Source organism: Enterococcus sp. S183_ASV_20, assembly GCF_018919685.1.
In the GTDB taxonomy this organism is placed as follows: Bacteria; Bacillota; Bacilli; order Lactobacillales; family Enterococcaceae; genus Enterococcus; species Enterococcus faecalis.
The window spans coordinates 1-57671 of sequence record NZ_JAHLRI010000007.1 but is presented as its reverse complement, the minus strand read 5'-3'; the positions used below and the strand labels follow the sequence as shown (position 1 = coordinate 57671).

The 57671-nt window shown below is 38.1% G+C and carries 56 protein-coding genes and 6 tRNA genes (1 of these 62 running past the window's edge); 17 read left to right on the top strand and 45 right to left on the bottom strand.

Annotated features, from left to right (window positions below):
• Positions 1–1346 carry the 3' portion of a PucR family transcriptional regulator gene (locus KQI94_RS04310; protein ID WP_002355248.1) on the top strand. It extends 247 nt beyond the left edge of the window, so the window shows 1346 of its 1593 coding nt (coding positions 248–1593); the start codon falls outside the window, past its left edge; its stop codon occupies positions 1344–1346.
• Positions 1321–2133 carry an alpha/beta hydrolase gene (locus KQI94_RS04305; RefSeq protein WP_002389834.1) on the top strand — a complete coding sequence of 271 codons (813 nt, stop codon included), beginning with the start codon at positions 1321–1323 and terminating at the stop codon, positions 2131–2133. Before KQI94_RS04310 ends, KQI94_RS04305 begins: the two co-directional genes overlap by 26 nt.
• A gap of 40 nt (positions 2134–2173) precedes the next feature.
• Here the strand turns inward: KQI94_RS04305 and KQI94_RS04300 are convergent, their stop codons facing one another.
• From KQI94_RS04300 to KQI94_RS04280, 5 genes are all read right to left on the bottom strand, one after another.
• On the bottom strand, positions 2174–3385 hold the full coding sequence (locus KQI94_RS04300) for an amidohydrolase family protein (protein WP_002389835.1): 1212 nt from the start codon (positions 3383–3385) through the stop codon (positions 2174–2176).
• A 51-nt stretch (positions 3386–3436) separates the two neighbouring features.
• Complete coding sequence (locus tag KQI94_RS04295; protein WP_002389836.1) at positions 3437–4240, bottom strand: ankyrin repeat domain-containing protein; 804 nt, start codon at positions 4238–4240, stop codon at positions 3437–3439.
• 172 nt (positions 4241–4412) lie between these two features.
• Entirely contained in the window at positions 4413–5456 is a 1044-nt protein-coding gene (locus tag KQI94_RS04290; RefSeq protein ID WP_002389837.1) for a DUF4822 domain-containing protein, read from the bottom strand.
• A 218-nt stretch (positions 5457–5674) separates the two neighbouring features.
• Positions 5675–6640 carry a DUF4822 domain-containing protein gene (locus tag KQI94_RS04285; protein WP_002367856.1) on the bottom strand — a complete coding sequence of 322 codons (966 nt, stop codon included), beginning with the start codon at positions 6638–6640 and terminating at the stop codon, positions 5675–5677.
• A 184-nt stretch (positions 6641–6824) separates the two neighbouring features.
• Positions 6825–7802 (bottom strand): DUF4822 domain-containing protein, encoded by a 978-nt coding sequence (locus tag KQI94_RS04280; protein ID WP_002367855.1) that lies wholly within the window; start codon positions 7800–7802, stop codon positions 6825–6827.
• A gap of 324 nt (positions 7803–8126) precedes the next feature.
• Between KQI94_RS04280 and KQI94_RS04275 the strand changes: the two genes are divergently transcribed.
• Together KQI94_RS04275 and KQI94_RS04270 are read left to right on the top strand one after the other, a co-directional pair.
• Entirely contained in the window at positions 8127–9470 is a 1344-nt protein-coding gene (locus KQI94_RS04275; protein ID WP_002385380.1) for a HAMP domain-containing sensor histidine kinase, read from the top strand.
• The gene (locus KQI94_RS04270; RefSeq protein ID WP_002355236.1) at positions 9467–10159 is read left to right on the top strand and encodes a response regulator transcription factor; all 693 of its coding nucleotides are present in this window, start codon (positions 9467–9469) and stop codon (positions 10157–10159) included. The genes KQI94_RS04275 and KQI94_RS04270 overlap by 4 nt, the downstream gene beginning before the upstream one ends.
• A 52-nt stretch (positions 10160–10211) precedes the next feature.
• On the opposite strand, the gene KQI94_RS04265 is transcribed toward KQI94_RS04270, so the two are convergent.
• From KQI94_RS04265 to KQI94_RS04255, 3 genes are all read right to left on the bottom strand, one after another.
• The gene (locus KQI94_RS04265) at positions 10212–11357 is read right to left on the bottom strand and encodes a cysteine desulfurase family protein (protein ID WP_002358363.1); all 1146 of its coding nucleotides are present in this window, start codon (positions 11355–11357) and stop codon (positions 10212–10214) included.
• Positions 11358–11483: 126 nt separating this feature from the next.
• Positions 11484–13220, bottom strand: coding sequence for a septation ring formation regulator EzrA (gene ezrA / locus KQI94_RS04260; protein WP_002367854.1), 1737 nt, complete (start codon positions 13218–13220; stop codon positions 11484–11486).
• Between the two features lie 185 nt (positions 13221–13405).
• On the bottom strand, positions 13406–14092 hold the full coding sequence (locus tag KQI94_RS04255; protein ID WP_002355232.1) for an HAD family phosphatase: 687 nt from the start codon (positions 14090–14092) through the stop codon (positions 13406–13408).
• A gap of 186 nt (positions 14093–14278) precedes the next feature.
• On the opposite strand from KQI94_RS04255, the gene KQI94_RS04250 reads away from it, so the two are divergent.
• Positions 14279–15631 (top strand): aspartate kinase, encoded by a 1353-nt coding sequence (locus tag KQI94_RS04250; protein WP_002389838.1) that lies wholly within the window; start codon positions 14279–14281, stop codon positions 15629–15631.
• 22 nt (positions 15632–15653) lie between these two features.
• Here the strand turns inward: KQI94_RS04250 and KQI94_RS04245 are convergent, their stop codons facing one another.
• From KQI94_RS04245 to KQI94_RS04235, 3 genes are read right to left on the bottom strand one after another with little or no spacing between them, the layout of a single operon-like run.
• Positions 15654–16190, bottom strand: a complete 537-nt coding sequence (locus KQI94_RS04245) for a haloacid dehalogenase (protein WP_002355230.1) — start codon at positions 16188–16190, stop codon at positions 15654–15656.
• Positions 16191–16206: 16 nt separating this feature from the next.
• Complete coding sequence (locus KQI94_RS04240) at positions 16207–17040, bottom strand: DUF72 domain-containing protein (RefSeq protein WP_002358361.1); 834 nt, start codon at positions 17038–17040, stop codon at positions 16207–16209.
• Positions 17041–17089: 49 nt separating this feature from the next.
• Positions 17090–17824: an acyl-ACP thioesterase domain-containing protein gene (locus tag KQI94_RS04235; protein WP_216454320.1), complete on the bottom strand. Its 735-nt coding sequence runs from the start codon at positions 17822–17824 to the stop codon at positions 17090–17092.
• A 273-nt stretch (positions 17825–18097) separates the two neighbouring features.
• Here KQI94_RS04235 and KQI94_RS04230 point away from each other — a divergent pair, with 273 nt between their 5' ends.
• On the top strand, positions 18098–18682 hold the full coding sequence (locus KQI94_RS04230) for a lytic polysaccharide monooxygenase (protein ID WP_002367850.1): 585 nt from the start codon (positions 18098–18100) through the stop codon (positions 18680–18682).
• A gap of 42 nt (positions 18683–18724) precedes the next feature.
• Positions 18725–19771 carry a chitinase gene (locus tag KQI94_RS04225; protein WP_002364979.1) on the top strand — a complete coding sequence of 349 codons (1047 nt, stop codon included), beginning with the start codon at positions 18725–18727 and terminating at the stop codon, positions 19769–19771.
• Between the two features lie 95 nt (positions 19772–19866).
• On the opposite strand, the gene KQI94_RS04220 is transcribed toward KQI94_RS04225, so the two are convergent.
• Positions 19867–20178, bottom strand: coding sequence for a multidrug efflux SMR transporter (locus KQI94_RS04220; protein WP_002355223.1), 312 nt, complete (start codon positions 20176–20178; stop codon positions 19867–19869).
• Positions 20175–20531 carry an SMR family transporter gene (locus KQI94_RS04215; RefSeq protein ID WP_002386054.1) on the bottom strand — a complete coding sequence of 119 codons (357 nt, stop codon included), beginning with the start codon at positions 20529–20531 and terminating at the stop codon, positions 20175–20177. Before KQI94_RS04215 ends, KQI94_RS04220 begins: the two co-directional genes overlap by 4 nt.
• Before the next feature lie 266 nt (positions 20532–20797).
• On the opposite strand from KQI94_RS04215, the gene KQI94_RS04210 reads away from it, so the two are divergent.
• Positions 20798–21772: a ring-cleaving dioxygenase gene (locus KQI94_RS04210; RefSeq protein ID WP_002358359.1), complete on the top strand. Its 975-nt coding sequence runs from the start codon at positions 20798–20800 to the stop codon at positions 21770–21772.
• Positions 21773–21793: 21 nt separating this feature from the next.
• Positions 21794–22414, top strand: coding sequence for a flavin reductase family protein (locus KQI94_RS04205; RefSeq protein WP_002367849.1), 621 nt, complete (start codon positions 21794–21796; stop codon positions 22412–22414).
• A gap of 44 nt (positions 22415–22458) precedes the next feature.
• Here the strand turns inward: KQI94_RS04205 and KQI94_RS04200 are convergent, their stop codons facing one another.
• Complete coding sequence (locus tag KQI94_RS04200) at positions 22459–23787, bottom strand: C1 family peptidase (protein ID WP_002358357.1); 1329 nt, start codon at positions 23785–23787, stop codon at positions 22459–22461.
• 149 nt (positions 23788–23936) lie between these two features.
• Here KQI94_RS04200 and KQI94_RS04195 point away from each other — a divergent pair, with 149 nt between their 5' ends.
• Positions 23937–24326: a GntR family transcriptional regulator gene (locus KQI94_RS04195; protein ID WP_002358356.1), complete on the top strand. Its 390-nt coding sequence runs from the start codon at positions 23937–23939 to the stop codon at positions 24324–24326.
• The gene (locus KQI94_RS04190) at positions 24326–25696 is read left to right on the top strand and encodes a PH domain-containing protein (RefSeq protein WP_002367848.1); all 1371 of its coding nucleotides are present in this window, start codon (positions 24326–24328) and stop codon (positions 25694–25696) included. Before KQI94_RS04195 ends, KQI94_RS04190 begins: the two co-directional genes overlap by 1 nt.
• Before the next feature lie 44 nt (positions 25697–25740).
• On the opposite strand, the gene KQI94_RS04185 is transcribed toward KQI94_RS04190, so the two are convergent.
• The 6 genes from KQI94_RS04185 to KQI94_RS04160 all read right to left on the bottom strand — a co-directional run bounded on the left by KQI94_RS04185 (position 25741) and on the right by KQI94_RS04160 (position 32312).
• Complete coding sequence (locus KQI94_RS04185) at positions 25741–25947, bottom strand: heavy metal-associated domain-containing protein (RefSeq protein ID WP_002355215.1); 207 nt, start codon at positions 25945–25947, stop codon at positions 25741–25743.
• Between the two features lie 21 nt (positions 25948–25968).
• Positions 25969–28455, bottom strand: a complete 2487-nt coding sequence (locus KQI94_RS04180) for a heavy metal translocating P-type ATPase (protein WP_002367847.1) — start codon at positions 28453–28455, stop codon at positions 25969–25971.
• Between the two features lie 15 nt (positions 28456–28470).
• Positions 28471–28911, bottom strand: coding sequence for a CopY/TcrY family copper transport repressor (locus KQI94_RS04175; RefSeq protein ID WP_002358353.1), 441 nt, complete (start codon positions 28909–28911; stop codon positions 28471–28473).
• Between the two features lie 127 nt (positions 28912–29038).
• Positions 29039–30202 (bottom strand): cation:proton antiporter, encoded by a 1164-nt coding sequence (locus KQI94_RS04170; protein WP_002367846.1) that lies wholly within the window; start codon positions 30200–30202, stop codon positions 29039–29041.
• Positions 30203–30222: 20 nt separating this feature from the next.
• Complete coding sequence (locus tag KQI94_RS04165) at positions 30223–31608, bottom strand: Trk family potassium uptake protein (RefSeq protein WP_002389858.1); 1386 nt, start codon at positions 31606–31608, stop codon at positions 30223–30225.
• A 113-nt stretch (positions 31609–31721) separates the two neighbouring features.
• Positions 31722–32312 carry a dihydrofolate reductase family protein gene (locus KQI94_RS04160; protein WP_002386047.1) on the bottom strand — a complete coding sequence of 197 codons (591 nt, stop codon included), beginning with the start codon at positions 32310–32312 and terminating at the stop codon, positions 31722–31724.
• A gap of 198 nt (positions 32313–32510) precedes the next feature.
• Here KQI94_RS04160 and genR point away from each other — a divergent pair, with 198 nt between their 5' ends.
• From genR to genA, 3 genes are all read left to right on the top strand, one after another.
• On the top strand, positions 32511–33272 hold the full coding sequence (gene genR / locus KQI94_RS04155) for a transcriptional regulator GenR (RefSeq protein WP_002362941.1): 762 nt from the start codon (positions 32511–32513) through the stop codon (positions 33270–33272).
• 135 nt (positions 33273–33407) lie between these two features.
• The gene (genB, locus tag KQI94_RS04150; protein ID WP_002367845.1) at positions 33408–34742 is read left to right on the top strand and encodes a PTS sugar transporter subunit IIC; all 1335 of its coding nucleotides are present in this window, start codon (positions 33408–33410) and stop codon (positions 34740–34742) included.
• Between the two features lie 26 nt (positions 34743–34768).
• Entirely contained in the window at positions 34769–36199 is a 1431-nt protein-coding gene (gene genA, locus KQI94_RS04145; RefSeq protein ID WP_002358345.1) for a 6-phospho-beta-glucosidase GenA, read from the top strand.
• 36 nt (positions 36200–36235) lie between these two features.
• Here the strand turns inward: genA and KQI94_RS04140 are convergent, their stop codons facing one another.
• The 4 genes from KQI94_RS04140 to efp form a co-directional block, all read right to left on the bottom strand.
• A complete protein-coding gene (locus KQI94_RS04140) occupies positions 36236–37372 on the bottom strand; it encodes a cystathionine gamma-synthase (protein WP_002358342.1) in 1137 nt (378 codons plus the stop codon).
• A 13-nt stretch (positions 37373–37385) separates the two neighbouring features.
• A complete protein-coding gene (locus tag KQI94_RS04135) occupies positions 37386–38303 on the bottom strand; it encodes a cysteine synthase family protein (RefSeq protein ID WP_002355204.1) in 918 nt (305 codons plus the stop codon).
• Positions 38304–38392: 89 nt separating this feature from the next.
• Entirely contained in the window at positions 38393–38530 is a 138-nt protein-coding gene (locus KQI94_RS04130) for a hypothetical protein (protein WP_002355203.1), read from the bottom strand.
• A gap of 170 nt (positions 38531–38700) precedes the next feature.
• Entirely contained in the window at positions 38701–39261 is a 561-nt protein-coding gene (gene efp, locus KQI94_RS04125; protein ID WP_002355202.1) for an elongation factor P, read from the bottom strand.
• A 354-nt stretch (positions 39262–39615) separates the two neighbouring features.
• On the opposite strand from efp, the gene KQI94_RS04120 reads away from it, so the two are divergent.
• The gene (locus KQI94_RS04120; protein ID WP_002367844.1) at positions 39616–40263 is read left to right on the top strand and encodes an elongation factor G-binding protein; all 648 of its coding nucleotides are present in this window, start codon (positions 39616–39618) and stop codon (positions 40261–40263) included.
• A gap of 184 nt (positions 40264–40447) precedes the next feature.
• On the opposite strand, the gene KQI94_RS04115 is transcribed toward KQI94_RS04120, so the two are convergent.
• The 4 genes from KQI94_RS04115 to fabF form a co-directional block, all read right to left on the bottom strand.
• Positions 40448–41416 carry a dihydroorotate oxidase gene (locus tag KQI94_RS04115; RefSeq protein WP_025186744.1) on the bottom strand — a complete coding sequence of 323 codons (969 nt, stop codon included), beginning with the start codon at positions 41414–41416 and terminating at the stop codon, positions 40448–40450.
• A gap of 58 nt (positions 41417–41474) precedes the next feature.
• On the bottom strand, positions 41475–42365 hold the full coding sequence (locus KQI94_RS04110; RefSeq protein ID WP_002367842.1) for a hypothetical protein: 891 nt from the start codon (positions 42363–42365) through the stop codon (positions 41475–41477).
• A gap of 91 nt (positions 42366–42456) precedes the next feature.
• Complete coding sequence (fabZ, locus tag KQI94_RS04105; protein ID WP_002355197.1) at positions 42457–42891, bottom strand: 3-hydroxyacyl-ACP dehydratase FabZ; 435 nt, start codon at positions 42889–42891, stop codon at positions 42457–42459.
• Between the two features lies 1 nt (position 42892).
• Entirely contained in the window at positions 42893–44131 is a 1239-nt protein-coding gene (gene fabF / locus KQI94_RS04100) for a beta-ketoacyl-ACP synthase II (protein ID WP_002358339.1), read from the bottom strand.
• Positions 44132–44428: 297 nt separating this feature from the next.
• Between fabF and fabI the strand changes: the two genes are divergently transcribed.
• Positions 44429–45181, top strand: a complete 753-nt coding sequence (gene fabI, locus KQI94_RS04095) for an enoyl-ACP reductase FabI (RefSeq protein ID WP_002367841.1) — start codon at positions 44429–44431, stop codon at positions 45179–45181.
• A gap of 97 nt (positions 45182–45278) precedes the next feature.
• On the opposite strand, the gene KQI94_RS04090 is transcribed toward fabI, so the two are convergent.
• The 5 genes from KQI94_RS04090 to KQI94_RS04070 all read right to left on the bottom strand — a co-directional run bounded on the left by KQI94_RS04090 (position 45279) and on the right by KQI94_RS04070 (position 48503).
• Positions 45279–45692, bottom strand: coding sequence for a DUF4809 family protein (locus tag KQI94_RS04090; protein WP_002364994.1), 414 nt, complete (start codon positions 45690–45692; stop codon positions 45279–45281).
• Between the two features lie 29 nt (positions 45693–45721).
• The gene (locus tag KQI94_RS04085; protein WP_002355191.1) at positions 45722–46657 is read right to left on the bottom strand and encodes a cation diffusion facilitator family transporter; all 936 of its coding nucleotides are present in this window, start codon (positions 46655–46657) and stop codon (positions 45722–45724) included.
• A gap of 142 nt (positions 46658–46799) precedes the next feature.
• A complete protein-coding gene (locus KQI94_RS04080) occupies positions 46800–47474 on the bottom strand; it encodes an HD domain-containing protein (protein WP_002364995.1) in 675 nt (224 codons plus the stop codon).
• A gap of 12 nt (positions 47475–47486) precedes the next feature.
• On the bottom strand, positions 47487–47999 hold the full coding sequence (locus KQI94_RS04075) for a DNA-3-methyladenine glycosylase I (RefSeq protein WP_002355189.1): 513 nt from the start codon (positions 47997–47999) through the stop codon (positions 47487–47489).
• Positions 48000–48011: 12 nt separating this feature from the next.
• Positions 48012–48503, bottom strand: a complete 492-nt coding sequence (locus KQI94_RS04070; RefSeq protein ID WP_002355188.1) for a methylated-DNA--[protein]-cysteine S-methyltransferase — start codon at positions 48501–48503, stop codon at positions 48012–48014.
• A 111-nt stretch (positions 48504–48614) separates the two neighbouring features.
• On the opposite strand from KQI94_RS04070, the gene KQI94_RS04065 reads away from it, so the two are divergent.
• The gene (locus KQI94_RS04065) at positions 48615–49208 is read left to right on the top strand and encodes a bifunctional transcriptional activator/DNA repair enzyme AdaA (RefSeq protein WP_002367840.1); all 594 of its coding nucleotides are present in this window, start codon (positions 48615–48617) and stop codon (positions 49206–49208) included.
• 17 nt (positions 49209–49225) lie between these two features.
• Here the strand turns inward: KQI94_RS04065 and KQI94_RS04060 are convergent, their stop codons facing one another.
• From KQI94_RS04060 to KQI94_RS04005, 12 genes are all read right to left on the bottom strand, one after another.
• Positions 49226–49969 (bottom strand): alpha/beta hydrolase, encoded by a 744-nt coding sequence (locus KQI94_RS04060; protein ID WP_002367839.1) that lies wholly within the window; start codon positions 49967–49969, stop codon positions 49226–49228.
• Positions 49970–50106: 137 nt separating this feature from the next.
• Positions 50107–50925 (bottom strand): histidine phosphatase family protein, encoded by an 819-nt coding sequence (locus tag KQI94_RS04055; protein ID WP_002355185.1) that lies wholly within the window; start codon positions 50923–50925, stop codon positions 50107–50109.
• Between the two features lie 20 nt (positions 50926–50945).
• Positions 50946–52412, bottom strand: a complete 1467-nt coding sequence (locus tag KQI94_RS04050; RefSeq protein ID WP_002367837.1) for a family 1 glycosylhydrolase — start codon at positions 52410–52412, stop codon at positions 50946–50948.
• Between the two features lie 122 nt (positions 52413–52534).
• Entirely contained in the window at positions 52535–53965 is a 1431-nt protein-coding gene (locus KQI94_RS04045) for a 6-phospho-beta-glucosidase (protein ID WP_002355183.1), read from the bottom strand.
• 23 nt (positions 53966–53988) lie between these two features.
• Positions 53989–55887, bottom strand: a complete 1899-nt coding sequence (locus tag KQI94_RS04040; protein WP_002367835.1) for a beta-glucoside-specific PTS transporter subunit IIABC — start codon at positions 55885–55887, stop codon at positions 53989–53991.
• Positions 55888–55960: 73 nt separating this feature from the next.
• Positions 55961–56803, bottom strand: a complete 843-nt coding sequence (locus tag KQI94_RS04035) for a PRD domain-containing protein (protein WP_002355181.1) — start codon at positions 56801–56803, stop codon at positions 55961–55963.
• Between the two features lie 242 nt (positions 56804–57045).
• Positions 57046–57117: transfer RNA gene (locus tag KQI94_RS04030), tRNA-Glu, on the bottom strand.
• 15 nt (positions 57118–57132) lie between these two features.
• A tRNA-Ser gene (locus tag KQI94_RS04025) sits at positions 57133–57220 on the bottom strand.
• Between the two features lie 10 nt (positions 57221–57230).
• Positions 57231–57304, bottom strand: a tRNA-Ile gene (locus KQI94_RS04020).
• 13 nt (positions 57305–57317) lie between these two features.
• Positions 57318–57388 (bottom strand) — tRNA-Gly (locus KQI94_RS04015).
• Positions 57389–57402: 14 nt separating this feature from the next.
• A tRNA-Phe gene (locus KQI94_RS04010) sits at positions 57403–57475 on the bottom strand.
• 5 nt (positions 57476–57480) lie between these two features.
• Positions 57481–57554: transfer RNA gene (locus tag KQI94_RS04005), tRNA-Asp, on the bottom strand.
• Positions 57555–57671: the final 117 nt, after the last annotated feature.

Here is a 57671-nt window from a genome sequence, read left to right as displayed (position 1 = left end):
CAGATCGATTCATTAAAATGATTCCAGAGTGGTTTATCGAATTATGTTTCAATTATGAAATTCCTTTAATTAAAATCACACAAGACATTAGCTATGAAAAAATTCTGTTTACGATTTACGAGCCTTTGTTGAATTATCAGTCGCATGTCTTACGTACGTATTACGATGTGCGCCAACGTTTCACCAAATTAGAGCGCCACTACCCAACGGTTGAGACGATTATGCAAGAATTTTATGACATCATTAAATTACCCTTCGCTTTAAAAATGTTGGATAAACATCTGGAAATTAGCGATGGTGACTTACCCCATGATGCGATTGTGCTCTCAAGAGAAAAACTAAAAAACAGTGAATTCACTAAAAACGATTACTCTCTTTTAACACTTTACTCTCATGCCAACCCCAAAAAACAGTTGGCACTAGAAGTTTCTATTTTCAATAGTTATTCCACTAATTGTTTACTTCTGGTTTATTTACAAGATGAAAAGGTTAAAGAAACGGATTTAGTGATTATCGAAAATGCGATTGATGTCTTACAAGAAAAATTCAATACCGAAAATTTGTTAAAAAAAGAACGGTATACTCGTTTGAACAACTTAGCGGATGCTATTTTACAAAATACACCGCAAAATCCTGACGAGCTAAACAGTTTGCTTCGTGAAGTGCAAATGCAAGAGCTAGATTCTTACCAAGCGATTGCTTTTTCTACCAAAGACACCAATACACAACTCATGAAAGAACGAATTATTGCCTTACTTCGTACCCTGCGTGTGAAATCCATCTTCTTTGATCAGCTAAATTATTCGGCTGTCCTTTTTAACTTCAATGAAAGTGATGGAAAAATTACAAAGCTGCAATTAAGTCGTTTATTAGCTGAACTTTTAGAAGAAAACGACACGCTTACCGTCGCCGTCAGCAGTTTAAAATCACGAGAAGGGATTAAAGAGCTACTGATTGAATGTCTGGACATTCTGCGCTTTAATGAAACTTTTTATAACGGACCAATTGTCACCTTAGCCGATATTGGGGTATTTAAAAATTTTATCCGCGAAGACCAATTGGAAAATTTAGACGAATTAATTCCTCGCGCACTTTATCAATTAGCCGAAAATAACTACGATTTATTTGAAACTTTGTACAGTTTTTTCCAAAATAATCGCAATTATAAACAGACCTCTGAAGCGATGTTCCTTCATTCAAAAACGATTCGTTATCGTTTAAACAAAGTGGAACAACTTCTTGATATTGACTTAGCCAATCCCTTGCAATTGTTAAATTATGAAATTGCCACATACATTATAAAGATGAGGAGACGTGCACTTGAAAAACAATCAAACACTCGCTAATGGCGCAACAGTTACTATCTATCCCACTACGACTGAATCAACGAACTATGTCGTCTATTTACACGGTGGCGGGATGATTTATGGAACCAAAAGTGATTTACCAGAAGAACTGAAGGAGCTGTTTACAAGCAATGGCTATACCGTTTTAGCGCTGGACTATTTGTTGGCTCCAAATACAAAAATCGATCACATCTTAGGGACGCTAACAGAAACCTTCCAATTGCTAAACGAAGAGATTATTCAAAACCAGCCCTTTGGTTTGTGCGGGCGTTCCGCTGGTGGTTATTTAATGTTACAGTTAACCAAACAATTACAAACATTAAATTTGACGCCACAATTTTTAGTCAATTTTTACGGCTATACAGATTTAGAATTTATTAAAGAGCCACGGAAATTATTAAAGCAAGCCATTTCCGCTAAAGAAATAGCTGCTATCGACCAAACGAAGCCTGTTTGGGATGATCCTTTTCTTTCTCGCTATCTGCTGTATCATTACAGTATTCAGCAAGCGCTATTGCCGCACTTTTACGGATTACCAGAAAATGGGGACTGGTCTGCTTACGCACTGTCAGACGAAACATTAAAAACTTTTCCACCTTGTTTCAGTACAGCTAGCAGCTCAGACGAAGAAGTGCCGTTCCGCTATAGCAAAAAAATCGGACGGACCATTCCTGAGAGTACCTTTAAAGCGGTTTACTATTTAGAACATGATTTTTTAAAACAAACCAAAGATCCTTCGGTCATCACTTTATTTGAGCAATTGGATAGCTGGCTGAAGGAACGATAAGCATAACAAAAAAAGAAGCGAGAAATCTCGCTTCTTTTTGTTATTTTTGATAAAGTGTGGTTCCTTTTACCACACTGATTTCCACCGGTGTCTGACGAGCGACAAAAGCCGCCGCACATTCTGCTTCAGTGAGTAAGTAAGTTGCTTCAGCACCAACTTGCGGCCAATTTGCTTGCCCTTGTTCGTCTAAAGTTGTGACACCATCTGTCACTAAGCCTAATAATTGTGTTAAAGCATCTTGATCTTTCACATTAAAAAGTTCACCTAAACGAGCCAATTTTTCTTGTAATGAACCATCACCATAGGGAGACCAGCAATCGTAGATATTGTCACAACCAAGATGAACATTGACTCCATGACGTAACAATTCCATAATTGGCGGAATCGTGTTAGGTGTGATTGGCACGCTGGAATTAATATGAATTTTTTCTGCTGCTAAAGCATCATAAACTTCGGCACGTTCTTCACCAATGAAATCATTTAACCCGAAGGCATGGCTGATAAATACTTTGTCTTGTAGGCCATATTCTTTCGTTAAACGGATAATTTCTTTAATCGTTGTTGTCCCAGCTTCGTGACGGTCATGTAAATGAATATCCACACCGACACCATGTTTATCTGCTAAGCGGAATGTTTCAGCCAATGATTTTTTGTAATCACCATCTAGTGAATAAGGATCCACGCCACCAATAAAATCGGCGCCTTTTGCCAATGCTTGATCAACTAATTCAACGGAATCTGAACGCAGTAAGCCGTGCTGTGGAAAGACGACAATTTCTACCGCAAATGGTTTCGTTTGGGCCAATGCTTGGACTTCATCAAAATAACGTAAGTCTGTCATCGGTTCCACGTCGACATGTGTTCTGAAGGCTGTCGCGCCATATGATAATTCTAAGTCAATTAAATGGTTGGCGCGTTCTGTTAAAGAAAGTTCTAAACTATCTAAATAAGGGATTTCTGCTTCGACACGTTCCACAATTGACTTCGCTGGCGTCACTGGATACCACGGAACGCCTAGTTTACTTTTATCAAAGTGACAATGTTTTTCAATCAAACCTGGTAAAATTAATTGATGGTGCCCATCAATAATTGTCAACCCAGGTTCTTCTACCAATTCTTCATTGGGGATGATTTTTGTAAATACTCCATCTGTTACTTCAATTGCCACTTCTTTGGTTACTGTCCCAGATAACCAGTCACCTTCTTTTTGATACCCTGTTTCAATTCGAACATTTTTTAACCAATAATTCATGCTTTCCTTCACTCCTACCTGTATTTATTCCTTCCCGAAAGGACACAATACTTAGTTGTACTGTGCTAAAATTTTACTAATTTCCGTATAACCTTTTTGATTGGCATAGTCCATTGCTGTTCGACCAGAATTGTCTTTAATGGATTGATCCGCACCATTTTCCATTAACAATTTTACAATATCTTGGTAAAGTTGGTTCCCTTCACGTAACCCCACTGCCTCAATCAATGCGGTATAGCCAAAGTCATTTTGGAAATCTATGTCTTCTCGTCCATCTTCTAACGAGAGCTTCACATTGTCAATATGTCCTTTTTCAGCTGCCGGAATTAACGCATTGCCACCGTAACGGTTATGCTTATTTAAATCTGGGGTCGCATGTTTTAACATATACGCTAAAATTTCCGTACGTCCTTGCGCTCCCGCATAAAGATAGGGACTATCACTAATGCTATTTTGCAGATTAATATCGGCACCCCGATCAATCAACGCTTTTGCAATCTCAATGTCATTATTGTGAACAGCGATATTGAGCGGTGTGTTGCCTTCTGTGTCGACTTCATCCACTTGATAAGTAGTATCTTGTAAAATTTCCTTGACCTTCTTCGTATCTCGTTGATTGGCTGCTTCTAAAAGCGCACCCACTTCATAGGTCTTCATCGGTTCTTTCACTTCCTCTTTTGATGTTGTTTGAGCCACCGAACGGGTTGTACTGGTGCTTTCAGTTTTTGCACTACTTTGAGTAGTCACCGTTTGACTATTTTTTGACGCTGCGGAGGGTGTTTCTCCTCCTTGACACGCAGCAAGTAATGGAATGGTCACGACACTTAATAGCCCCATTAAAATTTTTTTGTTCATTGTGCTCAACTTCCTTTCCTCGAGAGAAATATGAGATTTTTCTCCAGTGATTCTAATCTAACGAATCTTTTTTTATTTGTCGATTAGAACGCTTTCTCTGTTTTTCTATTTTAAAAAGAGAGAAACCAAAAGAAGTCGAAACTTTTTTGGTTTCCATTCGTATGTTTTGTTCTTAAAAGGTAAATTCAGGATTAAAAGTTCCTTGGTATGGTTCATGTTCCACATAGACTTGGATATCGTTTCCTTCGTTATCTTTACCCATTCGTGTGTACGTAAAACGATTATCATTCAATTCTGTTAATTCTAAGACAGCACCATAGCGATTGGTTCCAATCGAAACATGGGCACGGAATTTATTTTGATTTCCTACTTTAAAGTAGCCATAGTCGCCACGAGTTTCACCAGTTTGTAAATTGAAAAATTCATATTTGCTGCTATCTTGGTCAAATTTCGCTAAGCTGATAAAGTTTTGGTTGGCCGAAGTTACGTCATTGCCATCTTTATCCACTACTTTTGTGCCATTCCAAAGAAGTTGCGGTGTCCCATCAAAGGAAGTTTTACCAATAATTTCATCCCCTTGTCGATTTACATCAATCTGGCCTGTTTGTTCTGTCATGGCACGGCGTCCATTCGTGAATTCTAGTGTTCTGGGACGATTATTTGGGTATGGCTGCGGACGACCATAAACTGGTCCTGAGGTTGCTTTGTTTTCTACGAAAACTTCAATATCATTTCCTGCTTTGTCTTTCCCTGTTTGGCTATACGTAAAGGTATCTTGGTACAAGGTTTTCAGACGATAAACGCCTTGATAATTTTTCGTTTCCGAGATAAGTACCAGACGAGAAACATCTGTAATACCAGCAGTCATAAAGAAGGTTCCTTCATCTCCTGTTGATTCTCCAGTCTCTTTATCAAAAAATTCATAGAAACTAGTGGTTGCATCAAACTTAATTGCATGTAATAAATCCTGATTTTCAGCGGTTAAGTCGGTCCCATTTTTATCATAGACACGTTGACCTGCCCAATCTTTTTCCGATAACATTTCATCTTGCCGAATACCAACTGAACGTAAATACTCAGGTAAATCCCCTAAATTATTGGGATTGTCTACGCTTTGAGGAACGTATGCTTCTGCCGTCAAAGCCCCTCCTGCTCCACCAACTAATAACGCACTTAAAGCCAACAACGTAATTGTACCAACGATTTTTTTCTTCATAAACGACTACTCCCTTTCCTTTTGATAATTTAAGGATAGCAAGTAGTTATTAACTCCACCTGTCCATAATATGAACAAATTATTAAATAATAATAATTATAATTATCTTAATAATAATATTTAATTATAACTAATAACAATTTATTTATAGAAGAAGAGAAAACAAAAGAACGTTGGGGGACGTTCTTTTGTTAAATAAGAGAGAAGACAAGAGACTTTTAGAAAGTAAAGGCTGGATGATATGTGCCTTGGTAAGGTTCATGTTCCACGAACACTTGAATATCATTACCAGCATTATCTTTACCCATTCGAGTATACGTAAATCGATCATTGTTTAGTTCCGTTAATTCTAGCGCCGCGCCGTAACGATTCGTACCAATAGATACATGGGCCCGAATCTTGTTATTGTCCACCACTTGGAAGTACCCAAAGTCGCCGCGGGTTTCACCTGTTTGTAAATTGAAAAATTCATATTTACTTGTGTTTGGATCAAATTTCGCTAAACTAATGAAATTTTGATTGGCCGCTGTCACATCATTACCGTTTTTATCTACGACTTTTGTGCCATTCCACAAGGTTGTTCCTAAAATTTTATCCCCTGATTTATTTGTCACAATTTTGCCAGTTTGATTGGTTAATGCTTCACGTCCATTTGTAAAAGCTAATTTTTTCCCGTGATAAGGGATGTGTTCCACGTAAACTTCAACATCATTCCCCAGTTTATCTTTCCCTAAACGCTTGTAAGTAAATTTGTCTTTACTCACTTCGGTTAAATCCACTACGGCTTGATAATTTTGTGTCCGCGAAATTAAAATTCGTTTTGTGCCATCACCCGTCACAAAAAATGTTCCTTCGTCACCACGGGTTTCCCCAGTGTTTTTGTCAAAAAACTCGTAAAAACCGGTTTCACCATCATATTTTGCTAACCCAATAAAATTAGCATTTTCTGCCGTTAAATCATTACCAGCAGCATCATAAACACGGGTTCCTTGCCAGTCCGTACCAGATAAAATCTTAGTCGCCTTGTCGCCTTTTGTTTGGCCATTGTTTTGATGTTTGCCTAAATTTGCTGTAGCACTATTTGGATTGGCTGCATGACCTGCAAATGCTGGACTTGCATAACCTGCTATAAGTAACGTACTTAATGTTACTAAAGTAATCGAACTTAATACTTTCTTTTTCATAAAGCATCGCTCCTTTTCTTTGATAAACCTATCTTAACAAACGATTCTAAACTACCACTGTCAGAAAAATGAACAATTTATAAACGATTAAAAACAACTATAAACTATTTTTTTGTTAAAAATGAAGCGGTCAAAAGAATCCTTTACTTCCTTTTGACCGCTTCATCCACTCGTGATTGACTAATTAGAACGTGAAGTCTGGCGTAAAGTCTCCTTCATATGGTTCATGTTCTACAAAGACTTTAATTTCTTTGCCATTGTTGTCTTTACCCATTCGTGTATACGTAAAACGTTTATCATTTAATTCTGTTAATTCTAACGCAGCTCCATATTTATTGTCACCAATTGAAACGTGGGCCCGGATTTTGTTATTATCAATTACTTGGAAGTAACCAAAATCTCCACGGGTTTTACCCGTTTCTAAATCAAAGAATTCATATTTACTTGTTTTATTATCAAATTTCGCTAAACTAATAAACATTTTATTTGCTTCAGTAACATCGTTACCGTCTTCATCTAAAACTTTCGTGCCATTCCATAATGTAGCCCCTAAAATGTCATCCCCAGGTTCACTGGTAACAATCTTGCCAGTTTCTGTTTCTAAATCTTTACGGCCATTCGTAAAGGTTAATTTCTCGTCAGAATAAGGGATATGTTCTACAAAGACTTCTACATCTTTCCCGTCTTTATCTTTACCCATTCGCTTATAGGTAAATTTATCTTTCGTCACTTCCGTTAAATCGACCACCGCTTGATAGTTTTGTGTATCCGAAATTAAGATACGCTTTTCGCCATCGTCTGTCACAAAGAATGTGCCTTCATCGCCACGGGTTTCACCTGTTTCTTTGTCGAAAAATTCATAAAAACCTGTTTCACCATCATATTTTGCTAAACCAATAAAATTAGCATTTTCTGCTGTTAAATCATTATTATTTTTGTCGTAAACTTTTGTGCCTTGCCAATCAGTACTGGATAAAATTTCTGTTAATTCTTGTCCTTTTGATTGCTCTTTAGCTGGTTCTGCTGAACTAGAGACTGCAGTGCTTGAGCTAGCTGCACTTGATTTATCTGTTGCAGAGTTGGCTCCGCCAGCACAGCCTGCAATCAACAACGTACTAAAGGTTAATAAGGTAATCGTACTAAAAACTTTTTTCTTTTTCATAGTTGGTAATCCCCTTTTTTCTTTTTGATATACCTAGAATAGCAAAGCCTTATAAACTCCTACTTGCCGAAAAATGAACAAATTATAAACAAATGAAAAAAAGTTAATAACAATACTAGCTTTTTTTTGTTCACTTGTAATACACTATAAGTAAGAAATAGATTAAAACCACTAGGAGGGACGCTTTTGACCATTAAACGCCGCTTTTTTATTTCTTATATTAGTGCCATCATTATTACTTTAGCCTCTGTTTTAGCTGTTTTATCCTTAGCTTCTTACATCACATTAGGAACTGTCCCCAGTTTGCCCCAAGCTTACCGAATGATGAATAAGCAACGACCATTGACCGCTAACGAAGAAGAAAGTTATTTGGCCTTAGATCAATTGTTAAAAAAGTCACCGAAATTACTAGATACACCTTTGAGTAAAGAATTAAAGGAAACGATTCAAACAATTGAAGCAAAAGGATTAAGTGTGATTATTCGAAAGAATGCACGGTTTCCTTATTATTCGGATAATTTAGTAGAAAAATCTTTGTCTGTACATATTCCAAACTACGAAATGAATAATATTATGCCAACTGGCACACTGGATAATGCAGGGCGTCTATATCATTATGTCAAATCCGATTTTCATTATTTAGATGGTTCTAACGGGAGCTTTATTGTCTTGAAACGCGAAAGCAGCCTTTTTGAATTCTTCACACGCTGGATTATCTGGATGATTTTGTTAATTATCCTTGTAGCAATTGCGGCAGCTTGGCTCATTAATAAGCGCTTAACCAAAACCACTATCGAGCCATTAGAAGCATTAGAAAAAGCGACTAAAACATTGGGTAAGGATGCCCAAAAAGAAAATCCATTTACACCAACTAGCCACCAAACCGTCTCAACAGAAGTCAAACAGCTCCAACTTAGTTTTGAACAAATGTGGCAAGATTTAGAAGAAGCCAATGCGGAACGCGAAAAATATGAAGCTAATCGGAAAGAATTAATTGCAAATATTTCTCATGACTTAAAAACACCAATTACTTCTATCATTGGTTACGTTGAAGGTTTGATGGATGGCGTTGCCAATACTGAAGAAAAAAAACAGCGCTATTTAACGGTCATTCATGAAAAAAGTTTAGGCCTCAATGATTTAATTGAAGAATTATTTTTGTATTCTAAATTAGACCTAGATCGTGCTGTCTTTACAATGGAAAAGACCAATTTCACTCGTTTTATTGCACATATTCTTGAAGAATACCGTTTGGAACAAGAACTCGTGATTACTTCTGTCCTTCCCACCGAAGCCTTATACGTTCAAATGGACCCCACGCAGATGAATCGCGTGATTACCAATCTAATTCAAAATAGCATTAAATTTGCGGATCCCACTAAAGAACAACTAGCCTTTACGATTTCTTTAACGCATAATCAAACAGACTTAGTTTTAACCATTACAGATAACGGTATTGGTATCGATAAAAAAGAATTACCTTATTTATTCGAACGCTTCTATCGTGTAGACAAATCTCGAACCCCAACAGTTAAAGGAAGCGGCTTGGGATTAAGTATTGTCAAACAAATTATTGACTATCATCAGGGAACAATCACTGTCACAAGTAAAAAAGGAGACGGCACCAACGTGATAATTACGTTGCCGTTGTTGGAGGATGAAAAATGAAACCACATGTATTAATTATTGAAGATGATCCAAGCATTGCTGATTTGCAAAAAGATTATTTAGAAATTAATGATATGACTGTCACAATCGAACATGATGGAAAAAAAGGATTGGAAGCAGCTTTAAATGAGCCCTTTGATTTAATTATTTTAGATGTGATGCTGCCAACTATGGATGGTTTTGAAATCTGTCGTGCAATTCGGAAAAAAAAGCAAACGCCGATCATGATTGTTTCGGCTAAAAAAGAAGATATTGATAAAATTCGTGGGCTTGGCTTAGGTGCTGATGATTATATAATCAAGCCGTTTAGCCCCAATGAATTAGTCGCTCGAGCAAAAGCCCATATGAACCGTTATCAATTGTTAAGCAAAGCAGAACAACCACCACAATTACTAAAAATCAATGAAATCGCTGTCGACACTGCCGCCCATAAAGTGTTTGTTTTAGAAAATGAAGTTATTTTTACAAGCAAAGAATACAAATTATTGGTTTTCTTGATGGAACATCCTAACCGTGTGTGGAATAAAGAAGAACTTTTTGAAAGTGTCTGGGGGTTTGATGCCTTAGATACTGAGGTTTCGACTGTCGTTGTTCACATTAAACGGATTCGGGAAAAATTAAAAAAAGCCAATCTCTCTGATTCTCCAATTGAAACACTCTGGGGAAGTGGCTACCGCTTCAATCGATAAAGAGAGCAAAAATAAGTCGGAGCCTATTTCTAGGCTCCGACTTATTTTTTTATTAATTTACACGAGAAAATTTTTGATAAAGTTGGTTGAAAACAATCATAAACTGTTCAATTTCTGCCATTGTATTGCTTTCATCTAAACTAATGCGCACAGCGGAGGTCGCCAATTCCCCAGGCACATGCATGGCATACAAGGTGCTGCTAGCCATTTTTTTTCGGCTAGAACAAGCACTCGTGGTCGAAATATAAATCTGTTTTTCTTCCAATGCATGGACCAGCACTTCGCCACGAATCCCTTTCAAAGCAAAACATAAAATGTGTGGCGCAAAATGTTCATTATCTTGTGAAAAAACAGTCACATTTTGAAATTCTTCTAGCGCCTTTAATAAATAACTCCGTAACGTCGCCACATGTTGCGGCCGTTGTTGTTCGTTCTCTAAATGCAAGCGTAACGCTTTGGCCATTGCCACAATTGCTGGTACGTTTTCTGTCCCACTGCGTTGGTTGTTTTCTTGCCCGCCTCCTGTTAAAAGCGGCGCTAAACGCTTTCCTTGTTTCCAATACATAAAACCAATGCCTCGTGGTCCATGAAATTTATGTGCAGAAAACGTTGCAAAATCCACCCGATCCGTTAACCACTCTGAGTAATTAACTTTCCCAATTGCTTGAACCGCGTCTACATGAAAATGAATTTTAGGAAACTCCGCTAAAACCTCGCTGATTTCTTTAATTGGTTGAATCGTTCCCACTTCATTGTTGACTGCCATAACAGAAACCAAAATCGTTTCTTTTCTAATTAATTTCTGTAGTTCCTCGACTTTTACACGACCTTCTTTATCCACTGGCGCATAAGAAAGTTCAAAACCTAGTTCGACTAATTGTTCCGCTGTTTCTGTAACTGCTGGATGTTCCACTGCAGAAATAATAATATGATTACCAAATTCTCGTTTTTCGATTGCCGTTCCTTTTAAAACCCAGTTATCTCCTTCAGTTCCGCCACTTGTAAAATAGATTTCATTTGCTGAAACATTGATTAGCTCCGCAATCTGCTTCCGTGCTTGTTGTAAGAGCCGATTCGCTTGGCTGCCTAAGTCATGTAGGCTAGACGGATTGCCAATAATCCGCTGACTGGTTTTTACATATGTATCTAAAGCCTGGGGGTAAATCGGTGTAGTTGCACTATTATCAAAATAAATCATTTGTCACCCTTCTTTTTTAAAATTCTTTCCCATTATATACTTTCTAAAGTATCACTTCAAGTCACCACCACGCCATAAAAAACAGAGGCTTGTCTGTCGACAAACCTCTGTTTAGTGATTGTTTAATTAAATTGCTGTTAAATTAGGGTTATTGATATTTTTAAAATAAAAATCTTCGATTCGTTTGAACGCCCCTGGCTCAACAGCTTCCAATGCCGTTCCAATTTCATCTAATGCATCTTGATAACGGAATTCTGTCGAGAATAAATACATGCTTTTATCTAAAGCCGCTCGGATGTTCTCGTGAGTATGACGATAGCGGTTTGCATATTGCATCATTTGTTCTGTCAGAGCTGCTGCATTGACTAAATCTTTTGTTTTCTTATCTAATAACTCTAAATCATCTTCGCATAAGTCACACAAACGATTGATTTCATCCATGTTAATGCGCATTTTATTTAAGGCTCGGCTTAAATCTTCAATTCGATCCGTTGCCACATAGAAAAATTCTAAGTAATCAGCAGACAAACCTGGTAAGCGTTGCTTTTCAACATACCGTTTGATACTCCGTAAACGGAATTCGTATTCGTCAACTTTTTCTTGGGCGACTTTTTCGCCTTTTCTTAGTTCTTTCAATGAAGCATCAATTTCTAATTGTTGATTTTCAATATCATCTAAAATCTTATAGCATTCTTTATAGAACGCTTGAATTTCAGAGTAAGGAACGGTATGTTCTTTCATTCGAGGTTCCAAATCTTTTTGACGGCGAATAATTTCTTCAATTTCCGTTTGGAAGCCACGACTACGTCCTAGCTCGTTGTTGTTTAAGGTGTAGCTTTGTGATACATGGTCCAATTCAATCATTAATTGACGGTTATTTTTTAAGGAATGAGAAATATAATCGTCAATAATTTTTTGATTGGTTACGACATATTTCTTCGCTTCAATTTCACGTTCCATCACTTCATATAATGCATCAATCGCCGTTGCTGTGTCGCGATTTGCGACCTCTACTGCAGCAATCTCTGTTTTCTCTAAATCAGCCATTGAATTCTCGACACGTTTTTTCGCATGTTGAATTTCTTCAGCAAAGTTTTGTTCAGGGAACACGTAATCGTCAACTAATAATTGGTTGTAGCCTTCTTCGATTTCTTTTAATTGATCTGGGAAAGTTTCATTTAATTCTTCATACATTGGTGGAATCCGTTTCATTAAGTCTTCCAATTCATACGTATGACGTTCCGCATCTTCTAGGACTTCTCGAGCCTCGATTGGGTCCCCCGATGTATTTAGTGTGACAAATTGTGTGAATTCAATTTCGACGTTTCTTAATTGTTTTTGGATTTCGGAGTATGCTGGACCAAAGCTAGCTTTATCATCTTTTAGTGATTTACTTAATTCTTCATAGACATCCAAAGCTTTTTGAACTTCTAATGAATTGCGCTCTTCACTTTCACGTAATTCTTTCAAGCCATTACGAATGACTTCCACTTCGGCTTCCATTTCGGTCATCGTTTCATTCGCTTCCACGACTGCTTTCTTCGCTTTCATGAAACGGAAAATTTCATTTTGATTTTCGACTTCATAAATTTGACTCTCTAGTTCGGCGAAAGAACGCGTCGATAGTTCTACCCAACGTTGATTCCATTCACGGAAACTATTTTGACTCTGTCCAACTAGATGCATTTTTTTAATGTCATCGATTTCTTCAAAGACTGGTAAGTCAAACAGGGCTTCTTTACGAACTTCTAATTCATCTAATTGTTCTTGATTTTTTTTGCGCATAAAATAACCAATTAAGTATAGCACCGCAGCAATAATAACGATTACTAGTACTAAAATGATAATCCAATTATTCTTCATTTTGGCTCCTCCGATAATTTTTCTATAATAAAAGAAAGGTTGTTTGTTCTCTTCACACGGTTATCTATTGTTCCTGACCCTTGAAAAAGGGCATTCTTGCAGAAATACCTATAGAAAATTATAGCACAAACTGTATATTCATTCACTAGTTATAACAAACTTTTTTAAGAAAACCCGCGATCTTCTTACGAAGGGGTTGATTCACTGCTTTCATCGATCCGATTTTCACTAATTTTTTTACAAATATCACTTAGTTGTGTTAAGAAGGCATCCGCTTGACTTTGATCCATCCCAAAGTGTTCATCGCGCATAGCCCAAACTTCTAGCCCAGCTTCTTTGGCAGAGGCAATGCCTTTTTCTGAATCTTCAATGGCTATACATTCCTGTGGCGCAACAGCTAATTCTTGTAACGTGTGCAGATAAATATCCGGCGCCGGTTTACTTTCTTCGAAATCTTCCCCACTCACGACCGCATCAAAATAACTACTTAATTGCCCCACTGTCAAAACCTCTTCAATTGCGTCTTTTGTGGAAGAAGAAGCTAATCCGATTTTATAACCTTGTCTTTTTAAAAATTGTAAAACACGTTTCGCGTTTTCATCAAGCACAGCTAAATAATCTATCGGATGCGCTTTTTTATAGGCTATGTATTGTTCATTTAAAAAAGCAATATCTAGCTCTTTTTTGTTGACTTGTTCAATCTTTTGCCATAATGAACGCATATCCGCACCGACTAATTCCGGCAAGGTTAGGCCCTCAATGGTCAAATCAAATTCCGCTAAAAATGCTTTACGTCGCTCATAATAATAAGCTTCGCTATCTACTAGGACACCGTCCATATCAAAAATAATGGCAGTTTTGGATTCTGTCATACTATTTAACTCCTTCGTTACGACTCATATCTTTACAGTTTAACAAAATTTTAAGGAAAAATGAAGAACAAATATTTTCATGATTTCCTAACTTTCTGAAAATAAGTGGTTGCTTTTCTAAATGTTTTTCGGTATCCTTTTACTAATCTACAAATGAGAAAATAATTAAAAACAGGAGTGATAAACGTGAACGTAGTTAAATTCGGCGGTAGCTCGCTAGCATCAGCACCACAGTTACAGAAAGTCTTACAAATCGTCAAGGAAGAGCCGCGCCGAACGTTTGTCGTTGTATCCGCTCCTGGAAAGCGAACCCCGCAAGATATTAAAGTGACTGATTTATTGATTCAATACTATCAGCGCTACTTAAATAATGAGGACATTGAATCGACAATCTCTGCCATCATTCGTCGTTATGAAGATCTTTTCGATGAATTACACTTGGATAAAGCAGTTTTAGCTGATATTGCTATTTCGATTCGCCAATTAGCCACTTTACCAAAAGAAAACAATGCTTTTTTATTTGACTATTTTTTAGCTAGTGGCGAGGACAATAATGCAAAAGTTGTTGCCAGTTTTTTCAAGCAAAATGGCTTAGATGCTCGCTACATTAGTCCGAAAGAATTGGGTCTCCTAGTGACACCTGAGCCAGGCAATGCCCGCATTTTACCAAAAGCTTTAGAGAAAATTAGTGTCTATCGTGAGACTCAACAAATCTTGGTTATTCCAGGTTTCTTTGGTTATACAGAAACCGGCGAAATTTGTACTTTTTCTCGTGGCGGTTCCGATATCACAGGGTCCATTGTTGCCGCAGGTGTTCAAGCAGATTTGTATGAAAACTTTACCGATGTGGACGGAATTTATGTCGCCCATCCTGGAATTATTGAACAGCCTCAAACGATTCAAGAATTGACCTATAGAGAAATGCGGGAGTTAGCTTATGCAGGATTTGCCGTCCTCCACGACGAAGCCTTAATGCCTGCCTATCGCGCAAATATTCCAGTCGTTATCAAAAATACCAACAACCCACATCATCCTGGCACCCTAATTACCACCTCTCGCAAAGTGAAGCATGGCCCTGTTGTAGGAATTGCTAGTGATCAAGGGTTCGCAAGTATTTACATTAGTAAGTATTTAATGAATAGAGAGTTAGGTTTTGGGCGACGGCTTTTAGAAGTACTAGAAAAATTAGCCTTAAGCTATGAGCATATGCCCTCAGGAATTGATGACATCACGATTGTTTTAAGAGAAGACCAGTTAACAACTGAAATTGAAAATCGACTGATGGCCCAACTCCAAGAAGTTTTAGCGCCAGATGAGTTACGCATCACGCATCACCTTTCCATGATTATGATTGTCGGCGAAGGCATGCGCCAACGAATTGGGGTTACTGCTGAAAGTACAATGGCGTTAGCCAAAGAAAAAATCAACTTAGAAATGATTAACCAAGGATCTTCGGAAGTAAGTATTATGTTTGGTATCAAGAAAGAACAAGAGGAAAAAGCCATCAAAGCCTTATATCGGACGTTCTTCCATGATTAATGAAAAAGACGAATGAGTTTTCTCATTCGTCTTTTTCATTGGTCTCAGTAATTTTCAATTGGCGTTGAATTTCCGCTTTAATTTTAGCTTCTGGCGCAAAATCTTGTTCCCAATTTTCAGGTTTTAATACTTTATTTGTTTCTGGATCATAATGTGGCTGCCCATCTGGAAATAATTTCCCCATATTGGCTTGATGAACGATTTCAATAATTTTTGTTGGATTGACGCCCATTAAGCAAAACGAACCATAAGTAAAATACAATAAATCGACTAGTGCATCCACTTCCTCCACTAAAGGATCAGATACTGGTTTGCCTTTCGCCAAGACTTTCTGCTCTGCTTTATCGACAGATTTTTTTAATCCGTTGACCAATTGTTGAAAAAGTACTTGGTCATTATCAGCAGCACTATATAAAAATTCCACAAGTTCTTCGACTTTAAACTCTGCTCGTCGACTGGCTAGCTCTGGCGAAAAAGCAGTTGGTTGCTCTGGTTGTTGTGGATTAAAAACCTCATGGAAGGCACAAGCCATTTCATAAGGGGATTGCTTTTCAGACATTCAGCTACCTTCTTTCTCAAAATAAATCTAATTGTTTTGGATTCAAATCATCGTAACTCAAATTCAAGACTTTTTGCATCTGTAGGGCGTTTTCTGCAGCATCACCGCCAGAATTATTATTAAAAATTACGCCCACTTCTTTAGCTTCTTGCGACATTTTTAAAACAGCTTCGCTTAAATCAGCGATTTCCTGCGTATTATAATGATAGAGGGTTCTTTTTTTACGCCACTCTGCATCATTGGCTAACCAGCCAGCCGCATTACGTCCGTGAAACCGGAAGAGCACGAGATTAGGATTCGTTACATAAGGATAAAAGGGCACTGGATTCGTAGGAATCTGCGGTTCATCTACAATCACAAGGGAAAATTGATTTTCTTTCATAAATTGCAACATTTGTTTTACAAAGTTTGGTTGATACCATGAATTATTTCGTAATTCAATGGCGATGGGTAGGTCTTTAAACCAGTGACGAATTTTTTGCAAGTAAGCGACATTTTCTTTCGTACAACCAAATGTTCCTGAAAATTGTACCAGAAAGGCAAATAATTTTTTACTTTCAATTAATGGGGCCATACTTTCTAAAAAGGCGGTGATCATTTCTTCTTCACTTGCATAATAAGTCTGCCACTCACCTTGACAACTGATTCCACTATAAACTTTCATGACAAAGCGAAAGTTTTCGGGAACTGCTTTGACCCATTCAGCTACTCGTTCTTTGGGAGGAATCCCGTAATACGCCGTGTCCATTTCAACTAGCGGTAAATGACTGGCATATTCATAAAGCGTGGCCCGTTTTTTTCCAGTTAAATAGTCGTGTTCACTAAAAGATGTTAATCCTAAGCGAATCATGTCCTTCCTCCTCTGCGTAACTTTTTATTTTTTAAATCGTCATCTTAACTTAGTTGGTCCAATCGATATTCGCTTCACAATAGGTTTGACCATCAATCCGAATCTCATGGCGCGTTTTCAACTGATTTTCTTGTTCGACAATTTCGTAATGACTTTCGACTTCTTGGCCGTATTCTACTTCTTTATCAAATTTCACAAGAATTTTTTTCGGTTGATGCGTTGTTAAAAAGTCATACCCTAACACATCCAATAACCAATTAAAGTAAATCGCATTATTAACATGTTGATTGCCATCAATATCAAAAAAACGCACACGATAAGGTAAAAAGTTCCCCTCTGCGACTTTTTCAATTTTTTCATGGCGATAAATTTTAGTGTTTTTTTCAGAATCAAAAGGTGCAATAATTTCTGGTAACACACTACTGATTTTCCGATTTTTTTGATCCATTAAGACAAAGGTTGATTTCACAAAGACACATTCATTGCCTTCTTCATCATGAACCCAAAAGTTACGATAACAAAAATATTTGTTATAACTCATAGCTTGCGTTGTAATTGCTACTTTTTCACCAACTTTTGGTAAGCGGTGAATCTCTATTTCATAATTGGTGATGACCCAGCCTAGGCCAAATTGAGCGACATAAGCCGCATCTCTTCCTAGTAATTCTGTTTGTTCTTCTGATACTTTAATGACAACCGCTAACAAAGCCGGTATCTTCATTGCACCAGTAAAATCGCCGTCATAGTAGGCAACTTCATAAGAGGATGTATGTTTTTTTCCCACGAAATAATCTCCTTTTTCCAATGGCTACTTTCGTGTCATTGTTTCTTCTTAAAAGTATACCACGTGATTTCTTCAATTGCGATTCCGAATGAAAAATTAACAAAACTTTGAAAAACACTATTATTTATATTATTTAAAAACGTTCTTAATATTACTTAAAAAATATTGTTTTATTTTTAAAAATAACATTTCTTATTATTTGTATCCGAAAGATTATTATGTTATATTCCTATCTGTAAGCGCATACAAAATAATTTTTTAGGAGGTTTTTTCATGAAAAAGAGTTTATTAACAATCGTCCTGGCTTTTAGTTTTGTTTTAGGTGGCGCTGCATTGGCCCCTACTGTTTCAGAGGCTCATGGTTACGTAGCAAGTCCTGGAAGTCGTGCTTTCTTTGGTAGTTCTGCTGGTGGTAACTTAAATACAAATGTTGGTCGTGCACAATGGGAACCTCAAAGTATCGAAGCGCCCAAAAATACGTTTATTACTGGTAAATTAGCCAGTACAGGTGTCTCAGGTTTTGAACCTTTGGATGAACAAACAGCTACTCGTTGGCACAAAACAAACATTACAACAGGTCCCCTTGACATCACTTGGAACTTAACTGCCCAACATAGAACTGCTTCTTGGGATTACTATATTACTAAAAATGGCTGGAATCCAAATCAACCATTAGACATTAAAAACTTCGACAAAATTGCTTCAATTGACGGCAAACAAGAAGTTCCTAATAAAGTTGTCAAACAAACAATTAATATTCCGACAGACCGCAAAGGTTATCATGTCATTTACGCTGTCTGGGGCATTGGTGATACGGTGAACGCCTTTTACCAAGCGATTGATGTGAACATTCAGTAAAAATACTCACATCTTAAACTAAATTAAAGGAGTTCTCAAAAAATGAAGCTAAAAAAAATAATCCCTGCTTTCCTCCTTCTTTCAACCGTAGCAGTTGGCTTGTGGTTAACGCCTACTCAAGCTTCTGCAGATGCTGCGGATACGATGGTAGATATCTCTGGCAAAAAAGTGTTGGTTGGATATTGGCATAACTGGGCCTCAAAAGGACGCGATGGTTACAAACAAGGAACATCAGCATCGCTGAACCTTTCAGAAGTAAATCAAGCCTACAATGTCGTACCGGTTTCCTTCATGAAAAGCGATGGTACGACACGGATTCCTACGTTCAAGCCTTATAACCAAACGGACACTGCCTTCCGACAAGAAGTCGCACAATTAAATAGTCAAGGTCGCGCAGTTTTATTGGCACTTGGTGGAGCAGATGCACATATCCAATTAGTCAAAGGCGATGAACAAGCCTTTGCGAATGAAATCATTCGTCAAGTGGAAACATACGGCTTTGATGGTTTAGACATCGACTTAGAGCAATTGGCGATTACTGCTGGCGACAACCAAACCGTCATCCCTGCTGCGTTGAAAATAGTCAAAGACCATTATCGAGCACAAGGAAAAAATTTCATCATTACGATGGCGCCAGAATTCCCTTATTTAAAACCTGGTGCCGCTTATGAAACATACATTACTTCCCTAAATGGTTATTATGATTACATTGCCCCACAATTATATAACCAAGGCGGCGACGGTGTCTGGGTCGATGAAATTATGACTTGGGTTGCTCAAAGCAACGATGCTCTAAAATACGAATTCCTCTATTATATGTCTGATTCATTAATCCATGGTACGCGCGGCTATCTACAGATACCAAACGATAAATTAGTCCTTGGTTTACCAGCAAATCGGGATGCTGCTGGTAGCGGCTATGTCGTTGAGGCTACCCCTGTAGCCAAAACTTTTGATCAGTTAGCAAAAGACGGTAATCCTATCCGTGGCTTAATGACTTGGTCTGCAAATTGGGACGTTGGTCAAGATGTCAACGGCAAGTCCTACAACAATGAATTTGCGACACGTTATAGTAACCTCGTAAAATAAAAGCTATTTTGAGACAGAACACCGCATTTGGTTCTGTCTCTTTTTAAATTTTACTCACCGGTCTTTCAATAATCCAAACAATGTTCTCTCGCTTTCTAACCAATTAATTTTAAACCAATCACAGAAACAATGATTAAAAAAATAAAAAATATCCGGCGTAGGTCTTTTGATTCACCTAAGAGCATTCCTAAAATAGCGCCTCCTGCTGTACCAATTCCTGTCCAAACTGCATAAGAAACGCCCATCGGCAATTGTCTCATCCCTAAATATAAGAATAAGAAACTACCACTAAACGCTAGAATTAAAATTAACAATGAACGTAAGTCTTTTTTTGTTGTAAATAATTTAATTGAACCTACGCCAAAGATTTCAAAACAGCCTGCAATAACTAAGTATAACCAACTCATCTTGTTTCCTCCTCTTTATTTCCAGTTACCATTTTTAAGCCAATCACACCTATTAATAACAGCAACAGAAAAAGAACTTTTCCTATGCCCAATGGTGTGTGGAATAAAAAATGATCTGTTACAATAGTTCCAGCACTACCTAAGCCGACAAATACAGCATAGGCTGTGCCAACTGGCAATTCCTCTCCTGCTTTAATCAGCGCATAAAAACTGATAAAGATTGCGATTACTGTCCCTAAAATCTCCCACCATGTTGTGCTATGCTTCATGCCAATGACCCAAATCACTTCACAAAAAGCGCCAAAAATAACTTTTAACCAAGCTTTACTCATCTTGTTTTCCTTCCCTTCCAAACAAAAAAAGTGCCAACAAACAGTTCAGCTATGGCCTAAGAACTGTTCATTAACACTTTAGTCGCAAGCATCCGGCGATGTTTACGAAAGTTTATGTATTAAAATATCTCAGGCTATTATATTCTTATTTTTTAAAAAAATCAACTAAAAAATAATAGTTCGAATTCGAGACATTTCTTTTGCATTTTTAGGACTAATCATTTAAACTTACTTTTAGTAAGTTAATTAATTAAAAAAATTATTTTTCTTTTAGGAGGATTTTTATTATGAATACACAAATTTTAGGTTTACACCACGTCACTGCCATGACTTCAAGTGCTGAAAAAATTTATCACTTTTTCACCGATATTTTAGGTCTACGTTTAATTAAAAAGACTGTTAACCAAGACGATATTGAAACATATCATTTATTTTTTGCTGATGATGCCGGCTCTCCCGGAACAGATATGACTTTCTTTGACTTTCCAGGCTTACCTAAAGGAACCAAAGGAACCAATACAATTTCTCGTACTTCCTTCCGTGTAAAAGATGATGATGCTTTGGATTACTGGGTATCACGCTTTAATGAATATGCAATTGATCATGGAGAAATTCAAGAACGTTTTGGTAAAAAGTATTTAGAATTTGAAGACTTTGACAATCAACGTTACCAACTTATTTCTGATGAAAAGAACCAAGGTGTTGCAGCTGGCACGCCTTGGAAAAAATCTAACGTCCCTAGTGAACATGCTTTAATCGGCTTAGGTCCAGCCTTTGTAACTGTCGAAAATTACGAACATCTGCAACTAGTTTTAACTGAAGTTTTAGGATTCAAATTGATTGATGCTGAAGGTAGTTTCCATTTATTTGAAGTTGGCGAAGGTGGAAATGGTGCCAGCATCATCGTAGAGCATCGGGAAGATTTGCCAGCGGCTCAAGAAGGCTACGGCAATGTCCATCACTTAGCCTTGCGCGTTGCCGATGAGGAAGCACTACGTTTCTGGATTGAAAAAATTAATCGTTTGGAATTTCCTAATTCTGGCTTTGTGGAACGTTTTTACTTTAAATCTGAATATTTCTTGGCAGCAACACATGTTTTATTTGAACTGGCAACCGATGGTCCTGGGTTTTTAGAGGATGAAACCTATGAACACGCTGGTGAAAAATTATCATTACCGCCATTTTTAGAACCAAAACGGGCAGGGATTGAAGAATTTGTGCGTCCTTTCGATACTTCAGATGCGAATGTTCAAAGAAATTAGTATTTTTTCTAGGAGGCTCCTATGATTCATTACAATAGTAACGAGTTATCTGCAAAAACAGCGTATAAATTTTTATCAGGAAGTATTATTCCTCGGCCAATCGCTTGGGTTACGACACAAGATACAGCCACAGGTATCGTCAACGCTGCCCCCTTTAGTTTCTTTAATGCGGCGGCAGCTGAAATTCCTTTAGCAACGTTGTCCATTTTACGACCAGACAAAGCGCCTAAAGATACGGCACGAAATATCTTGGCTACTAAAGAGCTTGTCATCCATTTCGTTAACGAAGACGTTCTTACTCAAATGAATCAGACTTCGGCGTCTTTAGCACCAGAAATCAGTGAAATTGACACATTTGGGATTGAAACCATTGCCAGCCAGACTGTTGCTGTTCCAGCAATCAAAGCCGCGCCGATTCGGATGGAAGCTCGCTTACATCAATATGTACCTATTGCTAACCATGAAGGTCAAATTATTACGGATTTATTCATTGTAGAAATTACCGATTTCTATTTTGATTCAGCCGTTTTCGATGAAGAACATCAGTACATTTTACCTGAAAAACTCCAACCGATTGCTCGTTTAGCAGGCAATGATTATACAACATTGGGCGAAATCCGTGAAGTTCGCCGCCCAACGTAAAAAGAAGGCCCCCGCCATGACGGCGGGGGCCTTCTTTTTCTGTTTTATGCTAATGCTCCCATTGGATCCCAAGGTGCCAAAACAGTTGGCGCTTGTTCCCAAGCTTTTTTCTGTTCATCAGTTAATAAATCTTTGTGCACAACGATTTGATAAGTGTACTCGTCCATCCACGCATCGCTCATAACGAAGAAGCCATTTTCACCGACTTTTTCGCCCCAGCTATTTTCCACTTTCCATTTTGTTGTTTGACCATCAACGATATCAACACCTGTTAAAACCATGGCGTGTGTCATTAAGCTTTCACCAAAGTCTAAACGTTCTGCTTTAGTCATCGTAAAATCAATATCAAAAAGATCGTTCATATCGTAAACGTCTAATGCCATAATTCCTGTGTCACGTGTTGAAGATTGTCCGACATCACAACCAAACCAAACAGATTCGCCTTGTTCCAATTGTGCAGCAGCTAATTTTTTGAAAGCAGCCATTTCTACATTTAAATATTTAACTTCTTTGCCGCCGACAACATTCCCTAACATTTCAACAGTGTATGTTTTGTTGAAGGGTTTATCTTCTGTAGGAGCATTAATAATACTTACATAATCATGTAAATTAACGCCAACGTATTTCTCAAAGAATGTTTGCGGTGTTAGATTTTGATCCAAATGATAATTTTTTTCTTCGTCACGGTATTCAAAATCAAAGGTTTCTGGCGGCGTTCCTAAAGAGATTGCTAAGAAATTATAAATTTCTTGCAACATTGCTTCTTTGTTTTTTTGGACTTCTTCAGCAGAAGCGCCTTTTTCAATTAAACTACGTAAAATTGTTGCATCTTTGCGTAATTTTTTATTTAAATAGTTGTTTAAGTCACGTGAATTGGAACTGTTGCTGCTTTCAGGCATTGCCGTTTTAGGCACTACGCCATATTTATCAAAAATTGAAACGATCATATCCCATTGCCCACCATCTTGTTGTGGTGTCGCTAATAAAAAGGCCACTTTACGACTAGTCAACGGTTGATCGGCTGTTGCAATAATATTTTCATAGAAATAGTTTGATTTTTCATATTTATCCCAGAAAAATGTATAGTTTTGTGATAATTCAAAATCTTTTAATTGAAACGCATTTAACATTCTATGTCTAAATGTATTTAATGCCGCAAACATCCAGCAGCGACCGCTTTGTTTTTGATTGGCCACTTTTCCAGTAGCTAAGTCGACTGAAAAGACGGGTACGTTATTCACGGCTCCTTGTACAGATTCACCTGAAGCGCTGATACCATTTTTTACTACACTACGTTGTAAGGCATTTTGTTTATTATTGTTCAAGAAATCTTGATGGAATTTCTCTGTTAATTTTGGTTCAATTGCTGTCATATTTTCATCGTCCTTTCATTTTACGTTCTTCTTCATTATATGCTTCTCTTTAAACAGAAACAACCATTTACTCTAAATTCCTTGCTTTCCAACTCTTTTTGTATTAGTATATATAATACAGATATCACAAATAAGACAGGAGTGATTCGATGCTTTTAGAAATAGATGAACAAAGCGAACAGCCCATCTATCAGCAACTCATTGATCAAATCATTGTAGGCATTGCCAAAGGTGAACTGGTTCCCAATGAAAGTTTGCCTTCTATCCGACAATTGGCGGACGAAATCGGGGTCAATATGATGACTGTTTCAAAAGCTTATAATAAGTTAAAGCAATCAGGTTATATTGTGACTGACCGTCGTAACGGCACCAAAATTGCCGCAAAGTTACCTGCTACCGCTGTTTGGCAACAGCAATTGCATGAGCGTTTAGAACTTCTGTTGGCTGAAAGTTTTTTACATCAGCAATCCGAAGCAGAAATCCAAGCACTTATTCAGAAAATTTATCAAAATTTTGATTCGAAAGGGCGTGCATTATAATGGCGGTATTCTTTTATTTCATCCTAGTTTCTGTCGCTTTTTTTATGGCATTTACTATGGGGATTTATGCAAATCCTCACAAAAATATTATTTTGGAAAACACTTTACCAGAAGATAAACTACAAGATCCCAGCGTTCAAGCAATCCGGAAACGTTATAAAAAACGCTTGGTTCAACTAGCAGCCGTTTTTAGTGTTCTTAGTTTACCTTTGTTATTTATTCCTTATGATTCGATTTTATTGTTCCTTTTTCTGTTACTTTTATTTAGTTTTATTGGCAGTGGCTACTATCTGCAAATCGTTTATATTCGCAAAATGGCCGCTTTAAAAATGCAAAACGGCTGGTTGCTACCTAAGCGTCCTCTCTTAATCGATACGCAATTAGTTTTAAATAAAAACCAGAAACTTATTTCATTTTGGTGGTTTTTACCTGCAATTATTCTTACTTTTGCTGGGGGCTTTTATTCCTTGCAAACGGCGATTGGTTCCTGGATTCTTTTCTTAATTACTGTTTTGATGTTAAGTTTGTTCATTGGCGGCTATTATTTTATTGCGCGCTTACCTGTCAAACCGCTAACTAGTGACTCAAAAATTAATCAGCAAATCAATGATTTATTTCGGCATCATTGGTCTGTTTTAATGGTTTTATCCGCCTTAGTTTTTGCACCGCTAACCATTTTACCAACTTTCACAATTGTAATTGATTATACGGTTGCGATGGCCCTTACTTTTTGTTATTTTATTCTTTTGTTTGTTTATGTAGGCTTTCTCTTCTACTACCTATTTTCAATGCGCAAAAAACAAGATCAATTCGTTTTACAGGCTGGCGATTATCGCTATGGGGATGATGATCAATATTGGCGGTATGGGATTTATATCAATCCAAAGGACCCCAAAATCATGGTTCCTGACCGCATTGGTATGAATTTATCTATTAACCTAGGACGGCCTGCTGGGAAAATTATTCTAGCCGCTACTGGTATTTTAACGATTGCGGTGCTGTTCTTTGCCACAGTGCCGATGTTTATAAATGATTTTTCTAGTCATGCCTTTCAAGCAACTATTGAAAAGAACCAAATTGAATTATCTGCCCCATTAGCAAAAACAAGGTCAATTCCTTTTAACCAAATCACTGCTGTTTCTTTGATTGATGACTTACCTCAAGAACGCATCCGCACAATGGGTGCTGCGACAGATAGTTACTTAACAGGAGAATTTAAAGTCGCTGGAAAACCTGCTTATTTACTAATTTATACAAAAAGTCATCCGATTCTGAAAATAGAAACGCGGGAAAAAGTTTATTATTATACTGCGCGTGATGGTCAAGAAACGACTAAGATTTATCAGGAAATCAAAGCAAAACTTCCATAACAAAAAAACAGGGCCTACTCATGATGGTAGGCCCTGTTTTTTTGTTATTCGCTGACAACCTTGAATTTTGTATCCGCCAACGTGGTATTCAGCTCATCCTGGCTTACTTCACGATCTGCTGTCACAACGGCTGTTTGATCTGCCAAGTGAACCGCAACATTCGTTACGCCGTCAATTCCACTAAATTTTTCAGTGACCGCTTGAACACAGCCATCACATTTCATCCCATCAATTTTTACTGTTTTTTCCATTTCACTTCATCCTTTTCAATTTTATTTTTGACTTCCACTAGTTCTTTTCACCGTCGAAGGTTTAAATCCTTTTAAGCGTAAAGCGTTTAGTAAGACAGAGACTGAACTAAAACTCATAGCTGCTGCTGCAATCATCGGACTTAACAAAGGTCCACCAAATAAGTGTAACACACCCATAGCCACTGGAATACCTAATGTATTATAGGCAAATGCCCAGAAAAGATTTTCTTTGATGTTTTTGATGGTCGCTTTACTTAATTCAACTGCTGTAGGCACATCCATTAAATCACTACGCATTAGCACAATGTCGGCCGATTCCATTGCAACATCTGTGCCTGAACCAATAGCAATCCCCACATCTGCTTGGGCAAGTGCTGGTGCATCATTAATACCGTCACCCACCATCGCAACTTTTTTGCCTTCTGCTTGTATTTTTTTCACTTCTAACGCTTTATCTTCTGGTAAAACTTCACTTAAGACACGATCGATACCTACTTGTTTTGCAATCGCCTCGGCAGTACGCTTGTTGTCTCCCGTAATCATCACGGCTTCGATCCCCATTTTATGCAAACGTGCAATGGCTGTTTGACTGCTATCCTTCACAGTATCTGCTACCGCAATGATACCCGCAAACGAACCATCTTTTGCCACAAACATTGGGGTTTTCCCTTCTTCTGCCAAACGATCCGCTTGTTGAACAAACGTTGATAGCTCAATGGCTTCTTCTTTCATTAATTTTATATTGCCCAAAAGTAGGACTCGTTCGTTGATTGTCACACGGATGCCGTGACCTGGAATCGCTGAAAAATCGCTTCCTTCTGCTAATGGCAATTGACGTTCTTTAGCCGCCCCCACAATTGCTTCACCTAGAGGATGTTCTGATCCTTGTTCTGCAGAAGCTGCTAATGTTAGTAACTCAGCTTCTGAAAGTGCTGAATCAGCAACTAAAATATCCGTAACCACCGGTTTGCCTTCTGTAATAGTTCCTGTTTTATCAAACACGATTGTTTGAATTTTGTGAGTGGTTTCTAAAGCATCCCCACTTTTAATTAAAACGCCATTTTCAGCGCCCTTACCTGTTCCCACCATAATCGCAGTCGGCGTTGCCAAGCCGAGCGCACAAGGACAAGCAATCACTAACACAGAAATGGTAATTGTCAAAGCGAAAATCCATGACTCTTGTCCTAAAAAGAACCAAGCCAAGCCAGAAAGAACAGCCAAACCAATAACGATTGGGACAAAAACACCCGAAATTTTATCAGCTAATTGTGCAATCGGCGCTTTTGAGCCTTGCGCATCTTCCACTAATTGAATGATTTGGGCAAGGGCCGTCTCTTTTCCCACTTTTGTCGCCTTGAATTGAAAGCTGCCATTTTTATTGATGCTAGCACCAATTACTGCATCACCGACTTTCTTTTCAACAGGCAAACTTTCGCCCGTTAACATGGCTTCATCCACAGAACTACTGCCTGAAACAATCACTCCATCAACAGGGATTTTATCTCCTGGGCGAACAATCACAATGTCATCCAACTGAACAGCATCAACTGGCACTTCAATTTCTGCCCCATCATGTAAAATATGAGCAGTTTTCGGCGCCAAACCCATTAATTTTTTTATCGCATCTGAGGTTTTCCCTTTTGAAACAGCTTCGAAATATTTTCCTAATGTAATTAAAGTTAAAATAACACCCGCTGATTCATAATAAAGAGCCATTGTAAAACTTGTATCTCCTAAGAATATCATGACTGTGCCATATAAACTATACACAAAAGCAGCACTGGTTCCTAAAGCTACTAAAGAAAACATATTCGGATGCCCTTTAAATAATGCTTTAAAACCGACTGTGAAAAATTCTCTGCCGACATATAGGACGGGTAACGTCAAAATCAATTGAACCATTGCAAAGGTCGTCGCATGTGTCATTGGATTCAAAAAATCCGGCAATGGTAAGCCTACCATATGTCCCATCGCAATATAAAGAAGGGGTACTGTAAACACCGCTGAGATCCAAAAACGTTGCCACATCTCAGCAATATGTTTTTGTTTCTTTTCACGATCTTGGTCCGCTGTTGCACCTGCAGCGACTTCTTCTGTCGCTTGATAACCTGCATCCGTAACTGCTTTGATAATTTCAGCACTCGTTACTTGATGGTCGTCATAACTAACCACCAGTTTTTCCGTGGCTAAATTAACAATCGCTTGTTGAACACCAGATAATTGGTTCACAGCTTTTTCAATCGTTTGGGCACAGGAAGCACAACTCATTCCTTCAATCGCAAACGTTCGTTGCTGGGCTGGGCTAATCGCCTTGTAGCCAGCATCTGACACAGCTTCCTTAATTTCTTCTTCTGTGACTTCCGTCTGATCATACGTGACACTTAATTTTTCCGTAGCTAAATTGACACTTGCCTTTGCCATCCCAGGTAACTTCGCCGTAGCCTTTTCAATCGTTTGGGCACAGGAAGCACAGCTCATCCCTTCAATATCAAACGTTTTACTTTCCATTTTTTTCACTCCTTTTTAAATTAAATGACATTGGCATTGACCAGGAATACAGTTGCAAGGGACAGATTCAACCGCCGTCTTGCGCTTCTCTTTCAAGAGTTCCTCTAATCGATCCAAATCGTCATAACTCAACTGACTCTCTGTTAAAATTGTTTCTACCACGGAACCAACTTTACGGCTGCACACTTTGGCTAAAAGTTCATCTGCCACCGTTTCAACGCTCCGACGTTCTTCTACTAGCGGATAATAAATATATTTATTGCCTGCTTTCTCCGTCCCAACTAACCCTTTATCTGTTAAACGACTTAGTAACGTCTTGACGGTCGTTGATTTCCATTCTTTCTTCTCATTTAAAAGTGTATGCACTTCACGACTCGTGGTCTTGCCTTGGGTCCAAATAACCCGCATGACTTCCCACTCTGCATCAGTAATTGTCGCTAATTTATCTTTTGCCATACTCGTTAAATTCCTCCTTCATCAATAAAAAAGAGTTCAAGGTTATCGACTACAAATGTAGTCGTTTATCTTGAACTCATCATATAGCTATTTTATTTTTTTGTCAACAACTTCTGCTCATCTTTTTTTATCGCAACGCAGATTCTTGTTTTTTAACAAAGTATTTCAATAAGAACGGTGCAACTAAGGTCGTTAAGATAATTACCACAATCATGCTCGTATAATACGCTTCTGAAAGTAATTTAGATTGGTAGCCAATTTGCGCAATGATTAATGCCATTTCCCCACGCGAAACCATCCCAGCACCGACCATTAAAGAACTTGTATTGGAGAAACCAACCATTTTCGCTCCCCAGGCGCCGCCCAGTAATTTCGTTAAAATCGCCATAATCGTCATTACCAAAATAAAAGGTAAATCCTTTCCTAACGTGTTAAATGTCACTGATAAGCCAATGCTGGCAAAGAAGACGGGAATAAACACGGCATAGCCAATAGCTTCAATATTGAAATCAATTTCTGTTTTTGCATCCGTTTGTCCCACAGCAATCCCTGCAAAAAAGGCACCTACGACAGAACTTAAACCAACTAAATCAGCCAAATAAGCCATGCCCAAACAGATAATCAATGACATGATAATAACAGACGACCCAATGTTCATTTTTTGACTTAAACGTAGTAAATAGGGAGCAATAAAGCGGACCAAAAAGAAAATCCCAATAAAGAATAAGCCTTGTTCAATTAACTTAACAATAAAGCTGACTTCTGTATTGCCGCCTGTACTTGCACCAATCATGCCGACAGCGACACTTAAAATAATCACGACCACGATATCGTCAACGACGGAAGCCCCAAGAATCGTTGCACCTTCTTTACTACTTAAAACATTCAACTCTCTTAATACTTCTACTGAAATGCTGACCGACGTTGCTGCTAAAACTAACCCAAGGAAAAAAGCTTCTTTCCAAGAAAAAGCAAACAGCTGACCAATCAACATAGTAAAACCAACCGGTAAAACGATGCCCAAAATAGCGACCATGACACTAGGTTTCGCATATTTTTTCAATAATTCCAATTCACATTCCATTCCAGCAATAAACATCAGCATAATGACACCAATTTCTGAAAAGTCATGCACAAACACATCTTGATGCACAATATTTAACATCGCTGGACCTAACACAATCCCTACTAGCAATTGCCCAATTACCGCAGGAATTCCTACTCTTTTACAAGCAACACCTGCTAAAGTCGTTGTAATTAAAATCAAACATAAAATACCTAAAAATTCCATTCTATTTCCCTCTTTCTCTATTAACCAATCATCACTGATTCTTTTGGATATTGAACTTTCGACTGACTTTCCAAGCCTTTCTTAATTAATGACAATAACACCGTGTACACACCCACACGACCGACGAACATTAGAAAAATAATCACTAGTTTACCAAAAACAGTTAAATCTGGTGTTAACCCCATTGTTAAACCGACCGTTCCAAATGCAGAAATCACTTCAAAAACAATATACTCAATCCCGTTTTTTAAAGGTAATGTTTCTGTAAACGAGAGAATAACCGAAGCAGTTACACATAAAAAAGTTGCCAAGAAGAACAAAGTAAACGCTTGGAGCACTACTCGCTCAGGAATTGTGCGTTCATGGAATTCCACTCGCTGTTTCCCTTTAAAAATTGCACGAAATTGTAAAAATAACACACCAAACGTAGTGGTTTTCAAGCCGCCAGCGGTTGATCCTGAAGTGCCACCAATAAACATCCACAAAATCGTGACAATCAGGCCTGGATTACTCATTTTCAAATAATCAACTGAATAAAAGCCAGCAGTTCTTGGTGTAACCGACAAGAACCAACTGTTGACAAGACGCTGCCAAAAAGACATGTCAGCTGGAAAATGGCGATATTCTGAAATGTAAAAAATAACGGTCCCTAAGACTAAAAAGGTGGCGGTCACCGTTAAAGCAAGGCGTGTATGAATACTAACACGGTGCTTAATTTTATTTTTATAGCCTTTAATCATTGCAAAAATATCGCGCCACACAATAAATCCTAAACCACCAGCTATAATTAAAAAGCTAATGACTAGTAAAAGATAAGGCGAATTTTGATAAGGAACCATACTATCCCCTAGCAAATCAAAGCCAGCATTACAAAATGCCGAAACGGCATGGAAGAGACTAAAAAACAACCCTTTTTTCCACCCAAATGTTGGTACAAATTGAAAGGACAACAAGAAGGCTCCAAGTAATTGAATAATGGCCGCAAACTTCATAATATATTTCATTAAACGAAAAACTCCGGAAACTTCACTAACATTTAAAGCTTCTTGATACAACATCCGTACACTTAGTGACGCTTTTTTTCGCAGCAAACTAAAGAAAATCGTGGCAACGGTTAAAAAGCCTAAGCCGCCTAATTCAATCAAAATCATAATAATAACTTGCCCGATAGGACTCCAATGTTCCGCCGTATTCAAAGGCGAAAGCCCTGTAACACAGACGGCGGAAGTTGCCACGAAAAAAGCATCAATCCATTGCGTTTTTTGTCCAGCTTGTGCAGAAAAAGGCATCATTAATAAGATTGTGCCTACAACAATTAATAAAAAAAATCCTAAGACAATTGTTTGAACAGGTGAAATATACAACCTTTTTTTGATCTGATGTTTCATTTTTTTCTCCTCTACCATTTCTTTGTTAATCAAAAACAACACAAACGGCTAGACAACTGTTGCTTTGTTCCTCTCGCCCTATGAGAAACTCAAAACCTTGAAAGCAACTTGCCCAACCGAATAATTATTTTTTAATTTTTGTTTTCACGTTGATAAATCGAATAAACCAACTCATTTTTTTGATAAACCTGTTTTAAACGAACTGGGATTGATTGAGCCATTGTCTCGTATAGAGCAATGCCCTCACCCAGAAACAGTGGTATTGTCGTCAAAATGAAGGTATCAATTAAATCAGCTGCCAAAAGCGGTTGAACCACTTTTGGGCCTCCAACAATCCAAATTCCCGCGCCGTCTTCTTCTTTGAGACGACGAATTAATGTGACTGGATCTTCCTTGGTAAAAGTTCTTGAAGCAGTTGATGGTTCTGGATGAGAGGTAATGATATAAGAATGCTTGTCTTCATAAAAATACACATCTGGGGACAATTCTTGTGTCACTTGATCATAAGTAGTCCGCCCCATTACCACAGTGTCTATTTTTTCATACATTTCATCGTAACTACGATCTTCTTCATCGCCACGAATATTTTCTTCTAACCAAGCAACACCGCCCGCTTTATCCGCAATGAAACCATCAATACTCGCTGCAATAAATAAAATTACTTCCCGTGCCACATCAACGCCTCCTTTTCTCTTCTTATCTATTTTAGCTTGTTTTCTCAAAAAACTCTAGGGGTGCGCATTGTTATTTTTAAAAGAAAAAAGAGAAAAACTAGGATAATTGGGCTACTTTTTGTAAAATAGGAAATAAGAAACTTTTTATTGAGTTATTTTACATTTTTTTCAAGAAAAATAAGAATTGGTTTATTTGATTTACACAAAAAAATAACATATTCAGTTTTTATATAAAGGAGGATTACTTTGTTTGATTTAGAGAAGGTTCAGACCTTGAATGAATTAGAAATGCTCGTTTACCATTATGTATTGGAACACCTGCACCAAATCCCTCAACAGACCATTCGCCAACTGGCTACTTCCTGTCATGTCTCCACCTCAACGATTCTACGATTTTGTAACAAAATGGGCTATGCTGGTTTTTCCGAATTAAAATATGCAGTGAAAGAAGAAGCCAAACAAACACAAACGTTTGAAAATTTTTATGATGCCACGGTTCACGTCGATGCTTTTTTAAAAAAATTAAACCAAGAAACCTATTACGAAATGCTTCGTCCAGCAATCCAAATGATTGTTCAAGCACGTCACGTTGCCTTTACTGGCATTGGTACTAGCGGAATTTTAGGTAGTTATGGCAGTCGTTATTTTGCCAACTTAAATATCAATTCTTACAGTATTGCTGATCCCTTTACGCCTATCCCCAAGCGCGGATTTGAAAATACATTAGCCTTGATTCTGTCTGTATCTGGGGAAACCAATGAAATGATTAAACAAATGACCGATTTTAAAACAGCTGGTGCCAAAGTGCTAAGCATTACCAACAATCAACATTCAACTATTGCCCGCTTGGCTGACTACAACATCTCCTATTATATGCCCGACGAACGTTCTCCATTTGCAGATAAGTCAGTCAATACAACCACTCAAATCCCTGTCATTGCTTTAATTGAACTCCTAGCTCATCAAGCAAGTCAACTTTTAAAGGAACTAGATGAAACACCTTCCTAGTTGCTTTTGTGTTTTTTTTCTTGGTACATGTTTCTCATTCAAGCAAAAGTCTATTTTTTCTTCAAATAACCTTATATAGTAAATATGTAAACGGATACATTTGCATTTATATTATTCTTCAAAGGAGAGATTTTTATGAACGAATGGATTAACGAGAAATTATTACCTCCAGTACTAAAATTCGTCAATACCAAAGCAATTACTGCCTTAAGGAACGGGATGCTTTACACGATGCCTTTTACCATTGTTGGTTCCGTGTTTCTTCTATTAGCGAATTTCCCAGTTACAGCTATTTCTGAATGGGTTAACGCAAGCGGTCTGGCTGTTTATTTCAATCAAGCATATGGGGCATCTTTTGCGATTATGTCGTTATTTGCGGTCATCGGTATTGCCTACTCATATGTAAAAAGCGAGGGATTTGAAGGCCTCCCAGCGGGCATGATTGCCATGGTGGTTTTCATTTTGTTTATGTCATCTGAAGTCAAAGATGCGGTTTCTGGCGCAGTAGTTGGCAATGTCATCAACAAAGATTGGACAGCTGGCAAAGGGATGATTACAGCTATTATTGTTGGTTTGTTAGTCGGCGTTGTATATAGTTGGTTTTTACGTCATGATATTCGTATCAAATTACCAGAAGCTGTACCAGAAAATGTGGCCAATTCCTTTACTGCGTTAATTCCTGCCAGCGTCATTGTAACTGGTGCAATGCTAATTTTCATTCTTCTAGATAAAGTCTTCAATACGACATTCTTTGACTTTATTTACGAAGTGCTACAATCACCACTTCAAGGAGTCACAGATTCACTAGGTGGCGCATTACTATTAGGTTTTGTCATTCCGCTCTTTTGGTTTTTCGGTGTTCACGGGTCAACAATCGTTGGCGGCATCATGGGTCCTATTTTACAAGCAAACTCTTTAGAAAACACCGAAATTTTAAAATCTGGAAAAGACTTAACACTGGCTAATGGTGGCCATATTGTTACACAACAATTTTTAGATCAATTTTTAACGGTCACTGGTGCGGGCATGACAATCGGGTTAGTCGTGTTCATGGTTTTCTTTGCCAAATCAGCTCAGTTTAAGCAATTAGGTCGGCTTTCAATTGGGCCAGCTGTTTTCAATATTAACGAGCCAATTGTCTTTGCTACACCTATCGTGATGAACCCAATCATGGCTGTGCCATTCATTATCACACCGATTGTTTCTTCTGTTGTGACATATTTTGCCTTGTACACAGGACTGGTTCCTCTCTTTACTGCGGTACAAGTTCCCTGGACTACTCCTCCAATCATTTCTGGACTTTTAGTAGGTGGTTGGCAAGCAGCGTTGCTTCAAGTAGTAGTACTGACGATGAGTTTCTTTATCTATTTACCGTTTGCTAAAAAAATGGATGCACTTAATTACGCAGAAGAAACCAATCAACCAATTACTGAAGAAATCCTTGAAAAAGTCGAAGCACAAAACGTATAAAAATTTGAACAAAGGACTGAAACGATATGTCAATTTTGAAAAATGATTTTCTTTGGGGCGGCGCTGTCGCTGCTCATCAATTAGAAGGAGGCTGGGACCAAGGCGGTAAAGGGGTGAGCGTGGCGGATGTAATGACTGCCGGTGCACATGGCGTCCCTCGTAAAATTACCGCAGGCGTTTTACCAGATGAACACTATCCTAACCATGAAGCGATTGATTTTTACCATCGCTATCAAGAAGATATTCAACTATTCAAAGAACTTGGTTTAAATTGTTTCCGAACCTCTATTGCTTGGACACGAATTTTTCCTAACGGAGATGAAGAAACGCCCAATGAAGAAGGCCTTCGTTTTTATGATGCACTTTTTGACGAGTGTTTGAAAAATGGCATTGAGCCAGTTGTGACACTGTCTCACTTTGAAATGCCTTATCATTTAGTCACAAAATATGGCGGTTTTCGCAATCGCCAGGTCATTGATTTTTTTGTCAAATTTGCTGAAGTCTGTTTCACTCGTTACCAGAAAAAAGTCAAATATTGGATGACCTTTAACGAAATTAACAACCAAGCCAATTATGAAGAAGATTTTGCACCTTTTACTAACTCTGGTATTGCTTACCAGGAAGGAGAAGACCGCGAAGCAATTATGTATCAGGCTGCTCATTATGAACTAGTCGCTAGCGCACGTGCAGTGAAAATTGGCCACGCTATCAATCCCGACTTCCAAATTGGCTGTATGATTGCGATGGTGCCTATTTATCCTTATTCTTGTAATCCTGAGGATATGATGATGAGTGTTAGCGCAATGCAAAAACGTTATTGGTTTACCGATGTTCATGTCCGCGGTCATTATCCAAGTGCAATTCAATGCTATTTGAAACGAAAAAACATTTCATTAGATGTCACAAAAGAAGATTTAACTGATTTAGCTAATGGCTGTGTTGATTATATTGGCTTTAGCTATTACATGTCGTTTGCTGTAAAAGGTGCAGAAAAGGCCCCTACTTTTGACTACAATGAAGCAAAAGACTTGGTGCGAAATCCTTATGTAGCAACATCTGATTGGGGTTGGCAAATCGATCCTATGGGCTTACGCTATGCAATGAATTGGTTCAATGATCGGTATGAATTACCACTTTTTATTGTCGAAAATGGCTTTGGTGCTATTGATGAGTTAGAACCAGACGGAACGATTAACGACACTTACCGAATCGCTTATTTACGTGAACATATTGAGATGATGAAAGAAGCCGTTGCGTATGACGGCATTGATTTGATGGGCTACACACCTTGGGGATTCATCGATTTAGTGAGCGCTAGTACAGGCGAAATGAAGAAACGGTATGGCTTCATTTATGTAGATAAAGACAACGATGGTCACGGAACGTTGGAGCGGCGAAAGAAAAAATCGTTTGCTTGGTATCAACAAGTGATTGCTACGAATGGGGAAGAATTATAAACAAAAGGCCTTCGTCTAAAGACGAGGGCCTTTTGTTTATGCTTGTAATCCCTTTTCTAAATCAGCCAATAAATCTTCGACTGCTTCAATTCCTACAGATAAACGAATGAGTCCATCTTTAATTCCCACAGCTTCACGATTTTCTTTGGGAATAGATGCGTGAGTCATAATGGCAGGTACTTCAATTAAACTTTCTACGCCACCTAAACTTTCCGCTAAAGTAAAAATTTCCAACGCTTCTACGAAAGGAACGACTTGCTCATCCTTGGCTAATTCAAAAGAAATCATGCCACTAAATCCCGACATCTGTTTTTGCGCAATTTCGTGACCAGGATGACTCGCTAGTCCTGGATAATACACCGTTGCTACCGCTGGATGCGCTTCTAAAAATTCTGCAATTTTTTGAGCATTTTGGGCGTGCGCTGCCATCCGGACGCCTAATGTTTTTAAACTACGTTGGACCAGCCAACTATCATGTGGTCCTAAAACAGCACCAATCGCATTTTGTAAAAAGGCAATCTTTTCTGCGCTTTCTGGATGATTCGTTACGACTAAACCAGAGACTACATCACTATGGCCCCCTAAATATTTTGTCCCGCTGTGAACCACAATATCAGCACCTAACGCTAACGGCCGTTGAAAATAAGGCGTCGCAAATGTATTATCGACAATAGTTAACAACTGATGTTTTTTAGCAAGCTTAGCTGCCGCTTCAATATCTGTAATTTTTAACAGTGGATTACTTGGTGTTTCCAAAAACAAGGCTTTTGTATTTGGCTGAATTGCGGCTTCAATTGTTGATAAGTCGCTGGCGTTTACAATCGTGTAGCTTAACCCATTTGCTACAAATACTTTATCCAATAAACGGAAACTCCCCCCATAGACATCGTCACCTAATAAAATATGATCTTCGGGTCCAAACATAGAAATGATTGCATGGATACCAGCTAAGCCTGAGCTGAACGCAAAGCCATGGCTCCCACCTTCTAACTCAGCGATTAAGGTTTCTAACGCGTGACGTGTGGGATTACCTGAACGAGAATATTCATATTCTTTTGGCTGGCCCACGCCATTTTGTTCAAAGGTTGACGTTTGATAAATAGGAACACTCACTGCACCTGTTGTTGTGTCTTTGCTAATGCCGCCATGAATTAATTTGGTATTGAATTTCATAAAAGTTTTCCTCCTAAGAATAAATATTTTTTGATAAATAACGGTCACTACCGTCAGGAAAAATAGTTACAATTGTGCTGCCTGCTGGTAAGCGGCGCGCCTCTCTTAATGCCGCCGCAAACGCTGCGCCGCTGGAGCTTCCCACCAGCAAAGCGCTTTTCTTGGCTAATTGTTTGACCCAGAAAAAACCATCCTCGTCTGAAATGGTATAAAAGCCGTCCACAGGAATCTGTTTAAGAAAAGGCGGCACGAACTCCACGCCAATGCCTTCGATTTCATGTCCGTGTGCAGGTCCGCCATTTAAAATTGAACCTTCTGGCTCCACGCCCCATAATTGCGTCTTACTATTTTGTTCTTTGAGATATCTGCCAACACCTGCAAACGTTCCACCACTGCCTAAACCTGCGACAAAGCTAGTAATCTTCCCGCCTAGGTCTTGAACAATTTCAGGTCCTAATCCTTCGTAGTAAGCAGCAGGATTATCCGGATTTTCAAATTGTAACGGCACGTAACTATTAGGAATTTCCTTGGCTAAGTCTTGAGCACTAATTATCGCTCCGACAATCCCTTGCTCTGTTGGCGAAGGGACAATTTTAGCACCTAACGCTTGCATCAGCTGTTGTTTTTCCTGACTAAATTTTTCTGGCACAACAAAGATTGTCTTGAGGCCCAGTTGACTGGCAGCTAATGCAAGTCCAATCCCTGTATTCCCCGCTGTCGGTTCAATAATTGTTGTGGCTTGATTTATCTTTCCCGTTTTCATTGCTTCTTTGAGAAGATGCACACCAAGCCGATCTTTGACACTGCCACCTGGATTCAAATATTCTAGTTTCGCATAAATTTTAGTGCCTTCTGGCATAGGATATTGTTCACTTGTAAATTCAAATAATGGTGTTGCTCCGATTGTGTCTAAAATTGACTGAACAATCATAGCGAATTCCTCCTTCTAATACATGTACATAAAACAAAAAGGTGCTGATCGCATCAGCACCTTTTTTGTTTATTTCTGGTTGTCTAGATTCAGAGAGGAATCGTGTTAGGCAATTTTTCAGAAATAACGGAGGTTTTCCCCATCACAAAAGAGTATGCTGCACTATTTTGCACCATACAACAACAGCTTTCCGTTTCTAAAAAAGGGCTAGCTTGTTTTTTCGTCATGGTTGATTTCCTCCTTCGTCATGTGTTGACCAAACTATACCATTTCCCATTTTCTAGTGTCAACGATTCTAACGATTGCTATTTCCTATCACACCAATGGTTTTCTTATAGGTAAAAGAATTAATAGACCAAAAAAAAACAGAAGGCTAGCCTTCTGTTTTTTTTGGTACTTATTTAGCACGTTTTAAATACGTACCTTCCGCAGTATTGATTTCTAATAATTCGTCTGCTTCAACAAAATCTGGAACGTTAACAACTAATCCTGTTTCCATTGTAGCGGGTTTACCAGAACCAGTTACTGTTGCGCCTTTGATTGAAGGTTGTGTTTCAGCAACACGTAAGATTACCGTTGTTGGTAAAGTTAAACCAATGACTTCTTCACCATAAAATTGAATTTTTACTTCCATATTTTCTAATAAATATTTTAGTTCTTCTTCAATTAAAGCAGTTGGTACTTCATATTGTTCATATGTTTCTAAATCCATGAAAATAGCCATATCATCTTGGCTGTATAAATATTGAACCGGTTTTGTATCGATGTGCGCTTTTTTCACTTTTTCATCTGGGCGCATTGTTGTATCTGTTGTTGAACCCGTACGAACATCTTTTAATTTCATACGCATAACCGTGTTACCTTTACCTGGTTTGTGGTGGCTAGCTTCCATTACTTTAATTAATTTGCCGTCTTGCTCAAAAGTCATACCGGCTTTTAAATCGCTTGCTGCAATCATTGTAATTTCTCCTTTTCTCTGGTTAATTCTTCATTATTGTAGCAAATAACCTAGGATTAATCTAGGAAATCACGTATCTTTTTTAGAAGTTTATCACTCCCCAGACATTGAATTGGGAAATAAAACGAGTTTAACTTGCCTTTTTTCTTGAATTGCGTTAGAATTACCAAGCTTTCATCAATTATTTTCACTTTTTACATAGAAAAAATCAATCATTAAAGGGGGTGATGATATGATACGTCAAACGCTATCTTTATCAAAAACACATGAGGTTGTCTGTCACTAAACATACGTTGGTGAGACAAATTGCCTTTCAGCGTATGTACTCGGTCTATTTGAAAGGAATTTAAAATCATGAACCCAACTATTCAACCTTACCAATTTAACATAATTAAAGAACAAGTCGCTGTGTTACTAAATACCTATACGTCTGTTAACGATGCTACGACTGTCAAAACTGTCCAGGCCCTATGTGTCGAAAAAATCAATGGGTTATTTCCAGAAGAACACCCTGCTGTTACGATTTTGTTGGACAAAGTGATGGATCGTCGTTTAACACGCGCACGTGCTGAAAAATATTTAGACGAATTAAAAGAAACCGTGTTGCCCTTTAAAGAACCTTCAACACCACAAGTCACGAAAGTCTTTCGCAAAGTGAAAAAGTTAAAGATTCCTGAGTGGGAAAACATGGATTTACGGAACAATACCTATGTCGGTTGGAACGACGCTGGGACTCAGAAAAAATTTATCTTAGCTTATCGAGAAAATAAATTAATCGGCGTCCACGGCACCCTTTCACCCACCATTGTTAAAGGTGTTTGCTCCATCTGTCAAACAATCACGAATGTGTCTATGCTCCTAGCTACCACCAAATCAGGCGGCGACGGAACCTACACGAAAAAAGGCAATTACATTTGCCATGATAGCGACACCTGTAACCAACAATTAACACAACCTGAATATTTGGAAGCCTTTATGGAAAATGTTAAGGCTGTGAAATAACAAAAAAGAGCGTGGGACAAAAATCACTTTGGATTTTTGCTCCACGCTCAAAAACTGATAAACGGCGAGAACAGAACCAACTCCTTCGGAAATAAGCCGAAATTCTCCAAAAATTAAAGAGCAATTTTCGGAAATTTCTTCTTATTTCTCGGAGCTAAACGGTTCTTTCCCGACCTCTTTTTTGTTACATCTCTTTCAATTTCCCACGAAATTCTTCAATACTTTCATAACCTTTTGCTGCCATGATTTCTTGTAATTCTTTGGCTAGACGCTCAAAAACTTGTGGACCTTCTTGATGCAATTGTGTGCCGACTTGTACTAATGTCGCACCACATAAAAGATGCTCAAAAACATCTTTTCCACATGTAATACCGCCGGTTCCAATAATTTTGATTTCTGGTTTCAAACGTTGCGCAAACGCACGAACATTGGCTAACGCTGTTGGTTTGACATATTCGCCGCCCAGCCCACCGAAACCTCCTTTTGGTTTAATGACCACTTCTTCCTTGTCACTGTCAATATATAAACCATTACCGATGCTATTAATACTATTCACGTATACTAAAGGGAATTTATTTAAAATTTCAGCCATTGCGTCAAAATGCGCAATATCAAAAAATGGGGGTAATTTTACACCTAATGGTTTAGTAAAAAATTGGAAAACTTCTGTTAAAAGCTTTTCTGTTAATTCAAAATCATAAGCAATTTGCGGTTTACCAGGCAAATTGGGACAAGACAAATTAAATTCTGTCACTCCTGTGTATTCACTTTCTTGCACTTTTTTTAAAATAGCGATATTTTCCTCATAATTCATACCAGATACAGATAAAAAGCGTAACTCCTCAGGAAATTCCTTTTGACATGCAATCTGATAATCTAAATAATAATCAATCCCTAAATTAGGCAAGCCCATTGAGTTAATACTTCCTAATGGTGTATCAAAATACCGTGGTTCCTCATTGCCCTGACGAGGATTAGGTGTTGCCGTCTTAGCGACAAAAGCACCTGCTTGAGAAGCCGCTAACTCGTCCATTTCCTTAATTGTCATACAATGAATACCTGATGCGTTCATTAACACATTCGCCAATTTATGTCCCGAAAACTCTACTGAAATATCCAAAAGAAAAACCCTCCTGTAAATTGTTTTACTCATAAGCTTACCACCTTCACGTAAGCTTTTTATGATTATAGCATGTTTTTTTGCGTTAGTGTTATTTATATTTGCGACGAGCATTTTTTTGTATTTGGTGTTTTTTTGTATTTCTTTTAAACTCTGTTTCATTTGTTCTAGCCACTTCTTTATAAAGTTCTATTAATGTGTTTACAGGTTTAAATTTCAACAGATATTTTTTTCCTAAAATATATATTATTCCTAAGATACATAAACGTATTAACCCTTTACTAAACCAGATTCTGTAAAATTCTAGCGAGTCTTCTGGAAAAAAATATAAACTAATTTTATTAATCCAGCCACAAGATTCTAAAATATCTGAAATAACAAATGAACTATAAAGCATTACCGACCATATGACTATTAAAAATTTTGTCCTTCTCCATTTTTTTTGTAAAAAATTTGGTATTTTTATTTCAGTAAGTTCTTCTTGAGCAAAGTAATCTATTCCTTCTTTAGAGTAAAATAACAAAACAAAAGCAGTAAATAATGGTATTACAGTCCACCAATCTCTATCAAAAAAACCTAAACTATACACAACAGCACTTATTTTTAGAATATTTTTCAATTTAATCTTAGGGTCACTTTTTAGTTCATATACTATAAATATTAGAATTATTGATAAAATATAAACTAAGCTGAAATATAGCGTAATTTTGCCGCGTATATTTAAATAATAAGTAACATCTACCAATGCAAAAAATCCCGAAATAATTAAAATCCATATTGCCAAGTCCCCTTTATTCCCTGAAACACTCTTTCTATTTTTCATATACAAAAAAATATAAGTAAACGACAAAATACCGAAAACTATACGATTTAGTCCTTTAGGAATACTCTCAAAAAAATAGTTAAGCGTTCCCCAAAAGACAAATAACAAACCATAGATAACTATTTGTTTAAAAAATTGAGGTTGTAAGTTTTTCAACATAATTTACCTCCAGCACCTTTTTTTATTAATTTTATCATACCAGAACAAAAAAAGAGCAAGCCTTCACCGCTTGCTCTTTCTAATTATCTTTTTATCGTCCCACAATAAACGTCAATTCACATTCGCAGACCTTTTTATCTTCCACGTAAGCAGTCGCTTTGCCGATGCCGACAAAGTCACGTAATTTGACGATTTCAAAATGTAATTTCAAGACATCACCAGGGACCACTTTTTGACGGAATTTGGCTTTGTTGATACCGCCAATATAGGCCGTTTCACCTTCAAATTGATCCATTTTTAAGATTAAAATCGAACCTACTTGTGCCAATGCTTCAATAATCAAAACGCCTGGCATTGTTGGATTTCCAGGAAAATGTCCTTGGAAAAACTCTTCGTTAATTGTCACATTTTTTGTTGCAATAATCTTTTCATTTGGAATAATTTCATCCACATAATCAATATAACAAATCGGATAGCGATTAGGAATCATTTCCATAATTTCTGTTGCAGTCATTACTTTTTTCATACTAGTTTTCCTCCCATTTCTTCAAGCAAATTACACCATTATGGCCTCCAAAGCCAAACGAATTACTAATTGTATAGTCCGCTGTAATGTCACGTGCACCTTCTGTGACATAATCTAAATCACAATCTGGATCAGCAACTTGGTAGCCTACTGTCGGATGAGCTTTTCCTTCTTGCAATGTTTGCACACAAGCGATCGCTTCGATACCGCCAGCCGCGCCCAATAAATGTCCAGTCATACTCTTTGTACTTGAAATTGGAATTTGCGATGCTCGCTCACCAAAGACACGCTTGATGGCCGTTGTTTCCGCAGCGTCATTCGCTGGGGTTGACGTACCATGAGCATTGATATACCCAATTTGTTCCGGTGTAATCCCTGCTTCTGCAATCGCCATTTCCATCGCAGCCGCCGCGCCACTACCGTCTTTTAAAGGAGCGGTCATGTGGCTAGCATCACAGTTGCTGCCATAGCCAACAATTTCGCCGTAGATAGTTGCGCCACGTTTCTGTGCATGCTCGAGTTCTTCTAAAACCAGCATTCCTGCGCCTTCACCCATCACAAAACCTTTTCGTTCTTTATCAAAAGGAATCGAAGCCCGAGTCGCATCTTCTGTTGTATTTAAAGCATTCAATGCTGCAAAGCCTGCAATCCCAATTTCACATACTGTGGCTTCTGTCCCCCCAGTTACCATCATGTCCGCTAAACCATATTTAATCGTGCGAAAAGCTTCACCAATCGCATTCGTCGCAGAAGCACAAGCAGTCACGATAGTTTGAGAAGGTCCTTTTGCACCTAAACGAATCGAAATATTTCCCGCTGCCATATTAGCAATTACCATGGGCACGAAAAATGGTGTTACGCGTTTTGCGCCTTTTTTATCCATTACCCGTACTTGGTCTTGTAAGGTAGTCATCCCACCAATCCCACTACCGACAATCACACCTAAACGAGTCGGGTCAATCGTTGCTTCTGTTAAACCACTCATTTCCCACGCTTCTAAAGCAGCGACCAAGCCATATTGAGAAAATAAGTCCATTCTTTTTTGCTCTTTGCGTTCTAAAACAGCACTTGGGTCAAACTCTTTCACTTCACCAGCCAAAGCCACCCCAGTATCTTCAGAATCAAATTTAGTAATTTTACCAATTCCTAGCTTGCCATCCACTAGATTATGCCAAAATTCTTTTACGGTATTGCCTAATGGTGTTACGGCACCCATGCCGGTTATGACCACTCTTTTCATACTGTACCTCCGAGTTTATTTTGATTATCAAACTATTATTTCATGCGGTTTCCAGCACTTTTTCTCAAAAAATAAGAAAAATAGTTTGACTTTCAAAGTATTTTGGTTAATAATTCAGACATCAGGAAAAATGTCTGTTTTTTTCAAGATTAGAAAATTGAGAAGATTTTGTTATCATTCTCACACAGATAATACCAGTTGAAATTTTATTCGTCAACTCAATAAATGTAACTTTTACATTTTGATGAAGAAAAGCCTATTCTATCAACAAAAATTTTTTATTAAAGGAGATTTTATATGTTTTTACAAAATAAGAATGTCGTCGTAATGGGTATTGCCAACAAAAAAAGTATTGCTTGGGGCTGTGCAAAAGCATTAAAAGATCAAGGGGCCAATGTTATTTATACGTATCAAAACGAACGCATGAAAAAGCAAGTGGTTAAATTAGCAGATGAAAATGATTTGTTGGTGGAGTGCGATGTTGCTTCTGATGCGTCCATTCAAGCAGCCTTTGAAACAATTAAAAATGAAGTGGGCACGATCGATGGACTAGTCCATGCGATTGCTTTTGCCAAAAAAGAAGAATTGTCTGGAAACGTTAGTGACATCACTCGTGATGGTTTCCTATTAGCACAAGATATTAGTAGCTACTCTCTTTTAGCAGTCACTCATTATGCGAAACCTTTGTTAAATCCTGGTTCAGGAATTGTCACATTGACGTATTTAGGTTCCGAACGTGCGATTCCTAACTATAATATGATGGGGATTGCTAAAGCATCTTTAGAAACTGCCGTGAAATATCTAGCTTTTGAATTAGCTGCAGATAAAATTCGTGTCAACGGAATCTCCGCAGGAGCGATTAAAACATTGGCTGTGACTGGTGTAAAAGACTACGATCAATTGATTAGTATTTCTAATGAGCGGACACCAGATAAAACAGGTGTAACCATTGAAGAAGTCGGAAACACTTGTGCCTTTTTAGTCAGTGAACTAGCTAGTGGTGTGGTCGGTGACATCATTTATGTCGATAAAGGCGTTCACTTAACTTAATCATTTTTTGTCTTTATTTCTATTTATACATTAAAAAACAGAAATTGGACAATCTCTTTCACTCATTGATTGTCCAATTTCTGTTCTATTTTTTACTTTATTCTATAATAAAATTGACAGTTTCAATTCCAAAAACAGTTGTTAGGATTTGATTAACTTGTTCAAAAAGTTTTGATAAATCTTCCAGTTTATTTTTAGATTGGATTTTTTCAGAACCGTTATCGTAGCTTAAATGATTGTACGCTTCTTTAAAGGTTACTGCTGTGTCTTCTTTTCGATAAAGGATATATTCGTCATCTAGCATATCCATTTGTAGCTCCTGTTTAAATCCATTTCTGGCAACAACAGCAGAAACTAGATGAGCAACTGTCAAGCCATCTAACGGAATGTCCACTCCATTCATTGCTAATGTGTAGACGGTATCTTCCACTAAACCACAGGCGTTACAACCACCACTGGTTAAATCTACTGTACTTGTTATAATTGCCTCTTGCATCGTTTCTTCCCCCATATTGTTTTTTAAAGTTATTCTTTCATTTGTTATTTACGAACGTAATTCACATCATAATCGTCAACTTCAATATAGATATAGATTTTTTTATCAGGCATTTTACTACGAATATCTCGTTCAATCGCATTCACAACATCAGGTGCATCTTCTTCCATTGGTTCTACCACATCAATTTTTGCCGCTACTAAAATTTCAGTTGGGCCTAAATGAACGGTTTTTACATCAATTAGTTTTTCAACATCCGCCCGATCAAATGCGGTTTTAATTTTTGCTAAATCTGTAGCGGTCACACTTTCTCCTATAATCAAACTATAAAATTCTTTCGCTAAGAAAATGGCTGCACACATTAATAGTAAACCAATCAGTAAACCACTGATAGCATCAAATGCAGCAATCCCAGTTACCATTGTTAAAAGGGTTCCCACCAAAGCTAAACACAAACCAATAACCGCACAAAAGTCTTCCGTAAAAATAATTAAAATTTCACTGTGACGACTTTCTCGCAAAAATTTTAAGAGCGATAACTTCTCTGTATTCAATTCTTTGATTTCTTTCATCGCTACACGCAAAGAGCTACCTTCCACAAGCAAACCAAAAATTAAAATACCAATGACAATAGCCACATTTTCTACTTCATGAGAGGGATGCAGTAACTTCTGAATAGCCTCCATTACGCCTAACGCGCCCCCACCAAAAAAGAGCATCGTTGCAACAATTGTACTAAAAAAGTATTTTGCACGGCCTTCTCCAAATTGATGTAACGCACTTTGTCCACGAGAAGCGCGCTTATTCCCAAAAAGTAATAACACCTGATTACTACAGTCCACGACACTGTGGATACTTTCATTCATCATAGCGGTACTACCACTTAAAGCAAAACCAACAAATTTACTAATCGCTACTAAAATATTCGCAATCAGTGCGGCAATAACTGCAAACATGCCACTCGATTTTTTTGTCTCCATAATTACCTCCTATATGTAACGTAAAACTAAGATAAACCACCCGTTTATTCATCCATCATTTTACCACTTCTGAGGTATTTGTAAAAAAGAGTTCTCTTAAAATTCAAAAAGAAATGTACTGACTGTTTTAGTTGGCCCTCATTTATCGGTGTCCATCCCACTCTTGATAAAATTCCTCCAGATAAAGTTCCATAAATTGATGACGCTTTTCCGCCAATAAGCGACCATAATTTGTATTGATTTGTTCCTTTAACTTTAAAAGTTTCTCATAAAAATGCATAATAGCAGTATCTTCCCCATTCCGGTATTCTTCTTGGGTTAACTGTTCACGAGGTTGTTTGTGAGGATCGTGAATTAAACGGCCTTTATTTCCCGAATAAGCCATCACCCGTGCAATTCCAATTGCGCCGATGGCATCTAGTCGATCCGCATCCTGGACCACTTTTCCTTCTAATGTAGTAACTGTTTTCCCAGTATTTCCTCCTTTAAAGGACATATTAGCAATAATGGAAAGGATGTGATTCGTTTGCTCTGTTGATACGTTATTTGCTTCCAACCATTGTTGCACCTTTAGTAAGCCAGCCTCTTCACTTTCGTTAAATTTTTCATCGCCAATATCATGTAACAATGCTGTTAATATACATAAAAATAAATTTGCTTGTTCTTTCTCTGCAATTGTTTTTGCTAATTGTGTCACTCGATAAATATGCCACCAGTCATGGCCACTTGCTTCGTTGGCTAATTCTTGTTGAACATAACGCGCTGCTGCTTGAATAATTGTTTGTTCTTCAAAACTAAGAGATTCATTTTCAAACATCCTAACACTCCTTTATTCTGGATTTAAAATTTCCACCTGGATAATCCCGCTAGCTTTCAGAAACATATTGGTGACAATCGGACCTACAAAAGAAAATCCTCTTTTTTTTAAGTCTTTTGCTACGTTATCTGACAAAAGCTGTGTGCGCGGGACTTGGTATGCTTCTTCATAAATAGATAAAACGGGGACGTTTTTTACAAATTGCCATAGATAATTGGCAAAACTGCCAAATTCTTCTTGTACTTTTAAAATTGCTTGCGCATTTTTAATGGTTGCTTCAATTTTGCGCCGATTGCGAATCATATCTGGATCAGCTACTATTCGATCGACTTCGTCAGGCAACAGCGCGGCAACTTTTTCCGGCTTCATTTGGCAAAAATTTTTCATGAATGCTACTTTTTTCCCTGCGGCTGCTTTCCAACTTAAACCAACTTGAAAAACACCCACCGTCAACAATAAAAACAGCAAATCATCCTCTCTTGTAGGTTTTCCCCATTGTTCTGTATACCATTGATAGTTGTTCATCGCCGCCTCCTTTTAAGACTGTTCAAATGTTAATAATGCTTGTTTCATTGCTAAACCACCACGGTAACCGGTTAATTGTCCCTTGCTGCCGATGACTCGATGGCAAGGAATGACCATTAATAAAGGATTTTTCCCAATCGCTGTGCCAACTGCTCGAACCGCACGTGGACGCCCAATTTTTTCTGAAATTTCTTGATAGGTCATTGTCTCACCATAAGGGATTTCTTGCAACGCCTGCCAAACTTCTTTTTGAAAGGGCGTTCCTTCTATGTCTATGGGGCAAGCAAACGTTGTCGAATGTTGGTTAAGATAACTTATTAATGCTTCTTTATAAGGCGCAGTTTTCTTTTCAGAAGCTTCTAATTGTGCTTGAGGGTACCAGTTTTTCAGCTCTTCTATCGATTGATTGGCTGAACCTACAAAAGCTAGTCCAGCGTCTGTCACACCAAGATAATAGTGATCGTTCTGCCATTCTTGTTGCGCATAATAAATTTTTTTTGCCATATTTCTACACTTCTTTCTCGTGTTTTTCTTATCTTCATTATAATTCTTTTGGCTTTCAAAATCTTGCGCTCCTATCACTTTTTACTTGTTTTTATTAGGGATTCTTTTACAATGAAGAAAACGGGAGGTGTGCTTACAATGAAAACAACGTATCGACTTACTCAGAAACGTTGGGAAGCCATTCAAAATAATAATACGCAATTTGATGGTGATTTTTTTTATGGTGTGACCACAACTAAAATTTTTTGTCGTCCTTCGTGCCCTTCCCGTGTGCCCAACAAGAACCACGTTCTGATTTTCAAAACGGCTCAGGAAGCTTTAACACTTGGTTTTCGTCCATGTAAAAGATGTCAACCAACCGGGCAAGTCGTTCCTAACGAGGAATGGGTTGCTCAAATTAAGCAATTTATTGATCGGCATTCAGCGGAACCATTAAGTTTAGACTATTTAGCGCAAGCCTGCCACGGTAGTCCCTTTCATTTGCAGCGAACCTTTAAGGAACAGACAAAACAAACCCCATTAGCTTATTTAATAAGTGTCCGAATTAGGCAAGCCCAAGAATTGCTTCTCCATTCACCCCTTACGATTCAACAAATCGCGAAAAAAGTTGGCTTCCAAACCGCAGCATATTTTGCCACCACTTTTAAAAAAGAAACAGGCGTAACCCCCTCTGTTTATCGAAGTAAAAATGAGCCGAAAAAATAACATTTCGGCTCATCGGATTATTTATTGGGGCGTGATTGTAGCCATGCTACAATCAATTGACTGATTTCTGTTTGCTGTTGCTCATTAGAAATTGTCGCTTTGTTGTCTCCTTTTTGGACACCGTAATTACCAAACCCTGCATGATTCCCACCTTCGATAGATACATACTGCGTATCTTTTGGCAAAAACTGTTTGGCTTTTTGATAGCTAGTCCAATTTAAAACACCATCGTTTGTGGCTGTTATTGACAGAACCGGCAGATTTTGCTTGTTTAGTGCACCTTTTTCGTCAGGATAGCTGGCTAAATAAATCATGCCTTTGATTCGTTGCTCATTTTCCGCTACAAAACGACTAGCCATCACACCACCCAGAGAATGCCCAGCCAAAACGAAGTTTTGTTGTGGATGATCCTTTATAATTTGTTCTGCAGCATTTGGTGCAAGAACCGCTAAATTCAAAGGAAAATGAACAACATAGACATCGTAACCTTTCGTAGCAACTTCTTGTGCCCATTCACTATAACTAGCGGGCGCAACCAATGCACCTGGATAAAAAATCAGTGCTGTATCATTTTTTTGCCCGTTTGTGTAATAATCATAGTTTTTTTCTTGCGTGGCACTTTGACTTATTTTTAAGGCTGAATCGGTTGCTTGATACGTACTATTTTTAATAAAAATAGTCAGACCGATGACTAATACCGCTAAAAAAATCCCGATTCCTAGGACAATTTTTTTCCAACGTGATTTTGTTCTATTTTTCATCTCATTTCCTCCCAATGAAAAAATTCTTCTTTCTGATTCTACCTTTAATAAAAAAAGAACACAACAATAGGAGTTGGTGAAGCAACCCTTCTGTTGCTCCACCAACTCCTAACTAGACCGTTTCTCGATGCCTTAGATTATTTTGATTCTTTTTCGCCTGCTTCTAAGTAGCTGACATCATTGACTTTATCCAAAGTATACTCGCCATTTTTGTAATGAATCGTTGTAACACTAGCATTCTTCAAACCGCCTTCTGGGACTTTAAAATCATCAAATAAAGTTGCTAACAACGCTGAAATACTCAAGCCATGCGAGACCACTAAAACATTGCCATTCCCAGAATTGGCTGATTCTGTGGCAACAATTTTATCTAAGCCTTTTTTCAAACGTTTGGTAATTGTAGCATAGTCTTCTGCAGGCCAGTTATTCTTGCTTTCCTCGCGCTGTTGATCCAGTTTAGCTACACTGTTGGCAAAGGATTCAGGAGTCATGTTTTTCATAAATTCTTCTAAGGAGACACCTTGATCATCAGCAATATCCTGCCACATTGTCTTGTTTAAATCCCCTTCATAGCTACCAAAATTAAATTCACGTAAATCTGGGTCACGCACGACTTCAAGGTCTTTGCCTGCTTTATTTTGATCTAAAATAAGTTGAGCAGTTTGCAAGGCGCGGCCACTATCACTACTATATGCATTTTGAAAGGCAACATCTTTCAGGCCAATCCCAGTTGCTGTCACAACTTTTTCACCTTCTGGTGTTAAGACCGCATCTGACCATCCTTGTACGCGGTCCGTCGTATTTAACATGGTTTTTCCATGGCGCACAATGTAAAGAGTTAGTTCTTCAGGTTTTGTCTCTTTTTCTTTTGTCGTTGCTTGCTGATTTTTACCACAACCAACCATTACTAAAATGGCCAGAAAAAGCATCCCCACAATCGTCAATCGTTTTTTCATTTTTTATTTCCCCTCATTTTCTACTCAGTTGTTAAGTTTTCACCATTACTAGCGATAACTTGTTTGTACCAATTAAATGATTTTTTCTTAGTTCGTTTCAAGGTTCCCTGACCTTGGTCATCCATGTCTACATAGATAAAGCCGTAACGTTTTTTCATTTCGCCAGTTCCTGCTGAAACTAAGTCAATACAACCCCATGGCGTATAACCAATTAAGTTAACCCCGTCTTCTTCTACTGCAGTTCTCATGGCTTCAATATGTTGTTTAAAATAATCAATGCGGTAATCGTCGACAATCGAGCCATCCTCTTGCAATGTATCCACCGCACCAAACCCGTTTTCAACCACAAACAATGGCATATTGTAACGATCTGACAACTGACACAATGAAATTCTTAACCCTAAAGGATCGACAGCCCAGCCCCATTCAGATTCTTGCAAATAAGGATTTTTAACCGCAGGCATTTGGTTGCCTCCGACATAATTTACTTCTTCGGGATAAGCAGTCGAAACGGTCGACATATAATAACTAAACCCGATATAATCAACTGTTCCTTTTTGAATAATCGCTAAATCCTCTGACTCCATTTGAATTGTCATTCCTTCACGCTCAAATTCTTTGAGCTTATGCGCTGGATAATAGCCCTTAGCCTGGACATCCATATAAAATTCTTGCTCTCGGTTAAATTGAACAGCTGCCATCACGTCCTCAGGTTTGCAGGACAAAGGATAACTTGGAATATAAGCCACCATCATACCAATTTGGAAATCTGGATTGATGGAATGTCCTAATTCAACTGCTTTCGCACTTGCTACAAATAGATGATGCGCTGCTTGATATTTACTTTGTTTATCATTATTGTGAATCCCAATTTGCGTCCAACTTCTTAAAAAATTAATTTCATTAAAAGTCATCCAATACTTCACTTTATCCTGATAACGTGTAAAAATGGTTTCGCAAAAGAAAACAAAGAAATCAATCACTTCACGATTTTTCCAACCATCATATTCATCGGCCAAATACATCGGAATATCAAAATGGTTAATCGTCACAACGGGCTCAATTCCATGGCGCAGCAAAGTATCAAAAACTTTATCATAAAAGGCTAAGCCTTCTTCATTAATCTCTTTTGTTCCATTTGGGCAAATCCGGCTCCAGGCGATAGACAGCCGAAAACATTTGAAACCCATTTCTGCAAATAAGGCGATATCTTCTTCGTAATGATGGTAAAAGTCCGTCGCTACATGACTAGGGTAGTATAATTCTTCATCGATATAGCCAATCGCTCCTTCGGGTAATGCTTGGTCGCGCGTACACGAAGCTTTTTGGCCTTCTTTAGTTAAATACGTAATCCGTCGCGGTTCTGTTTGACTACCACCAGTAATTGCATCTAATGTACTCAGACCTTTGCCTCCTGAAAGGTAGCCACCTTCATATTGGTTAGCAGCTGTTGCGCCGCCCCATAAAAAATTTTCTGGAAATCCCATAAAATCCCTCTTTCCCTCTGTTTTTAGGCATAACAAAGAAACCATTAAGGGAATTGACGCTGGCAGAAGAGTCCTTGTTTTTTCTGCCAACGTCAAACGCCCTTTAATAGTTGCTAATTTTATTAATTACTTAAATCTTCACCATTTGTTGCGATTACTTTTTTGTACCAATCAAACGATTTCTTCTTGCTTCGTTTTAACGTACCATTTCCTTCGTTATCGCGATCCACATAGATAAAGCCATAGCGTTTTTTCATTTCACCTGTTCCAGCTGATACTAAATCAATACAGCCCCAAGTCGTATAGCCTAACAAGTCGACACCATCTTGTTCAACGGCATCTTTCATCGCTTGAATATGCGCCGCCAAATAATCGATACGATAATCATCGACTACATAACCATTTTCGTCTGGTGTATCTACCGCTCCTAAGCCATTTTCAACAATGAATAGTGGTTTTTGATAACGATCATATAAGTCATTCATCGTAATTCTCAAACCAAGTGGATCAATTTGCCAACCCCATTCACTGGCTTTTAGATAAGGATTTTTCACAGAGGCAAAGATGTTACCAGCTGTTTGTTCATTAATTTCTGGATCTGTTGATGTGACACGAGAAGAATAATAAGAGAACGAAATGAAGTCCACCGTATGTTCTTTTAAAAGTTCTTCGTCGCCTTCTTCCATTTCAATTTGAATACCTTTACGGGCCATTTCTTTTAAAGCATACGCAGGGTATTCCCCACGTGATTGGACATCAATAAAGAAATAATTTTCACGATCTGCTTGTCGAGCAGCGAAAACATCTTCTGGTTTACAAGTATAAGCGTAGTTGGAACCAGCCGCTAACATACAACCTACTTGGTTTTCAGGATCTACCTCATGAGCAATTTTTGTCGCAATTGCACTTGCTAGTAGTTCATGATGGGCCGCTTGGTATTTCACTTGTTCTTTGTTTTCGCCTTCTTCAAAGTATAGACCTGCTCCCATAAATGGTGCATGTAAAATCATATTAATTTCGTTAAATGTTAACCAATATTTGACTAATCCTTTATATCGGTTGAAAATTACACGGCAAAGATTTTCATAGAAACCTACTAACTTACGACTACGCCAAGCGCCATATTCTTCCACTAAGTGCATTGGGCAGTCAAAGTGTGTAATCGTTACTAGTGGCTCAATCCCATATTTATGACATTCTTTGAATAAGTCTTCATAGAACTTCAAGCCTTCTTCATTTGGCTCTGTTTCATCTCCCATTGGAAAAATTCGACTCCAAGCAATGGATAAACGGTATGTTTTAAAACCCATTTCACCAAACAAGGCGATATCTTCTTTATAGCGATGATACATATCAATCGCCTCTTGTGCAGGATAGAAATGTTCCTCATCAAAGTTAAACATTTTCTTTTCACCAGTGATTACTGGAAAACGATCTGGACCAGTTGGCGCTAAATCGACGTTTGCCAAACCACGTCCGCCTTCGTTATAGCCACCTTCACATTGATTGGCTGCTGTTGCGCCACCCCATAAAAAGTCTTTTCTAAATGCCATAAATTCTCTTCCTCCACATCTTTTTATATTAAAGCGGTCAGCAAATCATCACTTGTTGAAACTTCATTACTGCCGACTTCCAAAATATCTAAATAATCCGCTGTATTCGTCACAACGATTGGAATTTGTGTACTAAACCCAGCTTTTTTAATTCCTTCTAAATCAAAGGTTACTAATGTTTGACCTTTTTTCACGCGGTCACCTTGTTTTACAAAAGCTTCAAAGCCTTCGCCTTCTAATTGAACTGTATCAATCCCAATATGAATCAATAATTCTGTGCCGTTATCTGAAATCAAACCTAATGCATGTTTTGTTGGGAATAGTGTGACAATCGTTCCATCAAAGGGTGCAACCACTTTGCCTTCCGTTGGTTCAATCACGACCCCATTTCCTAATGCTCCATTCGCAAAAGCAGGATCCTCTGCATTTTTTAAAGATAACACTCGTCCTTTGACTGGACTTGTAATATTTTCTTTTTTAATCGTTGTTTTATCAATAATCACTTCTTCTTCCTCAACTGTATTGTCTTTCCAGAAGAAGAATGTTAGACCAAAACCAACGACCGCTGCAATGGCAATTGCAATAAAGGACTGAATCATCCCACTTGCATCATCACCATTGATAAAGTTTAGCACACCGAAAATTCCTAAACGACCCATTGTATAAGCTGTCACATTGTTGATCATCAAATATAAACCACCGACAGCGCCACCAATCATTGAATAAATAAATGGCCATTTTTTTGGTAAAGTGATTCCATAAATTGCTGGCTCTGTTACACCAAAAATACCAGAGATAATTGCTGGCGGACACAAAGCTTTTAACTTTTTATCTTTCAATTTGAAGAACATCGCTAAAACAACCGCTGTTTGCGCAAAACTAGCTGCAAATGATCCCGTTAATACTTGGCTTGAACCTTCTTGTGTCACTTGCATAATAGCTAATGGCACAACGCTCCAATGTAACCCAAAAATAATTAAGACTTGCCAGAAGAAACCAAGAATCAAACCATACAAAGCTGGTGAGAAACTCATTAATGCTGTAAAGCCAGCGCTTAATAAATCTGTTAGCATGCTAACGATTGGCCCAATTACTAAGAAACCAATTGGTAAGGCAATCAACAAGACGAAAAACGGTACTAAGAACGTTTGAACAACTTCTGGAATAATACGTTTAAACACTTTTTGAACTTGTGCCGCAAAAGCAATAATGAAGATGATTGGTACGACACTACTTGTATAGTTCGCACCGACCCAAGGAATCCCCATAAATGTATCATAGGCAGGTAAGCCGAATAAATTATACGGCGCTGCGGCTCCCGCACCCGCTGTTGTTTCAAAGGCCGTTTGTAATGCACTTCCTTGAATCGTTGGGTAACATAAAGCTGCGCCAATCACGATCCCTACCATTGGATGCAACCGGAATTTTTTAGCTGCTGTATAACCTAAAATAACTGGCATAAAGTAGAAAATTGCATCGCCAATCCCATTTAACATGGTATAAGTCCCTGACGTAGCCGTATAGAGCTTTAAGAAAACCAATAAGGCATTTAACCCTTTGACCATCCCAGCCGCTGCTAACGCCCCTAAAAAGGGTTGGAAACAACCACTTAAAATATCTATTAAGCGATCAAATAAATTCCCACTGGAAGCTTCTTCTTCACGTTCTCCTGACAAGCCTGCAATACTAACTACTTCTTCGTAAACGGCTGGAACATGGTTCCCAATAACGACTTGGTATTGTCCACCGCTTTTCATAACAGTTACCACACCGTCCATATTTTTTAAGACATCATCATTCGCTTGACTCTCATCTTTTAATTTAAAGCGAAGACGTGTGATACAATGTGTCAAACTATTAATATTCTCTTGCCCACCGACATTTTTTACAATTTTTTCTGCTAGTTCATGATATTTTCCCATCTTTTTTTCCTCCAAAAATTTATTTTCATTTGAAGGTTTAGCCAACTGAATGTCACTATCCAAAGTGGTGCGTTTATTGTTCCGTTGTTTGTACAATTCGTGCAATGTGAATCGTTAGGTACAAGCGTTCTTCATTTGAAACTTGATAGTCATAGTTCTCATTTAAATACAAGCTGATCTTTTCCACGCAACGATAGGCGTTGAGATATTTCTTTTTAATTACCGCATACAGTTCTTCATCATCATTTTCGACAACTTCACGTTGGTGTAATAAGCGATAACAGAAAAATTTTAAATGTGTGCTAAATCGATAAAAGTAGACAGAGTCTTCATCAAAACTTACCTTAAAATAGTATTTGACGATATTTGTAATCTCTTGCATCAACTTTGTCAATTCGTAAATATTACCGACTTCTTCCTCCATCTCCGCATTTACCAAGTGCAATGCGATAAAACCTGCCTCATCCGTTGACAATTCCATTCCTACGCGCTTTTGTACCATTTTTAAAGCATTTACTCCTACTTCGTACTCTTCAGGAAAAAAACGTTTAATATCCCATAATAATAAATTCTTAATTGCAATTCCTTGTTTTTTTCTTTCTAAAGCTGTGTACAAATGATCCGTCAGAGAAATATAAATGGTATCATTCAAACTCTTTTTCAACGTTGATTTTGCATAAACAATAATGTCATCCGAGAGTTTCATCATCTCTAAAGGAATATTTCCTAACAATTCTTGAAACTTAAGTGATGTTTCTTGATTGGCTAAATAAAAAACTTGATCGATACTTTCATCAGGAACCCAATCACCAATGCGTTTCTTAAAAGCAATTCCTTTGCCCATAACAATTTGCTCTCGTTTATCATCATCTAATGTAATAACCACATTATTGTTTAAAATTTTGTGAATAATCAATGCCCCACCTCCTTTGTGTTTCGTTGAAAAAAGAAAAACCCAATTTCTTCAAAAAGAACGACACATATGTCGCTTCATGAAAAAATTAGGTTTAGCTTGTCTTTAAACAATCACTATCCATCTATTTACTTATCCCTACATCCAAAGAATAACATATTTACAACAAATGTCAACGCTTTCAACGACATTTTTTTGTAATAAAAATAAAAAAAGCATACAAACATTGTTTGTATGCTTCACTATGACCCGTACGGGACTCGAACCCGTGTTACCGCCGTGAAAGGGCGGTGTCTTAACCGCTTGACCAACGGGCCATTAAAAAGAAAAAACGGAGAAGGAGGGATTTGAACCCTCGCGCCGGTTTCCCGACCTACACCCTTAGCAGGGGCGCCTCTTCAGCCACTTGAGTACTTCCCCAAGAAATAAATGGGCCTAAATGGACTCGAACCATCGACCTCACGCTTATCAGGCGTGCGCTCTAACCAGCTGAGCTATAGGCCCCAAATAAGAAAAAAGCGGGTGACGAGAATCGAACTCGCGACAACAGCTTGGAAGGCTGTGGTTTTACCACTAAACTACACCCGCAAATTTTTCTTGGATGGCGCGGGACAGAATCGAACTGCCGACACATGGAGCTTCAATCCATTGCTCTACCAACTGAGCTACCGAGCCAAAAACGGTCTGGACGGGACTCGAACCCGCGACCTCCTGCGTGACAGGCAGGCATTCTAACCAGCTGAACTACCAAACCAATTCGTTTTTGCTTTATGCAAATGTATGCTTTAAAAAATAAAAGCAATTGCGGGGGCAGGATTTGAACCTACGACCTTCGGGTTATGAGCCCGACGAGCTACCTGACTGCTCCACC

Coding starts and splice junctions, on each gene's coding strand:
- fabZ (WP_002355197.1), bottom strand. CDS start 42,891: ATGAAAAAAGTAATGACTGCAACAGAAATTATGGAAATGATTCCTAAT.
- KQI94_RS04050 (WP_002367837.1), bottom strand. CDS start 52,412: ATGGGATTTCCAGAAAATTTTTTATGGGGCGGCGCAACAGCTGCTAAC.
- KQI94_RS04090 (WP_002364994.1), bottom strand. CDS start 45,692: ATGGGGGAAGAAACGATGCAAGAGGCAATTATAACAAGTACAGTAGAT.
- KQI94_RS04290 (WP_002389837.1), bottom strand. CDS start 5,456: ATGAAGAAAAAAATCGTTGGTACAATTACGTTGTTGGCTTTAAGTGCG.
- fabF (WP_002358339.1), bottom strand. CDS start 44,131: ATGAAAAGAGTGGTCATAACCGGCATGGGTGCCGTAACACCATTAGGC.
- KQI94_RS04225 (WP_002364979.1), top strand. CDS start 18,725: ATGAAGCTAAAAAAAATAATCCCTGCTTTCCTCCTTCTTTCAACCGTA.
- genA (WP_002358345.1), top strand. CDS start 34,769: ATGTCAATTTTGAAAAATGATTTTCTTTGGGGCGGCGCTGTCGCTGCT.
- KQI94_RS04055 (WP_002355185.1), bottom strand. CDS start 50,925: ATGAAAAAACGATTGACGATTGTGGGGATGCTTTTTCTGGCCATTTTA.
- KQI94_RS04200 (WP_002358357.1), bottom strand. CDS start 23,787: ATGACAGCAATTGAACCAAAATTAACAGAGAAATTCCATCAAGATTTC.
- genB (WP_002367845.1), top strand. CDS start 33,408: ATGAACGAATGGATTAACGAGAAATTATTACCTCCAGTACTAAAATTC.
- KQI94_RS04265 (WP_002358363.1), bottom strand. CDS start 11,357: ATGATTTATTTTGATAATAGTGCAACTACACCGATTTACCCCCAGGCT.
- KQI94_RS04190 (WP_002367848.1), top strand. CDS start 24,326: ATGGCGGTATTCTTTTATTTCATCCTAGTTTCTGTCGCTTTTTTTATG.
- KQI94_RS04245 (WP_002355230.1), bottom strand. CDS start 16,190: ATGTCTGAAAAGCAATCCCCTTATGAAATGGCTTGTGCCTTCCATGAG.
- KQI94_RS04140 (WP_002358342.1), bottom strand. CDS start 37,372: ATGAAATTCAATACCAAATTAATTCATGGCGGCATTAGCAAAGACACA.
- efp (WP_002355202.1), bottom strand. CDS start 39,261: ATGATTGCAGCAAGCGATTTAAAAGCCGGTATGACTTTTGAGCAAGAC.
- KQI94_RS04130 (WP_002355203.1), bottom strand. CDS start 38,530: ATGACGAAAAAACAAGCTAGCCCTTTTTTAGAAACGGAAAGCTGTTGT.
- KQI94_RS04280 (WP_002367855.1), bottom strand. CDS start 7,802: ATGAAAAAGAAAAAAGTTTTTAGTACGATTACCTTATTAACCTTTAGT.
- KQI94_RS04070 (WP_002355188.1), bottom strand. CDS start 48,503: ATGGCAAAAAAAATTTATTATGCGCAACAAGAATGGCAGAACGATCAC.
- KQI94_RS04240 (WP_002358361.1), bottom strand. CDS start 17,040: ATGATTCGCTTAGGATTAACATCTTTTAGTGAACACGACTATTTAACT.
- KQI94_RS04220 (WP_002355223.1), bottom strand. CDS start 20,178: ATGAGTTGGTTATACTTAGTTATTGCAGGCTGTTTTGAAATCTTTGGC.
- KQI94_RS04210 (WP_002358359.1), top strand. CDS start 20,798: ATGAATACACAAATTTTAGGTTTACACCACGTCACTGCCATGACTTCA.
- KQI94_RS04085 (WP_002355191.1), bottom strand. CDS start 46,657: ATGGAGACAAAAAAATCGAGTGGCATGTTTGCAGTTATTGCCGCACTG.
- KQI94_RS04195 (WP_002358356.1), top strand. CDS start 23,937: ATGCTTTTAGAAATAGATGAACAAAGCGAACAGCCCATCTATCAGCAA.
- KQI94_RS04080 (WP_002364995.1), bottom strand. CDS start 47,474: ATGTTTGAAAATGAATCTCTTAGTTTTGAAGAACAAACAATTATTCAA.
- KQI94_RS04115 (WP_025186744.1), bottom strand. CDS start 41,416: ATGAGTAAAACAATTTACAGGAGGGTTTTTCTTTTGGATATTTCAGTA.
- KQI94_RS04120 (WP_002367844.1), top strand. CDS start 39,616: ATGAACCCAACTATTCAACCTTACCAATTTAACATAATTAAAGAACAA.
- KQI94_RS04075 (WP_002355189.1), bottom strand. CDS start 47,999: ATGAACAACTATCAATGGTATACAGAACAATGGGGAAAACCTACAAGA.
- KQI94_RS04275 (WP_002385380.1), top strand. CDS start 8,127: ATGAATAAGCAACGACCATTGACCGCTAACGAAGAAGAAAGTTATTTG.
- KQI94_RS04045 (WP_002355183.1), bottom strand. CDS start 53,965: ATGGCATTTAGAAAAGACTTTTTATGGGGTGGCGCAACAGCAGCCAAT.
- ezrA (WP_002367854.1), bottom strand. CDS start 13,220: ATGAAGAATAATTGGATTATCATTTTAGTACTAGTAATCGTTATTATT.
- KQI94_RS04205 (WP_002367849.1), top strand. CDS start 21,794: ATGATTCATTACAATAGTAACGAGTTATCTGCAAAAACAGCGTATAAA.
- KQI94_RS04135 (WP_002355204.1), bottom strand. CDS start 38,303: ATGATTGTTCAGTCAATTTTAGACACAATCGGAGCAACACCATTATTT.
- KQI94_RS04285 (WP_002367856.1), bottom strand. CDS start 6,640: ATGAAAAAGAAAGTATTAAGTTCGATTACTTTAGTAACATTAAGTACG.
- KQI94_RS04175 (WP_002358353.1), bottom strand. CDS start 28,911: ATGGCAAAAGATAAATTAGCGACAATTACTGATGCAGAGTGGGAAGTC.
- fabI (WP_002367841.1), top strand. CDS start 44,429: ATGTTTTTACAAAATAAGAATGTCGTCGTAATGGGTATTGCCAACAAA.
- KQI94_RS04170 (WP_002367846.1), bottom strand. CDS start 30,202: ATGGAATTTTTAGGTATTTTATGTTTGATTTTAATTACAACGACTTTA.
- KQI94_RS04165 (WP_002389858.1), bottom strand. CDS start 31,608: ATGGTAGAGGAGAAAAAAATGAAACATCAGATCAAAAAAAGGTTGTAT.
- KQI94_RS04040 (WP_002367835.1), bottom strand. CDS start 55,887: ATGGGAAAATATCATGAACTAGCAGAAAAAATTGTAAAAAATGTCGGT.
- KQI94_RS04060 (WP_002367839.1), bottom strand. CDS start 49,969: ATGAAAAATAGAACAAAATCACGTTGGAAAAAAATTGTCCTAGGAATC.
- KQI94_RS04255 (WP_002355232.1), bottom strand. CDS start 14,092: ATGACAGAATCCAAAACTGCCATTATTTTTGATATGGACGGTGTCCTA.
- KQI94_RS04180 (WP_002367847.1), bottom strand. CDS start 28,455: ATGGAAAGTAAAACGTTTGATATTGAAGGGATGAGCTGTGCTTCCTGT.
- KQI94_RS04300 (WP_002389835.1), bottom strand. CDS start 3,385: ATGAATTATTGGTTAAAAAATGTTCGAATTGAAACAGGGTATCAAAAA.
- KQI94_RS04295 (WP_002389836.1), bottom strand. CDS start 4,240: ATGAACAAAAAAATTTTAATGGGGCTATTAAGTGTCGTGACCATTCCA.
- KQI94_RS04230 (WP_002367850.1), top strand. CDS start 18,098: ATGAAAAAGAGTTTATTAACAATCGTCCTGGCTTTTAGTTTTGTTTTA.
- KQI94_RS04110 (WP_002367842.1), bottom strand. CDS start 42,365: ATGTTGAAAAACTTACAACCTCAATTTTTTAAACAAATAGTTATCTAT.
- KQI94_RS04065 (WP_002367840.1), top strand. CDS start 48,615: ATGAAGAAAACGGGAGGTGTGCTTACAATGAAAACAACGTATCGACTT.
- KQI94_RS04270 (WP_002355236.1), top strand. CDS start 9,467: ATGAAACCACATGTATTAATTATTGAAGATGATCCAAGCATTGCTGAT.
- KQI94_RS04185 (WP_002355215.1), bottom strand. CDS start 25,947: ATGGAAAAAACAGTAAAAATTGATGGGATGAAATGTGATGGCTGTGTT.